The sequence below is a fragment of the Novosphingobium sp. NPDC080210 genome, assembly GCF_050281025.1.
Taxonomy (GTDB): Bacteria; Pseudomonadota; Alphaproteobacteria; order Sphingomonadales; family Sphingomonadaceae; genus Novosphingobium.
Genome location: NZ_JBNNWL010000001.1, coordinates 1066790 through 1123341 on the forward strand (window position 1 = coordinate 1066790; position 56552 = coordinate 1123341).

General features: G+C 64.9%; 50 protein-coding genes and 1 riboswitch (2 of these 51 running past the window's edge). Of the genes, 27 read left to right on the plus strand and 23 right to left on the minus strand.

Translation table 11 applies throughout. The features are described from left to right. Positions 1–107 carry the final stretch of a chromosome segregation SMC family protein gene (locus ACQKOE_RS05145; protein ID WP_427511826.1) on the plus strand. The gene continues 3319 nt to the left of window position 1, outside the view, so only the last 107 of its 3426 coding nucleotides appear in the window; the start codon falls outside the window, past its left edge; it ends in the stop codon at positions 105–107. Between the two features lie 6 nt (positions 108–113). Here the strand turns inward: ACQKOE_RS05145 and soxR are convergent, their stop codons facing one another. From soxR to ubiA, 4 genes are all read right to left on the minus strand, one after another. Beyond that, on the minus strand, positions 114–554 hold the full coding sequence (gene soxR / locus ACQKOE_RS05150) for a redox-sensitive transcriptional activator SoxR (RefSeq protein WP_427511827.1): 441 nt from the start codon (positions 552–554) through the stop codon (positions 114–116). A gap of 116 nt (positions 555–670) precedes the next feature. Further along, entirely contained in the window at positions 671–1300 is a 630-nt protein-coding gene (locus ACQKOE_RS05155; protein WP_427511828.1) for an SOS response-associated peptidase, read from the minus strand. A gap of 1 nt (position 1301) precedes the next feature. Next, complete coding sequence (locus ACQKOE_RS05160) at positions 1302–1721, minus strand: COG3650 family protein (RefSeq protein WP_427511829.1); 420 nt, start codon at positions 1719–1721, stop codon at positions 1302–1304. Next, positions 1714–2661: a 4-hydroxybenzoate octaprenyltransferase gene (gene ubiA, locus ACQKOE_RS05165; protein ID WP_427511830.1), complete on the minus strand. Its 948-nt coding sequence runs from the start codon at positions 2659–2661 to the stop codon at positions 1714–1716. Before ubiA ends, ACQKOE_RS05160 begins: the two co-directional genes overlap by 8 nt. An 84-nt stretch (positions 2662–2745) precedes the next feature. On the opposite strand from ubiA, the gene ACQKOE_RS05170 reads away from it, so the two are divergent. From ACQKOE_RS05170 to ACQKOE_RS05180, 3 genes are all read left to right on the plus strand, one after another. Next, positions 2746–4518 (plus strand): hypothetical protein, encoded by a 1773-nt coding sequence (locus tag ACQKOE_RS05170; RefSeq protein ID WP_427511831.1) that lies wholly within the window; start codon positions 2746–2748, stop codon positions 4516–4518. 158 nt (positions 4519–4676) lie between these two features. After that, the gene (locus ACQKOE_RS05175; protein WP_427511832.1) at positions 4677–6425 is read left to right on the plus strand and encodes a hypothetical protein; all 1749 of its coding nucleotides are present in this window, start codon (positions 4677–4679) and stop codon (positions 6423–6425) included. A gap of 50 nt (positions 6426–6475) precedes the next feature. Continuing rightward, positions 6476–7225: a 16S rRNA (uracil(1498)-N(3))-methyltransferase gene (locus ACQKOE_RS05180; protein ID WP_427511833.1), complete on the plus strand. Its 750-nt coding sequence runs from the start codon at positions 6476–6478 to the stop codon at positions 7223–7225. Here the strand turns inward: ACQKOE_RS05180 and ACQKOE_RS05185 are convergent. The 4 genes from ACQKOE_RS05185 to ACQKOE_RS05200 are packed head-to-tail and all read right to left on the minus strand — an operon-like array spanning position 7222 to position 11718. Next, positions 7222–7959 carry an ABC transporter ATP-binding protein gene (locus tag ACQKOE_RS05185; protein WP_427511834.1) on the minus strand — a complete coding sequence of 246 codons (738 nt, stop codon included), beginning with the start codon at positions 7957–7959 and terminating at the stop codon, positions 7222–7224. The genes ACQKOE_RS05180 and ACQKOE_RS05185 overlap by 4 nt on opposite strands. Next, entirely contained in the window at positions 7956–8897 is a 942-nt protein-coding gene (locus tag ACQKOE_RS05190; RefSeq protein WP_427511958.1) for a FecCD family ABC transporter permease, read from the minus strand. Before ACQKOE_RS05190 ends, ACQKOE_RS05185 begins: the two co-directional genes overlap by 4 nt. A gap of 14 nt (positions 8898–8911) precedes the next feature. Beyond that, positions 8912–9853: an ABC transporter substrate-binding protein gene (locus tag ACQKOE_RS05195; protein WP_427511835.1), complete on the minus strand. Its 942-nt coding sequence runs from the start codon at positions 9851–9853 to the stop codon at positions 8912–8914. Next, entirely contained in the window at positions 9847–11718 is a 1872-nt protein-coding gene (locus tag ACQKOE_RS05200; RefSeq protein WP_427511836.1) for a TonB-dependent receptor plug domain-containing protein, read from the minus strand. The genes ACQKOE_RS05195 and ACQKOE_RS05200 overlap by 7 nt, the downstream gene beginning before the upstream one ends. Before the next feature lie 97 nt (positions 11719–11815). Beyond that, positions 11816–12015, minus strand: a riboswitch (cobalamin riboswitch). Between the two features lie 152 nt (positions 12016–12167). Between ACQKOE_RS05200 and ACQKOE_RS05205 the strand changes: the two genes are divergently transcribed. The 9 genes from ACQKOE_RS05205 (at position 12168) to ACQKOE_RS05245 (ending at position 22012) form a co-directional block, all read left to right on the plus strand. Further along, positions 12168–12473 carry a hypothetical protein gene (locus ACQKOE_RS05205; RefSeq protein ID WP_427511837.1) on the plus strand — a complete coding sequence of 102 codons (306 nt, stop codon included), beginning with the start codon at positions 12168–12170 and terminating at the stop codon, positions 12471–12473. 315 nt (positions 12474–12788) lie between these two features. Continuing rightward, on the plus strand, positions 12789–13751 hold the full coding sequence (gene mdh, locus ACQKOE_RS05210; protein ID WP_427511838.1) for a malate dehydrogenase: 963 nt from the start codon (positions 12789–12791) through the stop codon (positions 13749–13751). Positions 13752–13774: 23 nt separating this feature from the next. After that, a complete protein-coding gene (sucD, locus tag ACQKOE_RS05215) occupies positions 13775–14665 on the plus strand; it encodes a succinate--CoA ligase subunit alpha (RefSeq protein WP_374590197.1) in 891 nt (296 codons plus the stop codon). 114 nt (positions 14666–14779) lie between these two features. Beyond that, positions 14780–17593 (plus strand): 2-oxoglutarate dehydrogenase E1 component, encoded by a 2814-nt coding sequence (locus ACQKOE_RS05220; protein WP_374590195.1) that lies wholly within the window; start codon positions 14780–14782, stop codon positions 17591–17593. An 11-nt stretch (positions 17594–17604) separates the two neighbouring features. Beyond that, positions 17605–18840 (plus strand): 2-oxoglutarate dehydrogenase complex dihydrolipoyllysine-residue succinyltransferase, encoded by a 1236-nt coding sequence (odhB, locus tag ACQKOE_RS05225; protein WP_374590193.1) that lies wholly within the window; start codon positions 17605–17607, stop codon positions 18838–18840. A 118-nt stretch (positions 18841–18958) separates the two neighbouring features. Next, positions 18959–20359: a dihydrolipoyl dehydrogenase gene (gene lpdA, locus ACQKOE_RS05230; RefSeq protein WP_374590191.1), complete on the plus strand. Its 1401-nt coding sequence runs from the start codon at positions 18959–18961 to the stop codon at positions 20357–20359. Between the two features lie 141 nt (positions 20360–20500). Continuing rightward, entirely contained in the window at positions 20501–20701 is a 201-nt protein-coding gene (locus ACQKOE_RS05235) for a hypothetical protein (RefSeq protein WP_427511839.1), read from the plus strand. A gap of 10 nt (positions 20702–20711) precedes the next feature. Continuing rightward, positions 20712–21392 (plus strand): PepSY domain-containing protein, encoded by a 681-nt coding sequence (locus ACQKOE_RS05240; protein WP_427511840.1) that lies wholly within the window; start codon positions 20712–20714, stop codon positions 21390–21392. Beyond that, entirely contained in the window at positions 21389–22012 is a 624-nt protein-coding gene (locus tag ACQKOE_RS05245) for a trimeric intracellular cation channel family protein (protein ID WP_427511841.1), read from the plus strand. The genes ACQKOE_RS05240 and ACQKOE_RS05245 overlap by 4 nt, the downstream gene beginning before the upstream one ends. 25 nt (positions 22013–22037) lie before the next feature. Here ACQKOE_RS05245 and ACQKOE_RS05250 read toward each other — a convergent pair whose 3' ends face one another. Continuing rightward, complete coding sequence (locus tag ACQKOE_RS05250) at positions 22038–23264, minus strand: NAD(P)/FAD-dependent oxidoreductase (RefSeq protein ID WP_427511842.1); 1227 nt, start codon at positions 23262–23264, stop codon at positions 22038–22040. Positions 23265–23379: 115 nt separating this feature from the next. Between ACQKOE_RS05250 and ACQKOE_RS05255 the strand changes: the two genes are divergently transcribed. The 3 genes from ACQKOE_RS05255 to ACQKOE_RS05265 all read left to right on the plus strand — a co-directional run bounded on the left by ACQKOE_RS05255 (position 23380) and on the right by ACQKOE_RS05265 (position 26641). Then, positions 23380–24930, plus strand: coding sequence for an acetolactate synthase large subunit (locus tag ACQKOE_RS05255; protein WP_427511843.1), 1551 nt, complete (start codon positions 23380–23382; stop codon positions 24928–24930). 127 nt (positions 24931–25057) lie between these two features. Then, entirely contained in the window at positions 25058–26218 is a 1161-nt protein-coding gene (locus tag ACQKOE_RS05260) for an L-lactate dehydrogenase (protein ID WP_427511844.1), read from the plus strand. Between the two features lie 69 nt (positions 26219–26287). Beyond that, entirely contained in the window at positions 26288–26641 is a 354-nt protein-coding gene (locus ACQKOE_RS05265) for an endonuclease domain-containing protein (protein WP_427511845.1), read from the plus strand. Between the two features lie 159 nt (positions 26642–26800). Here ACQKOE_RS05265 and ACQKOE_RS05270 read toward each other — a convergent pair whose 3' ends face one another. From ACQKOE_RS05270 to ACQKOE_RS05285, 4 genes are all read right to left on the minus strand, one after another. Continuing rightward, entirely contained in the window at positions 26801–27589 is a 789-nt protein-coding gene (locus tag ACQKOE_RS05270; protein ID WP_427511846.1) for an enoyl-CoA hydratase/isomerase family protein, read from the minus strand. Between the two features lie 11 nt (positions 27590–27600). Beyond that, entirely contained in the window at positions 27601–28986 is a 1386-nt protein-coding gene (locus tag ACQKOE_RS05275) for an FAD-binding oxidoreductase (RefSeq protein WP_427511847.1), read from the minus strand. Positions 28987–29162: 176 nt separating this feature from the next. Beyond that, positions 29163–30413, minus strand: a complete 1251-nt coding sequence (locus tag ACQKOE_RS05280; protein ID WP_374590962.1) for an acetyl-CoA C-acetyltransferase — start codon at positions 30411–30413, stop codon at positions 29163–29165. Positions 30414–30437: 24 nt separating this feature from the next. Beyond that, positions 30438–31415: an NAD(P)H-dependent flavin oxidoreductase gene (locus tag ACQKOE_RS05285; RefSeq protein ID WP_427511848.1), complete on the minus strand. Its 978-nt coding sequence runs from the start codon at positions 31413–31415 to the stop codon at positions 30438–30440. 121 nt (positions 31416–31536) lie between these two features. Here ACQKOE_RS05285 and ACQKOE_RS05290 point away from each other — a divergent pair, with 121 nt between their 5' ends. From ACQKOE_RS05290 to ACQKOE_RS05300, 3 genes are read left to right on the plus strand one after another with little or no spacing between them, the layout of a single operon-like run. After that, positions 31537–31980 (plus strand): MarR family winged helix-turn-helix transcriptional regulator, encoded by a 444-nt coding sequence (locus tag ACQKOE_RS05290; protein ID WP_427511849.1) that lies wholly within the window; start codon positions 31537–31539, stop codon positions 31978–31980. Beyond that, the gene (locus ACQKOE_RS05295; RefSeq protein WP_374590969.1) at positions 31973–33046 is read left to right on the plus strand and encodes an HlyD family secretion protein; all 1074 of its coding nucleotides are present in this window, start codon (positions 31973–31975) and stop codon (positions 33044–33046) included. The genes ACQKOE_RS05290 and ACQKOE_RS05295 overlap by 8 nt, the downstream gene beginning before the upstream one ends. 8 nt (positions 33047–33054) lie before the next feature. Further along, positions 33055–34677 carry an MDR family MFS transporter gene (locus ACQKOE_RS05300; RefSeq protein WP_427511850.1) on the plus strand — a complete coding sequence of 541 codons (1623 nt, stop codon included), beginning with the start codon at positions 33055–33057 and terminating at the stop codon, positions 34675–34677. A 247-nt stretch (positions 34678–34924) separates the two neighbouring features. On the opposite strand, the gene ACQKOE_RS05305 is transcribed toward ACQKOE_RS05300, so the two are convergent. The 3 genes from ACQKOE_RS05305 to ACQKOE_RS05315 form a co-directional block, all read right to left on the minus strand. Then, positions 34925–36796: an AMP-binding protein gene (locus tag ACQKOE_RS05305; protein WP_427511851.1), complete on the minus strand. Its 1872-nt coding sequence runs from the start codon at positions 36794–36796 to the stop codon at positions 34925–34927. 88 nt (positions 36797–36884) lie between these two features. After that, the gene (locus ACQKOE_RS05310; protein ID WP_427511852.1) at positions 36885–38567 is read right to left on the minus strand and encodes an MFS transporter; all 1683 of its coding nucleotides are present in this window, start codon (positions 38565–38567) and stop codon (positions 36885–36887) included. Between the two features lie 23 nt (positions 38568–38590). Beyond that, a complete protein-coding gene (locus ACQKOE_RS05315) occupies positions 38591–40018 on the minus strand; it encodes a DcaP family trimeric outer membrane transporter (protein ID WP_427511853.1) in 1428 nt (475 codons plus the stop codon). 189 nt (positions 40019–40207) lie between these two features. Here ACQKOE_RS05315 and acs point away from each other — a divergent pair, with 189 nt between their 5' ends. Together acs and ACQKOE_RS05325 are read left to right on the plus strand one after the other, a co-directional pair. After that, positions 40208–42145 (plus strand): acetate--CoA ligase, encoded by a 1938-nt coding sequence (acs, locus tag ACQKOE_RS05320; protein WP_427511854.1) that lies wholly within the window; start codon positions 40208–40210, stop codon positions 42143–42145. 10 nt (positions 42146–42155) lie between these two features. Further along, positions 42156–42785 (plus strand): response regulator, encoded by a 630-nt coding sequence (locus tag ACQKOE_RS05325; RefSeq protein ID WP_427511855.1) that lies wholly within the window; start codon positions 42156–42158, stop codon positions 42783–42785. Here ACQKOE_RS05325 and ACQKOE_RS05330 read toward each other — a convergent pair. From ACQKOE_RS05330 to ACQKOE_RS05345, 4 genes are all read right to left on the minus strand, one after another. Then, positions 42759–46109, minus strand: a complete 3351-nt coding sequence (locus tag ACQKOE_RS05330; RefSeq protein WP_427511856.1) for a hybrid sensor histidine kinase/response regulator — start codon at positions 46107–46109, stop codon at positions 42759–42761. The genes ACQKOE_RS05325 and ACQKOE_RS05330 overlap by 27 nt on opposite strands. A gap of 112 nt (positions 46110–46221) precedes the next feature. Then, positions 46222–47187: an SDR family oxidoreductase gene (locus ACQKOE_RS05335; protein WP_427511857.1), complete on the minus strand. Its 966-nt coding sequence runs from the start codon at positions 47185–47187 to the stop codon at positions 46222–46224. Positions 47188–47207: 20 nt separating this feature from the next. Beyond that, positions 47208–49715, minus strand: coding sequence for a DNA ligase D (gene ligD / locus ACQKOE_RS05340; protein ID WP_427511858.1), 2508 nt, complete (start codon positions 49713–49715; stop codon positions 47208–47210). Further along, a complete protein-coding gene (locus ACQKOE_RS05345) occupies positions 49715–50581 on the minus strand; it encodes a Ku protein (RefSeq protein ID WP_427511859.1) in 867 nt (288 codons plus the stop codon). Before ACQKOE_RS05345 ends, ligD begins: the two co-directional genes overlap by 1 nt. Positions 50582–50747: 166 nt before the next feature. Between ACQKOE_RS05345 and ACQKOE_RS05350 the strand changes: the two genes are divergently transcribed. Continuing rightward, positions 50748–50936 (plus strand): hypothetical protein, encoded by a 189-nt coding sequence (locus ACQKOE_RS05350; protein ID WP_427511860.1) that lies wholly within the window; start codon positions 50748–50750, stop codon positions 50934–50936. Between the two features lie 78 nt (positions 50937–51014). Here ACQKOE_RS05350 and ACQKOE_RS05355 read toward each other — a convergent pair whose 3' ends face one another. Both ACQKOE_RS05355 and ACQKOE_RS05360 read right to left on the minus strand, forming a co-directional pair. After that, complete coding sequence (locus ACQKOE_RS05355) at positions 51015–51653, minus strand: Crp/Fnr family transcriptional regulator (RefSeq protein ID WP_427511861.1); 639 nt, start codon at positions 51651–51653, stop codon at positions 51015–51017. 135 nt (positions 51654–51788) lie between these two features. Continuing rightward, entirely contained in the window at positions 51789–52094 is a 306-nt protein-coding gene (locus ACQKOE_RS05360) for a hypothetical protein (protein WP_427511862.1), read from the minus strand. A gap of 43 nt (positions 52095–52137) precedes the next feature. Here ACQKOE_RS05360 and ACQKOE_RS05365 point away from each other — a divergent pair, with 43 nt between their 5' ends. Further along, positions 52138–53493, plus strand: coding sequence for a hemerythrin domain-containing protein (locus ACQKOE_RS05365; RefSeq protein WP_427511863.1), 1356 nt, complete (start codon positions 52138–52140; stop codon positions 53491–53493). A 97-nt stretch (positions 53494–53590) separates the two neighbouring features. Here the strand turns inward: ACQKOE_RS05365 and ACQKOE_RS05370 are convergent, their stop codons facing one another. Then, the gene (locus ACQKOE_RS05370; RefSeq protein WP_427511864.1) at positions 53591–54304 is read right to left on the minus strand and encodes a Crp/Fnr family transcriptional regulator; all 714 of its coding nucleotides are present in this window, start codon (positions 54302–54304) and stop codon (positions 53591–53593) included. A gap of 248 nt (positions 54305–54552) precedes the next feature. Here ACQKOE_RS05370 and ACQKOE_RS05375 point away from each other — a divergent pair, with 248 nt between their 5' ends. The 4 genes from ACQKOE_RS05375 to ACQKOE_RS05390 all read left to right on the plus strand — a co-directional run. Next, the gene (locus tag ACQKOE_RS05375; RefSeq protein WP_427511865.1) at positions 54553–55140 is read left to right on the plus strand and encodes a CinA family protein; all 588 of its coding nucleotides are present in this window, start codon (positions 54553–54555) and stop codon (positions 55138–55140) included. Beyond that, positions 55133–55558 carry a DUF6766 family protein gene (locus tag ACQKOE_RS05380; RefSeq protein WP_427511866.1) on the plus strand — a complete coding sequence of 142 codons (426 nt, stop codon included), beginning with the start codon at positions 55133–55135 and terminating at the stop codon, positions 55556–55558. Before ACQKOE_RS05375 ends, ACQKOE_RS05380 begins: the two co-directional genes overlap by 8 nt. A 281-nt stretch (positions 55559–55839) precedes the next feature. Beyond that, the gene (locus ACQKOE_RS05385) at positions 55840–56019 is read left to right on the plus strand and encodes a Flp family type IVb pilin (protein ID WP_427511867.1); all 180 of its coding nucleotides are present in this window, start codon (positions 55840–55842) and stop codon (positions 56017–56019) included. Between the two features lie 264 nt (positions 56020–56283). Further along, positions 56284–56552: the beginning of a response regulator transcription factor gene (locus tag ACQKOE_RS05390; protein WP_427511868.1), read on the plus strand. The gene runs 331 nt beyond the window's last position; the window shows 269 of its 600 coding nt (coding positions 1–269); it begins with the start codon at positions 56284–56286; its stop codon lies beyond the right edge, outside the window.

A 56552-nucleotide genomic window follows, 5' to 3' on the forward strand; every position in this document is an offset into this window, starting at 1 on the left:
TGAGCCGGATGCACCGCCTGTTCGGCGTGACCATGGTGGAACGCGGCGTGTCGCGCCTCGTCAGCGTCGACCTGGAAGCAGCGGAGCACCTGCTGGCGGCGGAGTAAGCGCCGTCACTCCAGCACAAAGCGCGGCCCGGTCCCGCCAACCCCGGCGCGATCGTCGCGGTTGTTCATGCGGCAGCGTTCAAGGCTGAGGCAACCGCAGCCGATACATTCCTCAAGCTTGGCACGCGCCTTGGTCAGCAGTTGGATCTTGGCATCGATGGCGACGCGCATCGAGCGGCTGATCTTCTGCCAGTCCGCCAGGCTGGGCGTTCGGCCCTGCGGCAGTTTGGAAAGCTCAGCCTCGATCTCGACCAAGCCCAACCCCAATCTTTGCGCGATGAGGATGAAGCTCAACCGGCGAATGTCGCTGCGCAAAAAGCGGCGCTGGTTTCCGCTTGTCCGCAAGGCCCGGATCAGACCCTGGTCTTCGTAAAAGCGGATCGCGGATACGGCCAGTCCGGTGCGCCGCGCCAGCTCCCCAATCGGCAAAAGGTCATTGCGATCCATCTCTGCCCGTCCTCTCGTCGCAGCTGGAAAAAACCTAGGCGTTACGCGATCTAAAGTCGACTTGAGGTTGATCCGATTTGGAGTGCTTTGCCAAGTAAAAAGTGCAAGCAGCTGATTTAAAACAACATCGGCTGCTCCGGCTCGCACCCGCCGCCGGCCCAGCGTTCGGTGGTCTGCTCCACCGTGATCGGGTCTTCCCAGGTCTGGCACAATGCCAGAGCATCCTCCGGCGTACCTTCCAGCCAGTATCGCTGTGCGGCGTGGCTGAGGATCAGGGGCATCCGGTCGTGTACTTCTGCCATCTGCGGATGCCCATCGACCATGACCACGGTATAGACGTCGCCCCATTCCACGCTGCGCCGCCACAGGCCCGCCACGGCGAAGACATCGTGATCGGGCAGACCATTCCAGGTGCGGGTCATCCGGCCCTTCTCGCCCTCGGCCTCGGCCCACTGGCTGATCGGGACAAGGCAGCGCCGCTGGATGAAGCTGTCGCGCCAGAACGGGGTGGTCAGCTTGTCCTCGCGCGCGTTGGTGACGGGCTTGGGCTTCAATGGCTGGCCCTGCCTGCCTTTCATCACCAGCGGGAAGCCCCAGGTCATGGCCCGCGCGCGTCCTTCGGCGATCACCAGCCCCGGATAGCCGGGATAGACCTCTGCCCCGTAATTGGCGGAAAGGTCCGGCTCTACCGCGAACATCCGGGCGACTTCCTGCGTGCCCTTGGTCATGCGATAGAGATTGCACATCCTACCGCTTCCGCGCGCAGCCCTGGAGCCGGCGGCCGTCCTTGGTCAGCACTGCCGTCCATGGATAGACCGTGTCCGACATGCCGTCGCTGCACGTACCTGGCTGGACCATCAGGCTGATTTGCTGGCCGCTCATCGTGCCGGAATAGCGCACTCCGGTTCCTTCACTGGACTCAGTAGCGGCGAATGTCGTTCCGGCGATGTTTTCAGGATCTGAATAGCGCAATTGCCCGGGCAGGACTTCGACCGCCCAGAACGGTTCGGTGCCGAGCACCTGGAACGACTTTTCCGGCATGGTCGGTTCAGGAGAGCCGGTCGCCATAGGCTTGGCCTCTGCCGCGGCGCTTTGGGTTGGAGCAATGTCCGGCTGCTGCCCGCAAGCCGCCAGGCCCAGCGTCAGCGCCAGGCAAGCGCTACGCATTGCCGACCACCCAGCAGGCAAGCGCAACCAGCAACCCGGCCATGCGGTTGGAACGGAACCGGGCAAGCGCATTGTCGCCATCGCTATCCTTCAGGGTCAGCACCTGCCAGCCAAGGTGGAGCGCGGCGGGCAGGAGCGCAAGCAGCGCAATCCAGTCCGGTCGCAGCAACCACACGGCCAGTCCCCACAAGGCGACGGCTCCGGCATAGAAGGCCGCAACCCCGCTCTGGACGTGGCTACCCAGGGTCAGCGCGCTGGAGCCGATGCCGACCAGGGCATCGTCCTCGCGGTCCTGGCAGGCATAGATCGTGTCATAGCCGATGCACCAGAGGATCGCCCCGGCATAGAGCGCCGCCAGCACGTCGAGCCGGTCGCTGCGCAGCGCCACCCAGCCGACCGGAGCGCCCCAGGTGAACACGATCCCTAGCCAGGCCTGCGGGAATCCGGTGATCCGCTTCATGAAAGGATAGGCGGCAACCAGGGCAATGCTGCCCAGCGCGACCAGCTGCGCCTGCCACCGCAATTGCAGCAGGACCACCAGCCCGACCAGGCACAGCAGGATGAGCCAGGCCCAGGCCGCCCGCTTGCTGACGCGGCCACTGGCCACCGGACGCAGCGCCGTGCGGGCCACCTGCCGGTCAATGTCGGCATCGACGATATCGTTGTAAACGCAGCCCGCCCCGCGCATCGCGATGGAGCCGAGCAGCATCCAGGCAAGCAGGCCCCACTGCCCCGCCCCGCCAGCCAGCAGCAGTCCCCAGGCACAGGGCCAGAACAGCAGCCACCAGCCAATCGGCCGGTCGAGCCGCGCGAGCTGCGCATAGTCGCGCAGCGGCTGGGGCAATTGCGCCATCAGGCCGCGATGTTCGGTGTCAGGGACGATCTGGGTGGTGCCGCCGGTCATGGCAAGCGCTTTAGCCGAGCGCGGGCCAATCGTCATCCGGTCACTTTCCCGCCCCACTATGCCTACACCCCTAGTGCAAGGCCAAAGGAGCGTTAATCGCCTGCAACCTAGTTGTTGTCCATGGATCGGCTTGTCCAGCGAAGTCTGGGCGGACTTGTTTTGACCGCCCTGTTGTGCGCTGCCAGCAGCGCAGGGGCCGATGCGCCCAGGGACATCGCGACAAACCTGCGATTGTGGCTCGACGGGATGGACGTCAACGCTACCGATACCACCAGCAATGGCGGCGGAACAAATCCGGCGGGCGGCGCGCAGGTTTCAAGCTGGAAAGACAAAAGCGCCAACGGCTATACCGCAGGCGATGCGGCCAGCTATGGAGCCAATCCACGGACCTACCCGACCTATTCCGCCAATACGGGCGTCTCGTTCAACGGCACCAGCGATGTGCTGGAAATTTCCGGCAACATCTTCGGCACCAATTCGGTCACCGCCAGTGAAGTCCTGCTCGTTGCCTCGACGCGAAGCATTGCCGCCTTGCCGGTCCTGTTCGGTGGCGGGCCAAAGGGCTATTCGCCTTCGAACCGCTACATGCTCAGCCTGCCGTGGAACGATGGCAACATCTATTGGGACCAGGGCAATACGACCGGCGGGCGAGTCACGGTCAACTGGGCAGGCACCAGCCCGGTGCTGGGCCGGATGTATCTCTATGGGCTGCGTTCCGGCACCGGAGGCGGTGCGATCATCCGCGATGGCGCGACGCTGGGATCCAGTACGACGACGGCAACCTATTCACCCGCTGCAAACCATTACTTCGAACTCGGCAGCGGCGAGAACGACTATCGGCGGCACCACGACGGGGTGATCGGCGAAATGCTTATCTACACGCGCGTGCTGAAAGTGGCGGAGCGCAATATCCTGCAATCCTATCTGGCGGCCAAGCACGGCAATCCCGGCGGCGCGGGGACCGCGTCAAAATATGCCAGCAGCGCGGGCTTCAACTATTTCGTGGGCGGGATCGGCCAGGAGAGCGATGGTTCCGTCACAGTCGGCACTTCCGCCGGCCTGACCATCTCCAACGGGACTTTCCTCGGCAATGGCCGTTACCTGCTGGCCGGGGTCAGTTCGCTGGCGCCCGCCACCGGCACGGTTGCGGCCGATGCGCCGGCCGGTTCAGGCGCCCGATCCCAGCGGATCTGGTACTTGCAGCAAAGCGGGACCAGCACGGGCAATGTCACGCTGGCGTTCAATCTGGTGCAGCTGGGGATCACGGCCAGCACGGGCAGCACCCTGGCGCTGGGATATCGCAGCGGCACCACCGGCACTTTCACGTCGCTGGCAACGGCAACCTACAGCGGATCAGGCACAGTCAGCTTTACCGCCACCAGCCCTCAAACCGGTTACTACGTGCTTGGCACACCGGGAACGCCATCGCCCAACATCGTCACGACACTGAGCAGCGCCGTCACCAGCGACAGTGTGAACAGCAGCAATTTCAAGGCGATCCCGGGTTCCCGGATCAGGATAAACGTGGTCGTGATCAACAGCGGCACCGGCAGCGCGGACAACAACGCAACGTCGGTGGTCATTCCGGTTCCGGCGAACAGCCGCCTTTACCTGGGCGACCTGGGTGGCACGGGCAGCGGTCCGGTGCAGTTTACCCAGGGCACGACACCGTCCGGGCTTTCCTACAGTTTTGGCGGACTGGCAAACACGACCGACAGCCTGGACTTTTCCAACGATGCAGGCACGACCTGGACCTATACGCCCGTGACGACGCCAAACCTGACCGACCCGGCCATCACCGCCTTCCGCATCAAGCCGAGCGGGACATTCGGCACCGGCACCGCACCGAACAACCCGTCATTCAGCCTGGGCTATGACGTCATCGTGCAATGACGCGCCCAATGCGCACGCACGGCGCTTCCCGGGATCGCACCTTCGGTAAAGTCCTAACCCCGGGTTCATACGGATCAAGCCTGATGCAGGATGTTAGGTGATCTTTTTATAACAAAATCAGCATGAAAGCCTGCATCAGCCGCATTGTTCCCGGAATTATGACGGCTTGCGGCACGCTGGCCCTCGGCGTCCCGGCCTGGGCCGATGCGCCGCGCGACATTCCCGGCGGCCTGCGCCTGTGGCTGGATGCGCATGACATTTACGGCACGGACACCGGCAATGCCGGAGGCAGCGGCCCTGCTTTCGGTGCATTTGTCACATCATGGAAAGACAAGAGTGGCAATGGCTTTCACGCCGGGGATGCCGTCAGCTTTGGCGCCATATCGCGCGGCTATCCGCAGGCCGGAACCTCTGCCGTATCCTTTAACGGCACCAACAACGTACTGGAAGTTCCGACGGGTATTTTCGGGAGTGGCAGCACGGTTACAGCAAGCAATGTCTTCCTTGTGGCCAGCAGCCGCTCGATAAAAGACAGCTGGATCTTTGCCCATGGTGCCAAGACCGGACCGGACGCCAACCGCATCGGCATCGCGGTTCCCCGCGCCGACGATCTGGTCTATTTCAACCACGGCACCCCAAATGGTCAGCTGACAACCGGCTTTTCAGCCAACAGCATGACGACGAACCGGCCCTTCGTGATGGAGTTTTCCGCAGTGGCTGGCTCATCGCAGGCCTTCACTGCGGACGGCATTTCCCTCGCCACTGCAAACAACGCGGGCACTTACACCCAGGGCGCGGATCACCGCCTGCTGCTGGGCAGCTTTGAAAACATCGCCTCGCCCATGACGCAGTTCTACGATGGCGGAATTTATGAAATGATCGTCTACGCCAGACGCGTCAACACCGCCGAACGCAACATCCTGTTGTCATACCTGGCAGCAAAGCATGGCAATCCAGGCGGAGTCGGCGCTGCAAAGCGCTACACCGTTACCAGCGGCTTTCGCTATTACGTGGGCGGAATCGGCCAGGAAACGGACGGTTCGGTAGCAGTTGGCACTTCGGTAGGACTCACTCTCTCGAACCTTACCTTCCTGGGCAACGGTCGATATCTTCTGGCAGGGGTCGACGCGAAAAATCCGGCGACTGGCTCGACCACTACCGATGCCCCGGCAGGCTATGCCACCCGTTCGCAGCGCATCTGGTACATGACGCGCACCGGCGGCGGCGCGGGGAATGTCAACATGGCGTTTAATCTGTCGCAGCTAGGCCTGACTGCGGCGAACGGCGCGGCCATGGCGCTGCTTTACCGGACGGGCACGACCGGCACGTTCACCGTGCTTTCCACGGCAACCTACAACGGCAGCGGATCAGTCTCCTTCACCGCCGGCAGCCCGCAAAGCGGCTATTACGCGCTGGGCCTTCCGGTCGCCACGACAGGCAACCCCACCCTCACCCTGTCGGTGGCAAGCATGGTCGCTACCAATGGTATCACGGTGAGCAACCCGAAGGCGACCCCCGGTGCGCTTCTCAAAGTGTCAGCCGTGGCCACCAACACCGGCACCGGCAGTCCCGACGCCAATTCCACCACGCTCACCTTGCCAATCCCGGCCAATACGCGGTTTTTTCTGGGCGACATGGGTCCTGCGGGCAGCGGTCCGGTCCAATTTACCCAAGGTTCGACCGCATCCGGCCTGACCTATTCGTGGGTTGGCTTTTCCAGCACGACCGACAGCCTCGAGTTTTCCAGCAATTCCGGCTCGACCTGGACCTATGTGCCGACGCCCAATGCGCAGCAGACCGATGCGGCGATCACCAACGTCCGGGTCAGGCCCAGCGGCACCTTTGCCACTGGCACGGCGCCCAACCTGCCCTCGTTCACCGTTACCTATGGCGTGGTCGTGAACTGATCCTGCCGGAAAGGGGTGCCAATCGGTCCGTCCGCGGCTATGGAGCGGCCATGCCCGCAACTCCCGCCTGGCCCCCGAAAAGCGCCCCGCGCCTGTTTGTTGAAACTGCGCTGTCGCAAGATGCGGTCGTCGCGCTGGACGGACCGCAGGCGCATTACCTGGCGCGGGTGATGCGCGTCGCGCCGGGCGACGTCGTGATCCTGTGCGACGACGTAACCGGCGAATGGGCCGCCCGCGTGACCGAGGCGGGCAAGCGCGATGTCGTTGTCACGTGCGAGGCCTTGCTACGTTCGCGCGAGCAGGTGCCGGACTTCACCCTTTGCGCCGCCCTGCTGAAAAAGGACCGGTTCGACCTGGTGCTGGAAAAGGCCTGCGAACTGGGCGTGCGCCACATCCAGCCCGTGCTGACCCGCCGCTGCGTGGCGGACAAGCTCAACCTGGAACGCGCCCGCGCGGTCCTGGTCGAAGCGGCAGAGCAATGCGCCCGCACGGCGCTCCCCAGCATAGCCGCTCCGGTCAAGCTGGATGTCTTGCTGAAAGAGTGGGACGCGGCACGGCACCTGTTCTTCGCGGACGAAAACGGTGGAGACAGTACGGCCGCGCAGTTCGCGGCCCATCGCGGTCCCGCCGCGATCCTGACCGGCCCGGAAGGCGGCTTTGACGAGGCGGAGCGCGCCGCGATCCGCGCGCTGCCGCAAGCCCACGCCATCACGCTCGGCCCCCGTATCCTGCGCGGGGAAACCGCCGCGATTGCGGGGACCGCGCTATGGATGGGGACGGTCGGGGACTGGCAGGACTAACCGGCGACCAGAGCGCGCTGCCCCGGTTCGCCCAGCCAGCGCACGGGCACTTTCCACACCTGTTCGATCAGTGCTTCGGTCAGCGCTTCGTGCGGCGGACCGTCTGCGGCCACCATGCCACTATCCAGCACGATCACGCGGTCCGCATGGTTCATCGCTTGCGCGAGATCGTGGAGGACAAGGCAAACCCCTACGCCCTGCGCGGCAAGGGCTCTGAACTGGCCAAGCAGGCCAAGCTGGTGGGCGAGATCGAGGTTGGCGAGCGGTTCGTCGGCCAGAATCCAGCGCGGCTCTCCTGCCAGCACCCGGGCCAACAAAACGCGCGCCTGCTCGCCCCCGGAAAGGCTGGAAAGTGGGCGCTGGCGCAGTCCCTCCAGATCGAGCACGGCCAACGCGGCGTCCACCGCAGCGCGGTCCGCCGCAGCTCCTGCATTCCACGGCAGGCGGCCCAGCGAAACCAGCGTGTAGACGGAAAGGTCCCAAGCCACCTCGCCCTGTTGCGGCAGATAGCCAAGCACCCGCGCCCGTTCGCGCGGGGCAAGCGATGACAGCGCGGCCCCCTCCAGGTTGACCGCGCCCGCTTGCGGGGTCAGCAGTCCGGCCAAGCAGGCCAGCAAGCTGGATTTCCCAGCGCCATTCGGGCCGCAGATCGCGGTGACTTGCCCGGCTTGCAGGGCCACGGAAACACCGTTCAACCGGCGATCCAGCATGAGGTCTTGCGCGGCGAGCATCATGCCAGTCCCTTCCGCATTCGCAGCAACAGCGCGAGGAAGAACGGCGCGCCCAGCAGCGACAAGGCAATGCCCAGCCGCAATTCGCTGGCCAGCGGCAGCACCCGGCACAGGCTGTCGGCCAGCAGCAGCAGCAGCGCCCCGGCCAGGGCGGAAGGCAGGATCAGGCTGGAGGGGCGGCGGTCAGTATAGCGGCGTAGCAAGTGCGGGACGATCAGGCCGACAAAGCCGATGATTCCGGCGGCGGCGACCCCGGCGCCGACCGTCAGGCCAACGCCCGCGATCATCAGCCATTGCAAGCGCCCCGGATCGACGCCCAGCGACCGCGCTGCCGCCTCGCCCAGCGATAGGGCATCCAGCGACTTGCCCGCCAGCATCAGAAAGCCGATCCCGGCCAGGGTCAGCGGGACAGCGAACATCACTTCGCGCCACGACCGGTCGGCCAGCGCGCCCATCAGCCAGGTGACGATCTCGCTCATCGCAAAGGGCGTGGGGGCCAGGCTGATCGCCAGGCTCATCAGCGCTCCCGCCAGGCTGGCGATCATCATACCGGCCAGGGTGAACAGCATGACCGACCCGGTTCGCCCCGCGATCAAGCCCAGTAGTGCCATGGCCGCTCCGGCTCCGACCAGGGCAAAGGCGGGCAAGGCCCAGGCGGTCGCCGCCCAGCCGGTCCAGAAGGTCAGGACCGCGCCCAGCGCCGCGCCGGGGGCAATCCCGAACAGGCCCGGGTCGGCCAGCGGATTGCGCAGATAGCCCTGCATCGCCGCACCCGCCGCACCTAGCCCCGCCCCCAGCGTCACGGCCAGGATCGCGCGCGGCAGGCGCAGGTCCGCGAATATTACCAATGCATTGGCGGGAAGATCGGAGAACGGGTCGAGCCAGACTCTTCCGGCCAGAAGCGACAGCGGCACGGCTACCAGCAAGGCGCCGAGCAGCATGGCGTTGAGGCGGCTCACTTCGGACGCTCCGTGCGGGCGGCCGCCTTCGACAGGCTCAGGCTGAGCGGGGTTTGTGGCAGCAATGCCTTTTCTCCACCCGCTCCGGCTGAGCTTGTCGAAGCCGCGAACGAGCGCCGCACCTCCCCTAGCCGCTCCGCCGCACGGATAATGGTGGGGCCGCCGCACCACAGCAGCGCCGGATCAAGCGTTTCGCGCCGCGTCTGCTTCAGGCCTGCCAGGGCGGGATGGGCGAGCATCCGATCCTCGTTCCCTGCCGCATGACTGGCGGCAAAGATCAGGCGCGGGGGATCGGCCAGGACTTGCTCCAGCGGCAGGACGTCCGCCTGGCCCAGGCCGCGCGCGGCAGCCGCATTGGCAAAGCCGGTGCGGCGCAGCAGGTCGGCAATCAAGGTCCCGTCACCCGGAACGATCCCGCCCGATTGCCAGACCAGCGCCGGAATCGCTGCGCCGCCGGTGGAGCGGTTCGCGGCAAGCGCTGCCTCGATCCGCCGGACCAGCCGCTCGCCGCGCTCGGGATGGCCGGCCAGGGCGGCGAGTTGACGGACCTGCGCCTCGCTCTCGGCCACGGTTGCCGCCATGCCGAATGGCTCGAACCGCAAGCCCAGCCGCGCCATGGCCTGGACCGAGGCGAGCGGCGTGAACGTACTGCCCACCACCAGGTCGGGCCGCAGTGCCAGCACTTCCTCGACTGAGCCGGAAACGGCCTTGAACCGCCGCGCCGTGGCCAGGTCCATCGAACTGGCTTCGGCATCATGGCTATAGCTGGAAATGGCCAGGATCTGCTGCGGATCGGCCACTTCGGCCAGGATCGCGTCGGTGCAAGGGTTCAGGCTGACCACGGTGGGCCGCTGGGTCGGCGGCCCCGCTTCGCGCGCCGGAGCGACAGTGCAGGCTGCCACGGCCAGCAGCAGGAGCGGGGCCAGCCGTCTTACCACTTCACGCGAACCCCGGCATAGGCCGCGCGGCCATAGGTGCCATAGCCGGCCACGGTTTCGTACTGCGCATCGGTCAGGTTCTCGACCCGCCCGTATAGCTCCAGCTTGTCGCCGATGGGCAAGGATGCCCGCAGGGTGACAAGGGCATAGCCGTCCAGCGGAACCAGGTTGGCCTGATCGTCAAAGCTGTCCCCGATCAGCAGCGCGGTCGCGCCAAGGTTCAGGCCCAGCGGCGTGGCCCAGTCGACCGAAAAGCTGCCGCTGTGCTGCGGGCGCAATTGCAGCCGCTTGCCAGTGAAGCTGCCAGAGCGGTTGAACGCATCGGTCAGGGTGTAATTGGCCTCTACCCGCAGCCGGTCGGTCGGCTCGATCCGCATTGCGAATTCCAGCCCTTCGGCATCGACTCGCCCGATATTTTCGGAACGGCCTGCGCTGAAGGAGTAGACGATCAGGTCCGTGGAGCGGCGGTTGAACCAGGTCAGCCCCAGCCGCACCCGGTTGTCCAGCAGGGACTGTTCAATCCCCAGGTCGACATTGCGGGCCGTTTCGGGCTTCAGTTCGGTATTGCCATAGGGCGGCTGGCCCTCGGTCAGGGTCGGGGCCCGGAAGCCCTCGGCATAGGTCGCACGCAGGACGGTCGCCCCGCCGTTCAGCGACCAGGCCAGGTTGCCGCCAAACGTGGTATGCCCGCCATAGGTGCTGTAATCGTCATGCCGCACCCCGCCGGACAGGGTCACGCCCTGAACCGGGCGCAGGCTGAGCTGGACATAGCCGCCGGTCACGTCCGTATCCTGCAATTGCGCCGGATCGCCCTCATAGGAGGTGCTCGAAGCCGTGCTTTCGTGCTCCAGCCCGAAACCCAGCGTGGCCAAGGCGGCCAGGTCATAGGAACTGCGGTATTCGAACCGGTCGATCGTACCGCTTACGACGTAATTGTTATAGCTATAGACCACCGGATCGGTGCCCCGGCGGCGAATGTCGGTGCGGGTGTAGGCTAGGCGGTTCTGCCACTTGCCCTGGGCCAGGGCGAAGTTCAGCCCCGCATAGCCCGCGAACTGGCGGTTGTTGGCGACAGCCAGCGATTCCGCCCCGCCGCTGTAGGCGGAATCGAAATCGACCCGGCTGTCATTGTAATAGCCGCGCAGGTCAATCGAGACGTCCGGCACCAGCTCGGCCTTGATCCGGCCATTGAGCGCCCAGGTGCGGCTGCCGTCCTTTTCGGTGCCTCCGGCCAGGGCGGAAATCCCGTCGGTCCGGTAGAAGGTCCCGCCCAGGCTGGCCTGCACGGGTCCGCTGCCGCCCGACAGGTTGGCGCGGCCCAGGACCGTATCGGCAAAGCCATATTCCAGCGCGCCGCGCGCTTCCAGGTCGCTGGTCGGAAGGGCGGTTTCGATATTGACCACGCCGCCCATGGCCTGGCTGCCCCAGACCACCGAGTTCGGCCCGCGCAGCACTTCGATCCGCTGCGCATTGCCCGCCAGCAGGCTGCCAAAGTCGACCGCCGCATTGGGGCTGGAAGGATCGTTGATCCGCACCCCGTCGATCAGGACCAGGGTCTGCGAACTGTTGCCGCCGCGCAGGAACAGGCTGGTCTGCCCGCCGACCGGACCGCGCTGGGCAATGCTGGCCCCGGGCAGGGTCCGCAGAGCGTCGGTCAGGTTGACCGCCTGCTGCCGCTCAAGGTCTGCCGCCGTCACGATGGTGATCGCCTGGCCGGTCGTGTCGCGCGGCTGGGCAAAGCCGGTGGCAACCACCACGATTTCTGCCGTGTCGCCCGCCTCAGGCTGGGCCTCTGCCTCTTGCGCACAGGCGGGGGCAGCCAGCGATGCAGCACTGGCCAGACACAGATATTTCAAGCTTTTCATTACAATAACTCCACCAATGAACGAACGCCGTTCATGGCGGAGCACCCGCGCCAGATGGCCCAGGTCAACGCTGCATCCCGGTACACCCCGCCCGGCTGCGGAACGACCATCATGGGCAGGTCTCCTGGCTCCCGGATCGATGCTTTGCGTCCGCCTTCCCGGTGCCTTGTTGCCAAGGACGCCAGTGGCATGTGGGACGCATCGCTCCCCAGTCACAGTTGCGGGGGCAGCGGGGGATTTGAACCCCCTTCCCTCTTAGGCCCGGTTTCCCGGGCAACCCGTGATGTGAGGCGACCCTTAAGCCGATAGATGTCGCTGCGCAACGACCTGGATCAAATTACCGGGCCGCCGGGTATGGTAAACGCCTGGCAACCATGGACCCATACGAAGGCTTAGGCGGCGGTTGCTAAAAGGCCTGCCCAAGTCCCCCCGCTTAGAGAATTGCCGCGATGTCCTTCCGCTTTGCCGCCGCCCGCTCCGCCACCACGCCCTTGGTCCGGGGGCGCAGTCTCCTTGCCCGCATGACGGTGGCGAACGACACGGCGGAAGGCGAATTCCACGCCGCCACGCTGCGCGCCGCGCTGGAGCATTTCGCCCGCATGGGCCTCAGCGCCGCAACCGACGCGCGCCACCGCGCCCGCGCCGCGCATTACCGGGGCGACCGTCAGGCCGCGCTCCATTGGCAAGAAATCTGCCGCGCGCTCGATCACCGCATGGGCGCGGCCCTGGCGCTGAACCTGGCGCGGCGCGGCTAGGCGGGTAAGCGCAGTCCAGAGTACGGACCTCGTGCTTGAAGCCAGCAGGACGGAACCCCGCGAGGGCCTGCACCTCAACCCAACAGACAGATAAGGCGGGAAACCTACGCTACGGCAACTGCGCCTTAAGAGCTTCTTGCAATTGCGAACTATTATCACAAAATAGTTGGTCGTACGACCTTTTATCGCCTTGCAATCGCCAGATGGGGGGCCTAGGGCGAGTCCCATTAGCCGGACGCCTGCACCCTGCGGGATGGGATAGGTCGTTCGTGTGCCAGCCGCGATCCCGCAATCAGGGAAGGACGAATTCGCACTATGGCTCGCAAGAAGATTGCGCTCATCGGCGCCGGCATGATCGGCGGCACCCTTGCACACCTCGCTGCCAAGAAGGAACTGGGCGACATCGTCCTGTTCGACATTGCCGAAGGCATGCCCCAGGGCAAGGCGCTGGACCTGGCGCAGTGCGGCCCGATCGAAGGCTTTGACGCCAATATCAAGGGCACCAACGATTACGCCGACATCGCCGGCGCCGACGTGGTGATCGTCACCGCCGGCGTGCCGCGCAAGCCGGGCATGAGCCGCGACGACCTGCTGGGCATCAACCTGGGCGTGATGAAGTCGGTCGGCGAAGGCCTGAAGAAGTATGCGCCCGACGCTTTCGTGATCTGCATCACCAACCCGCTCGACGCGATGGTCTGGGCGCTGCGCGAATTCTCCGGCCTGCCCCACAACAAGGTGGTCGGCATGGCCGGCGTGCTGGACTCGGCCCGCTTCGCCACTTTCCTCGCCTGGGAATTCGGCGTTTCGGTGAAGGACGTGAACGCCTTCGTGCTGGGCGGCCACGGCGACACCATGGTTCCGGTCCTCGAATACTCGACCGTCAGCGGCATTCCCGTCACGGACCTGGTCAAGATGGGCAAGTCGAGCAAGGAACGCCTGGACGAAATCGTGGCCCGCACCCGTTCGGGCGGCGGCGAGATCGTCGGCCTGCTCAAGACCGGTTCGGCCTATTACGCCCCGGCTACCAGCGCCATCGCCATGGCCGAAGCCTATCTGGGCGACCAGAAGCGCATCCTGCCCTGCGCGGTCCATGTTGACGGCAAGTACGGCCTCGACGGCCTCTATGTCGGCGTGCCGGTGGTGATCGGCGCGAACGGCGCGGAAGAAGTCATCGAAATCAACCTCGACGCCGAAGCCAAGCAGAACTTCCAGGTCTCGGTTGACGCGGTCAAGGAACTGCTGGTCGCCTGCAAGGGCATCGAGCCGAGCCTGGCCTGAACCCATTCCCCGGGAGATTTGATATGTCGATCCTGATCAACAAGAACACCAAGGTCATCACGCAAGGGATGACCGGTGCCACCGGCACCTTCCACACCCAGCAGGCGCTGGACTATGGCACCCAGATGGTGGCCGGCGTCACCCCGGGCAAGGGCGGCACCGACCACATCGGCCTGCCCCAGTTCGACACCGTTGCCGAAGCCAAGGCCGCCACTGGCGCGACTGCTTCGTGCATCTACGTTCCGCCTCCGGGTGCGGCTGACGCCATCCTGGAAGCCATCGACGCCCAGATCGAACTGATCGTCTGCATCACCGAAGGCATTCCGGTGCTCGACATGGTTCGCGTCAAGCGCGCCCTGCAAGGCAGCAAGAGCCGCCTGATCGGCCCGAACTGCCCCGGCGTCCTAACCCCGAACGAGTGCAAGATCGGCATCATGCCGGGTTCGATCTTCAAGAAGGGCAGCGTCGGCGTCGTGTCGCGTTCGGGCACCCTGACCTATGAAGCCGTGTTCCAGACCACCAACATCGGCCTGGGTCAGACCACGGCTGTCGGCATCGGCGGCGACCCGGTCAACGGCACCAATTTCATCGACGTGCTGGAACTGTTCCTGGCCGACGATGAAACCAAGTCGATCATCATGATCGGTGAAATCGGCGGCAGCGCCGAAGAAGAAGCCGCCCAGTTCCTCAAGGACGAAGCCAAGCGCGGTCGCAAGAAGCCGATGGTTGGCTTCATCGCCGGCCGCACGGCGCCTCCGGGCCGCCGCATGGGCCACGCCGGGGCAATCGTCTCGGGCGGCCAGGGCGGTGCGGAAGACAAGATCGCGGCAATGGAAGAAGCCGGGATCCGCGTCAGTCCCTCGCCCAGCCTGCTGGGTGAAACCTTGGCCGAAGTGCTCAAGGAACGCGTCTGAGTACAATCCCCTGCCCCCGGCTTCGGCTGGGGGCAACCCTGATGCGGGCAATCGCGCTTTCCTCCCCGGGAGCGCTCAGCCCCCGAAGAATGTGTAGCGAAAGGGCTGCCTGAAATGGGCAACGAGAGCCACGATTTCCTCCCCGACGATCCGCAACCCGGCCCCAGCTGGGCACGGCCCGACTGGCGCACGGCCAGCGACGACCTGACCCAGGCGCTTGACCCGACCCAGATGCAGGTCGCGATCAAGAAGGCCGCGGCCAAGGCCGGCGCGCCGATGGATGCCCGCGCGGTGGAGGAAGCGGCAGCGGATTCGATCCGCGCCATGATGCTGGTGCGCACTTACCGCGTGCGCGGCCACCTGGGCGCCAATCTCGACCCGCTGGGCATCTCGCACCAGAACCTGCCGGCCGACCTGGACCCGGCTTATCACGGCTTTTCGGGCGCGGCGCTGGACCGCAAGGTCTATCTGGGCGGCACCCTGGGCCTGGAATGGGCCACGATCCGCGAACTGGTCGACGTGCTGAAACGCAATTACTGCGGCAAGGTCGGCTACGAATACATGCACATCAACGATGTGGAAGAACGCCGCTTCATCCAGGAACGGATCGAAGGCGGCGACAAGTCGATCGACTTTACCCCCAATGGCAAGAAGGCGATCCTTCAGGCCGTGATCCGGGGCGAGCAGTACGAAAAGTTCCTCGGCAAGAAGTACGTCGGCACCAAGCGCTTTGGCCTGGACGGCGGCGAATCGATGATTCCAGCACTGGAAGCCGTGATCAAGTACGGCGGCCAGCGCGGCGTGCGCGAAATCGTTTACGGCATGGCCCACCGCGGCCGCTTGAACGTGCTCGCCAACGTGATGGCCAAGCCCTACCGCGTGATCTTCCACGAATTTTCGGGCGGCACGGCCAATCCGGAAGACGTGGGCGGTTCGGGCGACGTGAAGTACCACCTGGGCACCAGCACCGACCGTGAATTCGACGGGATCAAGGTGCACATGAGCCTGGTGCCGAACCCGTCGCACCTGGAAACGGTCGATCCGATCGTGCTGGGCAAGACCCGCGCCAACCAGGCGTTCCGTGACGATCTGGGCGAAGGCAAGCACAAGCAGGTCCTGCCGGTCCTGATCCACGGCGACGCGGCCTTTGCCGGCCAGGGCATCGTGTGGGAATGCTTCGGCTTTTCCGGGGTGCGCGGCTACAACACCGGCGGCTGCATCCACTTCATCATCAACAACCAGATCGGCTTTACCACCAGCCCGCAGTTCAGCCGCGGATCACCCTATCCGTCCGACGTGGCCAAGGGCGTCCAGGCGCCGATCCTGCACGTCAACGGCGACGATCCGGAAGCGGTGACCTTCGCGTGCAAGCTGGCGATCGACTATCGCCAGACCTTTGGCCGCGACATCGTGGTAGACATGTGGTGCTATCGCCGCTTCGGCCACAACGAAGGCGACGAGCCGGGCTTTACCCAGCCGCTGATGTACCAGAAAATCCGCCAGCATCCGGGCGTGTCGAAGCTCTATGCCGACCGCCTGGCCAAGGAAGGTGTGATCGACACCAGCTATGCCGGTGAAGTGGAAACGCACTTCGTCGCCACGCTGGAACAGGAATTCGAAGCGGCGAAAAGCTACAAGGCCAACCAGGCGGACTGGTTCGCCGGACGCTGGACCGGCCTGCACGCTCCGGCCGATCCGGAAACCGCGCGCCGCAATATCCCCACCGGGATCGAGCAAAAGCTGTTCGACAGCCTGGGCCGCACCCTGACCACGGTTCCGGATTCGATCCAGATCCACAAGACCCTGGCCCGCGTGCTGGATGCCAAGCGCGAGATGTTCGCCAGCGGGGCCGGGTTCGACTGGGCGACCGGCGAGGCCCTCGCCTATGGTTCACTCCTGTCCGAAGGCTTCAACGTGCGCCTGTCGGGTCAGGATTCGGGCCGCGGCACCTTCAGCCAGCGCCACGCCGTGTGGGTCGACCAGACCGACGAGCACAAGTACATTCCGCTCACGACCGTGCCCCACGGCAAGTTCGAAGTGCACGACAGCCCGCTCAGCGAATATGGCGTGCTTGGCTTCGAATACGGCTATGCCAGCGCCGATCCCAAGACGCTGGTGCTGTGGGAAGCGCAGTTCGGCGACTTCGCCAATGGCGCGCAGATCGTGATCGACCAATACATTGCCGCATCCGAAGCCAAGTGGCTGCGCGCCAATGGCCTGGTGATGCTGCTGCCGCACGGGTACGAAGGCCAGGGTCCGGAACACTCCTCCGCCCGGCTGGAGCGCTATCTCCAGCTTTGCGCGCAGGACAACATGCAGGTGTGCAACATCACCAGCCCGGCCAACTACTTCCACGTGTTGCGCCGACAAATGCACCGTCCGTTCCGCAAGCCGCTGATCATCATGACGCCCAAGTCGCTGCTGCGCCATCCCATGGCCAAGAGCGAGGCGAGCGAGTTCATCGGCGAAGCGCACTTCAAGCGCATCCTGTCGGACCGCAACGGCGCGGCGGACAAGGATACGCGCCGGGTCGTGCTGTGTTCGGGCAAGGTCGCCTATGACCTGATGGAGGCCCGCGACGCCGCCGAACTGAAGGACGTGCAGATCATCCGCCTGGAACAGCTCTATCCCTTCCCGGGTGAGCCACTGGCGCTGCGCTTCTCGAAGATGCCGAACCTGGAAGAGGTCGTCTGGTGCCAGGAAGAGCCGAAGAACAACGGTTCGTGGTTCTTCGTCGAGCCCTTGATCGAGGAAGCCCTGATCGCCGCCAAGTGCAAGGTCACCCGTCCGCGCTATGCCGGCCGCGTCGCCAGCGCTTCGCCCGCGACGGGCCTGGCCAGCCGCCATGTCAGCGAACAGGGCGCCCTGATCAGCCACGCCCTTGGCACTTCCGTTCGTGATGAAATCCGTCGCCGTAAAAAGGCTTGAGGAACAAGAATATGTCCACCGAAGTCAAAGTCCCCACGCTGGGCGAATCCGTTGCCGAAGCCACCATTGGCGAATGGCTGAAGAAGCCGGGTGAAGCCGTCGCGCTGGATGAACCGATCGCCAGCCTGGAAACCGACAAGGTCGCGGTCGAGGTTCCCTCGCCGGTTGCTGGCGTGATGGGTCAGTACATCGCCCAGGTCGGCGATAACGTCGCGGTTGGCGCGGTCATCGCCACGATCGAGGACGGCGTTGCCGCAGCCGGCGCACAGCCGGTTGCCGAACGGACCGAAGCGCCGGTCGCTCCCGCATCGAACTCGGCCCCGCCGCAGAACGTCAGCTCTGCCGCCGCCGATGCCGCCGCCGCGCTGTCACCCGCCGTGCGCCGCGCCGTGCTGGAACACGGGATCGACCCGGCCAGCATCAAGGGTTCGGGCAAGGATGGCCGCATCACCAAGGAAGACGTCCTGGCCGCTGCTGCTGCCAAGACTTCGGCCCCGGCTGCCACCACTGCCGCCCCCGCCGCTGCGGCTCCGGCCGAAACGGGCGAGCGCGGCGAGGAACGCGTCAAGATGACGCGCCTGCGCCAGACCATTGCCAAGCGCCTCAAGAGCGCGCAGGAAACGGCTGCCCTGCTCACCACCTTCAACGACTGCGACATGTCGGCGGTGATGGATGCGCGCAACCGCTACAAGGACGTGTTCGAAAAGAAGCACGGCGTGAAGCTCGGCTTCATGAGCTTCTTTGCCAAGGCAGCCTGCCTGGCGCTGAAGGAATTCCCCGGCGTCAACGCGCAGATCCAGGGCGATGAAATCGTCTACTTCCCCTATGTCGACCTGTCGGTGGCCGTGTCGGCTCCGAACGGCCTGGTCGTTCCGGTCGTCCGCAATGTCGACCAGATGGGCTTTGCCGACATCGAAAAGGCCATCGGCGACCTGGGCAAGCGCGCCAAGGACGGCGCCCTGACCATGGCCGACATGCAGGGCGGCACTTTCACCATCTCCAACGGCGGGATCTTCGGCGGCCTGATGTCGACCCCAATCATCAACCCGCCGCAGAGCGCGGTTCTGGGTCTGCACCGCATCGAAGACCGTCCGGTCGTGCGCGATGGCCAGATCGTGATCCGCCCGATGATGTATCTCGCCCTGTCTTATGACCACCGCCTGATCGACGGGCGCGAGGCCGTGACCGCGCTGAAGATCATCAAGGAAGCGATCGAGGATCCCACCCGTCTGCTGATCGATCTGTAAGTTGCTCTTGCACAGCATCCTTCGACAAGCTCAGGATGAGCGGGCTGCGGGATGCGAACCTTGAATACCAAGTCCGCTCAGGCTGAGCTTGTCGAAGCCTGTCGCAACGGAGGCCAATATGGCTGAATACGATTATGACGTGATCTTCATCGGCGCTGGTCCCGGCGGCTATGTCGGCGCGATCCGCGCGGCGCAGCTTGGCCTCAAGACCGCATGCGTCGAAGCGCGCGAAACGCTGGGCGGAACCTGCCTCAACGTCGGCTGCATTCCGTCCAAGGCGCTGCTGCACGGATCGGAAAAGTTCGAGGAAGCCGCCAATGGCACCCTTTCCCGCTATGGCGTAAAGCTGGGCAAGGTAGAGCTGGACCTCGCCGCGCTGCAAGCGGACAAGGCCGACGCGGTCAAGGGCCTGACCCAGGGCATTGAATACCTGTTCAAGAAGAACAAGGTCGATTGGCTCAAGGGCTATGGCGCGTTCAAGGATGCCCATACCGTGACCGTTGCGGGCAAGGACTACACGGCGAAGGAAGTGGTGATTGCCACCGGTTCCAGCGTTACCCCGCTGCCCGGCGTGGAAGTCGATAACGACCAGGGCGTGATCGTGGACAGCACCGGCGCGCTCGCGCTGGACCGCGTGCCCGAACACCTGGTGGTGATCGGCGGCGGCGTGATCGGCCTGGAAATGGGCTCGGTCTGGCGCCGCCTGGGTGCCAAGGTCACCGTGGTCGAGTTCCTCGATCAGCTGCTGCCTGGCATGGATGGCGACATCCGCAAGGAAGCCGGCAAGATCTTCAAGAAGCAGGGCATGGAGCTGAAGCTGGGCACCAAGGTGACCGGCGCGGTGGTCAAGGGCAAGAAGGCCACCCTCACCCTGGAACCGGCCAAGGGCGGGGACAGCGAAACGCTGGAAGCCGATTGCGTGCTGGTGGCCATCGGCCGCCGCCCCAACGTGGCGGGCCTGAACATCGAGGCGATCGGGCTGGAACTGAACGCGCGCGGCCAGATCGAAACCGGGCATGATTTCCGCACCTCGGTCGATGGCGTCCGCGCCATCGGCGACGTGATCCCCGGCCCGATGCTGGCCCACAAGGCCGAGGACGAGGGCATTGCCGTGGCCGAATACATCGCCACCGGCGTCGGCATCGTCAACCATGCGGTGATCCCGGGCGTGGTCTATACCACGCCGGAATTCGCCGGGGTTGGCCTGACCGAAGAGCAGGCGAAGGAACAGGGCGAGATCAAGGTCGGCAAGTTCCCGATGATGGCCAACAGCCGCGCCAAGACCAACCACGAGCCGGACGGTTTCGTGAAGGTCATCGCCGATGCCAAGACCGACAAGGTCCTGGGCGTGTGGTGCATCGCCACCGTCGCCGGAACGATGATCGCCGAGGCTGCCCTGGCGATGGAATTCGGCGCTACGTCGGAAGACATCGCCTATACCTGCCATGCCCACCCGACCCATTCCGAAGCGGTCAAGGAAGCGGCCATGGCGGTTGTCGGCAAGCCGATCCACATCTGATATCAAACGTACAGCTTCGTCATCCCGGCGCAGGCCGGACCCAGCAGCCAAGAAAGCCCGTCGCATTGCGATGACTTTCGTTTATTGAGGTCTGGGTCCCGGCCTGCGCCGGGATGACGCGATTTTTTAAGGATACCCCAAATGGCCGATGTCACCCTGACTTTCAGCACCGACGAGATCGAAATGCTGGTCGATGCGCTGGAAGTGGACCTCGAAGGCTATGCCGAAGCGGCCAAGGAAGCGCGGATGAACAACAACCGCGAAGACATCGTCACCTTCTCCGAAGCAGCAACGCGCATCCAGGTCCTGCTGGACAAGCTGCGCGAGCACATCGAGGATTAAGCCCGCAGGCATGGCCCGCTTCACCGCCATGCACCGATTTGCCAGGTGGCACATCTGGCTGGGCTGGCTGGCGGCACTGCCGTTGCTGCTCTGGACGATCAGCGGGCTGGTAATGACCCTGCGCCCGATCGACGAAGTGCGCGGCGAAAACCTGCGGCGCGGGCCGGGCCTGCTTCAGACGGACATGCTGACCGCCCCGCGCCTGGCGGTCCCGGTCAAACGTCTGACCCTTATCGAAGAGAACGGCGCGCCGGTCTGGATCGCCACCGACAGCCAGGGCAACCAGAGCCGCTATGCCCAGGACGGCACGCCCCTGCCCGGCGTGAGCGAGGCCGAAGCGCGCGAGCTGTCCCAAGCTGCCTTTGCCGGTTCCGCCGCGCTTGTTTCGATGCAGCGGTTCAGCGCGGAAGCCTCTCCGCTTGATCTGCGCCGCCCGCGCCCGTCATGGCGGGCCACCTTCGCCGACGGCACCCATGTCTATATCGATGCCGATACGGGCGAAGTCGTGGCCCTGCGGACGGAATACTGGCGGTTCTACGACCTGATGTGGGGCCTGCACATCATGGACCCGATGGGGCGCGAGAATACCAGCCATGCCCTGCTGTGGATTTTCGCGACGGTGGGAATCGTGTCCAGCCTGCTCGGCACGGTGCTGCTGTTCCGGCGACGCAAGCGGAGGATCGGCGCATGAACCCCGACATCCCACAAATCCCCGCTATTCTCGACATTGCTGGAATTGCCGTCTTTGCCCTGTCCGGAGCGCTGCTTGCCGCGCGGCTGCGCCAGACCTTCGTGACTATGGGCTTCTTTGCCCTTGCCACCGGGGTCGGCGGCGGATCGGTGCGCGACCTGTTGATCGGCGCCCCGGTATTCTGGGTGCGCGATCCCTGGGTCGCCGCAGTCTGCCTGGGCGTCGCCCTGGTCGCCTGGTTCACGCCGCGCCGTTGGTGGGAGGGTCAATTCCTGGAATATGCCGACGCCGCGGGTCTGGCCGGCTATGCCGTACTCGGCACGGCCAAGGCCCTGGCCTATGGCGTGACTCCCGTTCCCGCGGTGACCATGGGCATCATCACCGGCTGCGTTGGCGGCGTGATCCGCGACGTGCTGGCGGGCCGCCCGTCAATCCTGATGCGCCCGGAGCTTTACGTCACCGCCGCCGCGCTGTCCTCCGCCCTCTGCGCGGCAGGCATGATGATCGACGCCCCGCGCGAACTGGTCTGGACCCTGGCCGGAGCCGCAGGCTTCGCCCTCCGTGCCTCGGCCATCCGCTTCGGCATCCACCTTCCCGCTTACAAGCGCGAGGACGCGTAAACCACTCTGAAACGCAGGGCTGAAATCAGGAAATCCGGTCCAGTTCCTTCAGCGGACGGCTGGCGTCGGCCAGGTCGTCGGGCGCAATCACCGCGCCTTCTTCCACCAGTTTGCGGGCCTGGACGTAATCCTTGATCGCGTTGACGGAGTCGCTGGCGATCAGCTTGCCGTTCTTGAGATAGAGGACCGAGAAGCTGCGGCTGGCCGGGTCGCCGCGCAGGACGGCTTGGTCGTGCCCGCCGGACAGGCCGACGGTCTGCAGCTTCAGGTCATACTGGTTCGACCAGAACCACGGCGTTGCGGCATAGGGCTGCGCGTCGCCGGTGATCGCCTTGGCCACGCAGCTCGCCATGTCGTTGGCGTTCTGGACGCTTTCCAGGCGGATCACCGCACCATCGGCAAAGCGGTTGGAATGCGCCGCGCAGTCGCCAATGGCATAGACGTTCGGCAGGCTGGTGCGGCAGAACTGGTCCACGTCCACGCCGTTGCCGCCAGCCGCTCCAGCGCTCAGCAGCGGACCGACAGCGGGGATGATACCGATGCCGACGATCACCAGCTGGCATTCCACCACCGAACCATCGGCCAGGCGCACGCCGGTGACGCGGTCGGTGCCTTCGATTGCCTCCAGCCCGGTTTCGGTGCGCAGGTCAACGCCGTGGGCGCGGTGTTCGGCCTGATAGAAGGCGGACAGCTCTTCCCCGGCGACGCGCGCCAGAACGCGCGGCAGCACTTCCAGCAGAGTCACTTCCTTGCCCAGCTTGCGCAGCACGGCGGCAGCTTCCAGGCCGATGTAGCCCCCGCCGACGATCACCGCGCGCTCCACATTGGGGAGATCGGCCAGGATCGCATCGGCATCGGCGCGGTTGCGCACGCCGTAAACACCCGGAAGGTCTGCGCCCGGACAGGTCAGACGGCGCGGATCGCCGCCCGTCGCCCAGACCAGATCGCCATAACCGATGGTCCGGCCATCCTGCAGAGTCACGGTCTTGTCGGCGGGCTGGACCGAGACGACTTCGGCATTGAGGACCAGGTCGATCCCCTTCCCTTCCCAGAAATCGGCGGGACGGATCAGCAGGCGCTCCCACGCCTTGTCGCCCAGCATGTATTCCTTGGACAGCGGGGGCCGTTCGTAGGGCGGTTCGCTTTCGCGCCCGACCAGCGCAATGGTGCCTTCAAAGCCCAGCTGGCGCAGCTGAATCGCTGCATAGGCTCCGCCCTGACCGGCTCCAACGATAACAACATCATAATTCATTGCGCGACTCAGCCTCCGTGCTTGCGCTTCTCATAGCGCCGACCGGCCTTCGCACAATCCTGTTGCGCCGGGAAAAGGCCGCGCTACGCTAGGTTTCAAGGGAGGACTTACCGAGATGAACGGTGCTGAAGCATTCATTGAAACGCTCTACAACTGCGGGGTCGAAGTGTGCTTCGCCAACCCCGGAACCTCGGAAATGCAACTGGTTGCGGCGGTTGACCGGCAGCATGGAATGCGCGCGATCCTGGGCCTGTTCGAAGGGGTCGTGACCGGCGCGGCGGACGGCTATGGCCGCATGGCGGACAAGCCCGCGATTACCCTGCTTCACCTCGGCCCCGGCCTTGGCAATGGCCTGGCCAACCTGCACAACGCGAAGAAGGCGGGCAGCCCGATCATCAACATGGTTGGCGATCATGCCACCTATCACCTGCACTTTGATGCGCCGCTGACCTCGGACGCGGCGGGCGTGGCCCGGCCCATGTCGGACTGGGTGCGCATCTCGAAATCGAACCGCGACCTGGCGCAGGCCGGGGCGGAAGCCTACAGCGTGGCGATGGGCGGTTATCCCGGCAAGATCGCCACCGTAATCGTGCCGGCCGACCATGCCTGGACCGAAGGTTCCGCTCCGGTCGCCGCGCCCGCGATTTCTGCTGCTCCGCGCGCGCCCCATGCAGCCATTGCTGCTGCCATAGATGCGCTGAAGGCGGAAGGCGGCGCGAAGTGCCTGTTCCTTGGCGGGCGGGCCCTGCGCGAGGATGCCCTGCATCAGGCCGGACGGATCGCGGCTGCAACCGGCTGCCGTCTGGTCGCCGAAACCTTCGCCACCCGCCACCAGCGCGGCGCGGGCCGGGTAGCGGTGGAAAAGCTGCCCTACTTCGGCGAACAGGCCGAAGCCTTCCTGAAGGATTTTGGCACCATCGTGTTCTGCGGGGCAGAGCCGCCGGTTTCCTTCTTCGCCTACCCGGGCAAGCCGAGCTGGCTCTCGCCGCCCGATGCCAGCCTGGTCCGGCTTGCCTCGATGCGCGAGGATGCGCTGGACGCGCTGACCGCGCTGGCCGATGCGCTGGATGCTCCGGCAGAGCCTGCGCTGGTTCAGGCACCGACCCAGTTTCCGGCGGAACCGGGCAAGCTGAACAGCGCCAGCCTGGGCGCGATCCTGGCCGAACTGCTCCCCGAAAACGCCATCGTTTCAGACGAAGGGGCAACCCAGGGCGGCGCTGCGATGCTGATGTGCGCGGGGGCGAAACAGCATGACTGGCTGCAACTGACCGGCGGTGCCATTGGCCAGGGCCTGCCCGTGGCGGTAGGCGCTGCGGTCGCCTGTCCGGACCGCAAGGTGATCGCCCTGCAAGCGGATGGTTCGGGCATGTACACCGTCCAGTCGCTGTGGACCATGGCGCGCGAGAACCTGGATGTAACCACCATCGTCCTCAACAACGGCTCCTACGCGATCCTCAACATCGAACTGATGCGGGTCGGCGTGCAGAACCCCGGTCCCAAGGCGCTCTCGATGCTGGACCTGCGCAATCCGGGGCTGAACTGGGTGCAGATGTCGGAAGGCATGGGCGTGCCTGCGGTGCGGGTCGATACGGCGGAAGGCTTCCGCAAGGCGCTGGGAGAAGCCCTGGCCCACAAGGGCCCACGTCTGATCGAGGCGATGCTGTAGGGCAGTGATAGCCCCCAAAAAAACCCGCTCAGGCTGAGCTTGTCGAAGCCGGTTTGCCGAAACCGCACCGACCCTTCGACAGGCTCAGGGTGAGCGGGCCAATTAGCGCCTAAGCAAGGATTGAACGATGGGCGATTCCCTCAACCTTCTTCCCGCCAGCTTCGCCGATTTCCGGCGCGCAGCGGAAAAGCGGCTGCCGCGCTTCCTGTTCGACTACATCGACGGCGGCGCGGGTGCGGAAGTGACCCTACGGCGCAATACGGCGGACTGGGAGGCGGTGCAGCTGACGCAGAAGGTGCTGCGCGATGCCTCGCGCATGGACTGTTCGGTCGACCTGTTCGGCGAGCAGCTCGCCCTGCCGCTGGTCCTGGCCCCGATCGGCATGGGCGGGATGAGCGCGCGGCGCGGCGAAGTGCAGGCCAAGCGGGCGGCGGACAAGGCGGGCATTCCCTTCTGTCTCTCCACCGTGGGCATCTGCACGCTGGAGGAAGTCGGCGCGGTGAGCGACCGGCCCGCCTGGTTCCAGCTCTACATGCTGAAAGACCGGGGCATCGTGCAGGAAATCCTGGGCCGGGCCTGGAATTCGGGCGTGCGGACGCTGGTCTTTACCATCGACCTTGCGGTCCTTGGCACGCGCTACCGCGACATCCGCAATGGCATGGCGGGCGGACTTGGCCCGTGGGGACGGCTCCGCTCTGGCCCGCTCGACTGGCTGCTCCACCCGCGCTGGGCCTGGGACGTAGGCCTGAAAGGCGGACCGCACGGCTTCGGCAATATTGCCATGTACGTGAAGCAGTCAAAGAACCCGCGCGATTACCTGCACTGGACCGGCACGCAGTTCGACGCTTCGGTGACCTGGAAGGACATCGAGTGGCTGCGGCAGGTGTGGAAGGGCAACCTGGTGCTCAAGGGCGTTCTCGATACGGACGACGCCCGGCAGGCCGTGGCCGTGGGCGCGGACGGGATGATCGTCAGCAACCATGGCGGGCGCCAGCTGGACGGTGTCGCCTCCACCGCCACCATGCTGCCCCGCATCGCCGATGCCGTGGGCAGCGATACGACCCTGCTGGTCGATGGCGGCATCCGCAGCGGCCAGGACCTCGTCCGCGCCCTGGCCCTGGGCGCCAAGGCAGCGCTGGTCGGGCGGCCCTGGGTCATGGCCCTGGCGGCAGGCGGAGAAGCAGCTCTGTCCCGCTATCTCGGCCTGGTCAAACAGGACATGCGCACGGCCCTGGGCCTGTCCGGCGCCATCAACGCGCGCGACGTGGGGCGCGGGGTGTTATTGTAATTCGGTAAACCCTCCCTGTGGCGGCAAGCCATGGGGAGGTGGCAGCGCATAGCGCTGACGGAGGGGCAAATGGCGCGACAGACGACCAGAGCAACCGTCCTGAAAGCCAGAACCCTGCGCAAGGAGCGCTCGTTGCCAGAGGTGCTGTTGTGGCGAGAGCTCAGGCAATCAGACCTGAAGTTCCGCCAGCAACATCCGATTGGTCGTTTCGTAGTGGATTTCTACTGCCCATCAGCGAAGACCTGCTTCGAGATAGACGGGATCGCCCATGACATGGGTGATCGGCCGGAACGCGATGGCCAGCGGACAACATGGCTGGAAGCACAAGGTTACAAGGTGGTGCGTATCGCCGCGCGCAACGTGCTGGCGTCACCGGCTGAAGTCGCCGATGCGCTGATCCGTTTGTGCAAAGGCGATAGCTAAGCAGCCCCTCCACCACTTTGCTGCGCAAAGCGGTCCCCCTCCCCATTGCTGCGCAACGGGGAGGTTCGAAGCAATTCTCCCTGTGGCCGCAGGCCATGGGGAGGTGGCAGCGCGAAGCGCTGACGGAGGGGCTATTGGCGCAGCCGGAAGTATCTGAACCTATCGCCCCGTAAACGCCGCCGGACGCTTTTCCAGGAACGACTTCACGCCCTCGGCGAAATCCTCGCTGGCAAACAACGGCAACAATTGCAGGTAGACGTGCTGAACGTGGGTATCGAAGGTTTCGTCCAGGCCCATGCGCATCAGGCGCTTGGACGCGCGGACGGCCATCGGGGCGTTGGCGGCGATTTCCAGGGCCATGGCGCGGGCTTCGGCGGCCACGCTATCGGCGGGAACGACCTTGTTGACCAGCCGCTCGGCCAGGCAGTCTGCGGCGTTCAAAGTGCGGCCGGTGAAGATGATTTCCGCCGCCTTGGCCCAGCCTAGCATCCGCGGCAGGAACCAGGTGCCGCCGCTTTCGGGCACCACCCCGCGCTTCACGAAGGCCGCCGCCAGCTTGGCATTGTCGGCCATGATGCGGATGTCGCAGCCCAGCGCCAGGTCCATGCCATAGCCCGCAGCTGAGCCATTGAGCGCGCAGATCACCGGCTTGTCCATCGCGAACAGCACGGTGGGCGGCGTGTTGCGCAGGTCGATGGTTTCGGGCGGGCGGCGATCCTTGCCGCCGATGCCTTCGCCGCTGGAGGCTTCGTTGAGGTCGAGCCCGGCGCAGAACGCGCGGCCCGTTCCGGTCAGGATCACCACCCGCACATCGGGGTTTTCGTTCACGGAAACCAGCGTGCGGGTCAATTCATCCAGCATGGCGGACGAGATCGTGTTCATCCGTTCCGGCCGGTTGAGCGTGATGGTCGCAATGTGGTCGGAAATTTCGAAGATCATCGCGCTCATCAGGGGCTCTCCTATGCCAGTACCTTGCCGGGGTTCAGAATGTTCTTCGGGTCCATCGCGGTCTTGAGACTGCGCATCAGCGCGATCTCTTCGGGCGAGCGGGTGATTTGCAGCCAGTCGCGCTTTTCCAGGCCAATGCCGTGTTCGGCGCTGATCGAGCCGCGATGCGGGACCAGGGCGGTATAGACCAGTTCCTCGATCCGGTGCCGCGTTTCCGGCGTGAACGGCTGTGCGCCCAGGATGATGTGCAGGTTGCCATCGCCGATATGGCCGAAGACCACCAGCTTCATCGTCTCGCCAAAAGCCTCGCGCGCGCTGGCTTCCAGCGCTTTGACATAGCCGTCCATCGCCACGATGGGCAGGCTGACATCAAAGGTAACCGCAGGCAGGGTACGGAGCGACAGCGTCTTGATATCGTCGCGGATCGCCCAGATTTGCGCGGCCTGGCCCTCGCTGGCGGCAATCACCGCGTCGAAGGCAATGCCCTGCTCCAGCGCCTCGCCCAGCACGGCTTCAAACAGGTCGGCGTCGCGCGCCTGGTCGGTGCCGCTGGCTTCGACAATCACGTAATAGCCATGCCCGCCGGGCAGCGGCGGGTTGTGGGTGCCCTCGTCCACCGCGATCAACTGGTAAAAGCTGTTCCACATGACTTCGAACGAAGTCAGCATCGCACCCAGCCGCTTGCCCGCGTGGACGAACAGCGCCTGGACCGCGTCAAAGCTTTCGCAGGCGAGCAGCGCGGTGTTCTTGGAAAGCGGCGCGGAATGCAGTTTCAGCACGGCGCGGGTAACGATGCCCAGCGTGCCTTCGGTGCCGATGAACAGCTGCTTCAGATCATAGGCCGCGTTGTTCTTCAGCAGGCTGTTCATGGCGGAGATGACCGTGCCATCGGCCAGCACGGCCTCGATCCCCAGCACGTTGTCGCGCATCATGCCATAGCGCACGACCGAGTTGCCGCCCGCATTGGTGGAAATGCCCCCGCCAATAGTGGCCGTGCCCCGCGCGCCCCAGTCAACCGCGAACTTCAGGCCCTCCGCGGCCGCCGCTTCGTGCGCGGTCTGGACTGGACAGCCCGCGCCCACGGTCATGGTCCGCCCCACCGGGTCGATGGCCTCGATCCCGCGCATCCGTTCCAGCGAAATCTGGATGTCGTCCGGCTGGCAATCCGCGCCGTGGACCAGCCCGGTATAGCCGCCCGCCGGTACCACCGTCTGCCCGGCGGCGTGGCACAACTTCATGACCGCAGAAAGCTCCGCCGTGCTGGCCGGGCGCACGATGGCTTTCGCCTGCACGTGACTGAGCCCCATGAAATCGGCAGCGCGACCGGAAACGTCCTCTCCGGTCAACAGGCCCTGGGGGCCGACGATCTGGGCGATTTGCTGGAGGATTTCGGTCATTGCCGCCTATCTCCTACTCCGTTCGTGGTGAGGAGGGGACTGAGCTTGTCGAAGGCCCCGTCTCGAACCACCGCGCTGCACGGCAGTCCTTCGAGACGCGTCTTCGACTTCGCTCAGCCGCTCCTCAGGACGAACGGCCAAGAGCGAGGCAGGCCAAAGCTGGCCTGCCGCTCCCTTTAGATCCGCTCGATGATGATCGCCGGAGCCATGCCGCCAGCGGCGCACATGGTGATCAGGCCATAGCGGCCACCGGTCCGCTCCAGTTCGTCCAGAGCCGTGCCGATCAGGATCGAGCCGGTCGCGCCAATCGGGTGGCCGAGCGCCATGGCGCCGCCGTTCGGGTTCACCTTGGTGCGATCAAGATCGAGGTCGCGGATGAACTTTTCCGCGACGACGGCGAACGCCTCGTTGATTTCCCAGTGGTCGATGTCGTCCTTCTTCAGGCCAGCCTTTTCCAGCACCTTCTTCGCCGCCGGAACCGGGGCGTTGAGCATCAGCGTCGGGCAATCGCCCTGGTTGGCATAGGCGACGATGCGGCCGCGCGGCTTGAGGCCGTGCTTGTCGGCATATTCCTTGCTGGTGATCAGGATCGCAGCAGCGCCATCGACGACGCCCGACGAGTTGCCGGCATGGTGCACGCCCTTCCAGTCGAGTTCGGGATAGACGCGCTGGATCTGCTTCTTGAAGGTCACCCCGCCGCCCAGGTCAAAATCGGCCATGGCGTCAAAGCTGGCCTTCAGCGAGGACAGGCCTTCCATGGTGGTTTCCGGGCGGGGGAATTCCTCGTGATCCAGCGCCACGGAACCGTCTTCGTTGTAGACAGTGACCAGCGACTTGTCGAAGCGGCCTTCCTTGATCGCGCGGGCAGCGCGTTCCTGGCTGACCAGGGCCAGCGCGTCGAGCGCCTGGCGGTCGATCCCTTCGCGCGCGGCAATGGCGTCGCCGCAGACGCCCTGGTGGCTTTGCGGGTGGATTTCATCGAGCGCGCGGTTGCCCGAACCCATGCCCAGCGGCTTGATCCCGGCATTGGCCAGTTCCGCGCCATAGGACGAGGTGAAGCTCATCATTTCGGTACCGCCCGCGATCACGCAGTCTTCCATGCCCGACATGACCGTGGCCGCCGCCAGGTTCACCGAAGTGATGCCGCCGCCGCAGAAGCGGTCCAGCGTGGTGCCCGATGCCGAGATGTCATAGCCGGCGGCCAGCGCGGCCATGCGGCCCAGGTCGCCGCCCTGCTTGCCATTCTGGCTGGAGGTCGACCAGATGATGTCATCCACCGTGCTGGTGTCGAGGTTGTTGCGGTCACGGATTGCCTTGAGGCAGGTCGAGGCGAGGTGCTGCGGGTGCAGGTGCGACAGCGCGCCCTTGCCCGGCTTGCCAATCCCGCGCGGGGTGCGGACTGCGTCGATGATATAGGCTTCGGCCATGTCAGTTACTCCTTAGGGGTACGATCAGGCCAGCATGCCGGAAAGGCGCTGGCGGATAATGGTTTCGGCATCGGCAACGATCCGGCTGACCAGTTCCTGGCAGGTCGGAATGTCGTGGATCAGGCCCTGGACCATGCCTGCGGTCCAGATGCCGTGTTCGGTATCGCCGCTTTGCAGGCCTTCGCGGCCCCGCACGCCCTTGACCAGTTCGGCCACGGCTTCGAACGGCTTGCCTTCGGCTTCAGCGGCCACAACCTGCTGCGCGATGCCGTTCTTGGCCACACGGGCCGTATTGCGGAAGGTGCGGAAGATCAGCGCGGTGTCGCGCTCGTCATGATCGACCATCGATTGCTTGAAGTTCTGGTGGATCGGCGCTTCGACCGTGGCGCAGAAGCGGGTGCCCATGTTGATACCCTCGGCGCCCAGCGCCAGGGCTGCGGCCAGACCGCGCCCATCACCAAACCCGCCCGAGGCGAGCAGCGGAATCTTCACCTTGTCCGCCGCTGCGGGGATCAGGATCAGGCCCGGAATATCGTCTTCCCCCGGATGCCCGGCGCATTCGAACCCGTCGATGGAGATCACGTCCACCCCGGCCTTTTCCGCCGATAGGGCATGGCGAACAGCGGTGCACTTGTGCAGGATCTTGATGCCGGCAGGCTTCATCATTTCCCACAGTTCGCGCACGGCGGGCGTGCCTGCGGTTTCGACGATCTTTACCCCGCTGTCGATGATGACCTGGGTGTAAGCCTTGTAATCCGGCGGATTGATGGCGGGAAACACGGTCATGTTCACGCCGAAGGGCTTGTTGGTCATGCTCTTGCAGCGTTCGATTTCAGCGGCGAGAGCCTCGGCGCTCGGCTGGGTCAGCCCGGTGATGATGCCCAGGCCCCCGGCATTGGAAACGGCGCTGGCCATTTCCGCCGTGCCCACCCACTGCATCCCGCCCTGAACGATAGGATGTTCGATGCCGAGCAGTTCAGTAATGCGGGTCTTGATTGCCACTGGGGCCTCCTCTCTGGATTGCTTTGAGTCGCGGTTTAACCGATCAGTTAAATTTGGCAATGAGGAACCTGCGGCTCGCTGCGATATTGCTTAAATTAAGCATGTCTATTATATGGGTGACATGCTGAGTCTCCCCTACCTGCTGTCCGACAGCGCGCGCCTGCTGCGCCGCGCGTTCGACGCGCGGGTGCGGACGCTGGGAATGACCAGCCGGCAGGCCCGCCTGCTGCTGATCCTCCACGTGACCGAGGGGGAGAACCAGGGCTATTACGCCGAACTTCTTGAGGTTGAGCCGATCTCGCTCACCCGCATGGTGGACCGGATGGAGGAAGCAGGGCTGATCGAGCGTCGCCGCGATCCGGCCGACCGCCGCGCCTGGCGCCTGTTCCTGACCGACCGCAGCCGCTGCGTGATTGACCAGGTCCGCGATTCCCTGACCGGTCTGGAAGACGAAATGCTGGCCGGGCTTGAACCCCAGCAGCGCGAGGCGCTGGGCCAGATGCTTGAATCCATCCGCGAGAACTTTTCCAACCTTCGCCCCCTGCCCGAGGTAAACCATGGCTGAAGCCGATCCCCAGCTGGCCGAAAGCGCCGCCAGCGCAGCCGAAACAACGCCTGCCAAGAGCCCACGCAACTGGAAGCGGCTGGGCCTGATGCTGTCGCTGCCGATTGCCCTGCTGATTGGCGGGCTGGTCTATTGGCAAAGCCTGCAAGGACAGGTCAGCACCGACAATGCCTATGTCCACCTAGACAAGGTATCGGTCAGCGCCCAGGTTGGTGGGCAGATCGTTGACGTCATGGTGAAAGAGAACCAGCACGTCAAAGCGGGCGACCTGCTGTTCCGGATCGACCCGGAGCCGTTCCAGATCCAGATCGCCCAGGCCGATGCGGCCATTGCCAATGCCCAGGCGAGCGAGATTGCCGCTGCCAATTCCAGCGCATTGTCCGGGGCTGACATTTCCGCCGCGCGCGAAAACATCGCCTTTGCCCGCTCCAATCTGGCGCGCCAGGAAGCGCTATGGAAGAAGGGCTTTACCACCAAGGCCGCTTATGAAGCTGCCCAGCACCAGGTCAGCGTCGCGCAGGAGCAATTGAGCCTGGCCGAGGCCAAGCGCGACGAAGCGGCGGCCAAGCTGGCTTCGGGCAGCCAGCTTCCCGGGGTCTATCCGCAGGTCGCCTCTGCCACGGCCCAGCGCCGCGTGGCCGAACTGAACCTGCGCCGCACCGAAGTCCGCGCGCCGGTTTCAGGCATTGTCGGACAGGCGGACCGCCTCCAGGCCGGGCAGGACATCATTTCCGGCGTGCCGGTACTCACTCTGGTTGCCGACGGCACCGCCTATGTCGAAGCCAATTTCAAGGAAACGGACCTTGGCGACATGCGCATCGGCCAGGCAGCGCGGGTTCATTTCGATGCCTATCCCGGCCTGAAGCTGAAAGGCCATGTCAGCTCGATCGGTGCCGGAACCGGCAGCGAATTCTCCGTCCTTCCGGCGCAGAACGCCACGGGCAACTGGGTCAAGGTGACGCAGCGCGTGCCGGTGCGGATCATCCTGGATGAACCCAGCCCGCGTCCGCTGATTTCCGGCCTGTCGACCCACGTCACGGTCTATACCGACGGTCGCAAGCTCTAGGCAGGAACATGGCCAGCGCCGCCGCCAGCCCTGCCCGCAAGTCGCCACCTGCCACGGGTCGCCCCGGACTCGCGCCAGAACAGGACGTCGCCCTGCTGCCGGTCTCCAACCCCTTACTGTTGGCGGTCGGGATCATGACGGCGTCGCTGATCCAGGTGCTCGATTCCACGATTGCCAACGTGGCCATTCCGCACATGCAATCCAGCCTTGGCGCGACTTCGGACGAGGTCAGCTGGGTGCTGACCAGCTATATCGTCGCGGTCGCCGTGGCCATGCCGATTACCGGCTGGCTGGCCGACAAGATCGGTTCGCGCCGCCTGTTCATCTTTTCCGTGGTCGGCTTCGTCATCGCCTCGATGCTGTGCGGCATGGCGCAGAACATCACGGAAATGGTGATCTTCCGCGCGCTTCAGGGCGCGGCGGGAGCGTTCATTTCACCGCTCAGCCAGGCGGCGATGATCGACACCAACCGGCCCAGCCGCCAGCCGCAGATGATGGCGATGTGGGGCATGGGAATCATGATTGGCCCGATCATGGGGCCGATCCTAGGCGGCTGGCTGACCGAGAACTGGAACTGGCGCTGGGTGTTCTACGTCAACGTGCCGCTGGGGGCGATTGCCTTTGCCATCATGGCCGCCTTGCTGCCGTCCCGCCCGATCGTGAAACGCAAGTTCGACCTGTCCGGCTTTGCCATGGTCGGGATCATGCTGACCTCGATCCAGCTGCTGCTCGACCGGGGCAACCATATCGACTGGTTCGAATCCGCCGAGGCCTGGGTCTATCTGTTCCTCGCGCTTTCCACCGCCTGGATGGCCGTGATCCACTTCACCACGACCCAGGACGCCCTGTTCAGCCGCTCGCTGTTTGCCGATCCGAACTTCCTTTACGCGACCTTCTTCAGCGTCAGCATCGGGGTGGTGATGTTCGCCACCATGGCGCTGCTGCCGCCGATGCTGCAGCGCCTGTTCGGCTATGGCGTGATCGACACGGGCGAGGCGCTGATGCCGCGCGGCGTGGGCACACTGCTGACCATGCAGTTCTCCGGCTGGATCATGCGGCGCGGATTCGATCCGCGCATTCTGATTGGCACCGGCTTTGTCATTGCGGCCGCATCCCTATGGGAAATGTCGCACTGGACCTTGCAGACCGACTATCTGCACATTGCCACGTCAGGCTTTGTCCAGGGTCTGGGCATGGGGCTGATCTTCATCCCGATGAATGCCAGCGCCTTTGCCACCCTGCCCCCGGCTCTGCGCACCGACGGATCGAGCGTGCTGAACCTCGCCCGCTCGATCGGTTCGTCCATCGGCATTTCGATCGTCACCACGTTCCTGGCCCGCAATCTCCAGATCGCGCATTCCGACCTGGCCGCCCATGTGACCAGTTCATTCGTCCAGGTGATCGACTTTTCCACCGTCGACCGCTTCCAGACTCTGGGCGAGGCCGCCTTGCGGATGGTCGATGCCGAAGTGAACCGGCAGGCGGCCATGATCGCCTATATCAACGACTTCTACCTGATGATGTGGATGACCCTGGCGGTCGTTCCTTTCGTTTTCCTGATGCGCCGCCCCAACCTGATGCCGCCGGGGCCGAAGCAGCAGGCGGACGAACCGGTCGACCTGCCGCACTGAGGCGGGACTGGTTAACCGCCCTGGATTGCTTCGTCGCTGCGCTCCTCGCAATAACGAGGGTGATTTTCCAAGAATTTCACGCAAAGGCGCGAAGACCGCAAAGGGGTTGCGCCGCGACCAAGATCTTCGCGCCTTCGCGCCTTTGCGTGAGGATTTCTCAAACCCCGCTCAGGCTGAGCCTGTCGAAGCCGGGTCGCGCAAGGTCACCCTTCGACAGGCTCAGGGTGAGTGGTAGGATCGCTATCCCTTACCCCCGCACCGCCCGCACCAGCAGGTCCGGAACCGCCGGGTCCTCGATGGTCGGGGGCGTGGTGAAGTCCTCGCCATTGACGATCTTGCGCAGCAGGTTGCGCAGGATCTTGCCAGAGCGGGTCTTGGGCAATTGCGGGACCATGTAGGCGGTCTTGAGCGCGGCAACCGCGCCCAGTTCGTGCCGGACCGCCGCGATTACCGCGCCATGCAGCGCCGCTTCATCGGCCACGCCTGCGCGGGCGACCACGAAGGCGACCGGGATCATTCCCTTGATCGCATCGTCCGCGCCGATCACCGCGCATTCCGCGACCCCGTCCGTACTGGCGACGATCTGCTCCATCTGCCCGGTGGAGAGGCGGTGTCCGGCGACATTGATGATGTCATCCGTGCGGCCCATGATGTTGAGGAAGCCCTCCTCGTCAAAATGGCCCGCATCGCCGGTTTCGTACCAGCCGGGGAAAGTGGCGAAGTTCTTTTCGAAACCCGCCGGATTGTTCCACAGCGTGCGGAAGGCACCAGGCGCAAGCGGCGCCTTGATCGCCACGGCCCCGCTCTGGCCATGCGGCAAGGGCACCCCCGCCTCGTCCAGCACGGCGAATTCGTAACCCGGGACCGGGAAGCCTGCACTGCCCCGCTTGCGGCGCAGGTCGCCCAGGGCAAAGCAGGTGGCGATGGCCGGCCAGCCCAGCTCGGTCTGCCACCAGTGGTCGATCACCGGCAGGCCGCTCTTTTCCTCCAGCCAGGCGATAGTATCGGGATCGGCGCGCTCTCCAGCGAGAAAGATCACGCGGCAATCGCCGGTGCCGATTTCCTTCAGGAAATTCGCCTCCGGGTCTTCCTTGCGCACGGCGCGGATCGCGGTCGGCGCGGTGAAGAAGGTCTTGACCCCGTGCCGGTTCATCACCCGCCAGAAGGTGCCCGGATCGGGCGTGCCGATGGGCTTGCCCTCGAACAGCACGGTCGTCGCCCCGGCCAGCAGCGGGCCATAGACGATGTAGCTGTGGCCCACGACCCAGCCCACGTCGCTGGCCGCCCAGAACGGATCGCCCACGCCAATGCCATAGATATTGGCCATCGACCACGACAGCGCGACGGCATGGCCGCCGTTTTCGCGCACCACGCCCTTCGGCGTGCCGGTCGTGCCCGAGGTGTAGAGGATGTAGAGCGGATCGTCCGCCGCCAGTTCGGCGCAGGGCGGTACGGGATTGGCCGCAGTCGCCGCACGCAGCTCCATCCAGTCATGGTCCCGCCCCGGGGTCAGGTCCGCAGCAAGGCGGTCGCGCTGCAACACCACGACCTGGTCAATCTTGTGCGCCGCCAGGTCCAGCGCCTCGTCCACCATCGGCTTGTAGGCGATGGTCCGCGCGCCTTCGATCCCGCAGCTTGCGGTCAGCAAGACCTTGGGCGTTGCATCGTCGATCCGCTTGGCCAGTTCCAGCGGAGCAAAGCCCCCGAACACGACCGAATGGATCGCCCCCAGCCGCGCGCAGGCCAGCATGGCAAAGACCGTTTCGGGAATCATCGGCATGTAGATGATCACCCGGTCGCCCTTGCCCACACCCAGCGAGGCCAGCATGGCCGCAACCCGGCCCACTTCGTCCTGAAGCTGGGCATAGGAATAGGTGCGCACCGTATCGGTGACCGGGCTGTCATAGGACAGCGCCACGGCATCGCCGCGCCCTGCCGCCACGTGCCGGTCGATGCAATTGTAGGCGGTGTTCATGGTCCCGCCTGGGAACCAGCCGCGATCATCGGCATAGGCGGCCTGCGGCGGGGTAATCCAGTCGATCCCTTCAGCAGCGGCGAGCCAGAAGGCCTCGCGGTTTTCGATGCTGTCGCGCCAGGCGCGCTGATAGGCTTCGCTCATTGCCTGCTCCTTCGAAGGGATCGTTAATCAAACGGGTAACGCCGCGCCCTGATCGAGATCAAGGCGCGGCGCTCTCCTGGGTAGTCGTTTAGGCGTCGATGTTGCGCCGGAAGGTTTCCGGCAGGAACAGCAGGCCCACGATCACGGTCAGACCGGCAATCACGATCGGATACCACAGACCGTAATAGATATCCCCCGTTGCCGCGACCATCGCAAAGGCGGTGGTGGGCAGGAACCCGCCGAACCAGCCATTGCCGATGTGATAGGGCAGCGACATCGAGGTATAGCGGATCCGCGTCGGGAACAGTTCCACCAGCAGCGCCGCAATCGGGCCGTAAACCATGGTCACCAGCAGGACGAGGTAGGTCAGCAGGGCCACGGTCAGCGGCTTGTTGATCTCGTCCGGGTTGGCCTTGGTCGGATAGCCAGCAGTGGCGAGCGCCGCCTTGACCTCATCTGTGAAGGCCTTGATCGCGGCCTTGCGCTCTTCACCCGTCACCTTGGCCGGATCGGGCGCGGTGAAGGTCTGGTCGCCGATCTGGATCTGCGCAACCGTACCTGCCGGAGCCTCGACCGAGGTATAGCTGACGGCCGACTTGGCCAGCAGCGCCTTGGCAATGTCGCAGCTCTTGCTGTCGAACTTGTTCTTGCCCACCGGGTCGAACTGCAGCGAGCATTCGTTGCCATTCGTCACGACCGAAACCGGCGCATTCACCTGGGCAGCGGCAAGCTGCGGGTTGACCGCGCTGGTCAGGGCCTTGAAGGTCGGGAAGTAGGTCAGCACCGCCAGAGCGCAGCCCGCCAGGATGATGCCCTTGCGGCCGATGCGGTCCGACAGCCAGCCGAAGAACACGAAGAACGGCGTGCCGATGCCCAGCGCGATAGCGATCAGGATGTTGGTGGTGGCACCATCAACCATCAGCGTCTTTTCGAGGAAGAACATCGCGTAGAACTGGCCGGTGTACCACACCACTGCCTGACCGGCGACGGCGCCCAGCAGCGCGATCAGCACCCACTTGGCATTCTTCCACTGGCCAAAGGCTTCGGTCAGCGGCGCCTTGGACGTGGTGCCTTCTTCCTTCATCTTCTGGAAAACGGGGCTTTCGTTCAGCTGCAGGCGAATCCACATCGACACGCCCAGCAGGATGATCGAAACCAGGAACGGCACGCGCCAGCCCCAGTCCTTGAAGGCTTCTTCGCCAATGATCGTGCGAGTCCCGATCACGACCAGTAGCGCGGCAAACAGGCCCAGCGTCGCCGTGGTCTGGATGAAGCTGGTATAGAGGCCGCGCTTGTTCTCCGGCGCATGCTCGGCAACATAGGTCGCCGCGCCGCCGTACTCACCGCCCAGGGCCAGGCCCTGAAGCAGGCGCATGGCCAGCAGCATGACCGGAGCCGCGACTCCGATCGAGGCATAGCTGGGCAGCAGGCCGACCACGAAAGTGGACAGGCCCATCAGGCCCATGGTCACCAGGAAGGTATTCTTGCGCCCGACCATGTCGCCGATCCGCCCGAACACCAGCGCGCCGAACGGACGCACCGCAAAGCCCGCGGCGAAAGCGGCCAGGGCGAAGATGAACCCGGTCGTTTCATTCACGCCCGAGAAGAACTGGGCGGAAATGATCGTAGCCAGCAGGCCGTAGAGATAGAAATCGTACCATTCGAACACGGTGCCGAGCGAGCTGGCGGTAATGACCAGCTTCTCGTCCTGTGTTGGTGCGTGATGCTTTGGCAGTGCAGCCACGTCGGCTGCGGATTCATGGAACTCCATCGTCCCTCTCCCTCTGTTATTCCTTAAAAGCTGTACTTGGCGACCACGTCGATGCGGTTGGTCGTTCCGTCTGCGCCGTTCACCAGTTCGCGCTCCCCGTGGCGATACTCGACCCCCAGGTCGATGTTCTTCACCGGCGAGTAGAACAGGTTAGCCGCCGCGCTCCAAGCCTTCTTGTTGAAGGTGGCGATATCGGTCTTGGCCAAGGCGTCAGCATAGTCGACATTCTGGAAGCTGCCCATTAGGTTGGCCCGCACCCCGCTGGCCAGCGGCACACGCAGCGCGCCGATCACAGCGAAGACGTTGACTGAGGAAAGCTTGTTGGTGGCCGTCAGCAGGATGGCGTCGGGCGCGAAGTTCAGGCCGACATAGCGTCCGATGTTGCGGCCATAGGTGACCATGACGCGAGCATCGCCGCTCTTGGCATCGTTCAGGAACAGCTTGCCGCCCAGCGAAACGCCATAGCCACCCGCCTCGGCGCTGTTGCCCAGGCTTTCCGCGCGGACCTGCCGGGCAAGGCCGCCCAGCGAAAGCTCTCCGCGCTTGCCCGCCCAAGCGAGGCGTGCCGCGAAATCGGGCAACTGGTCATCCCCGTTTTCAACCAGGGTGGGCGAGGCAAGCGAGGCCGTGCCGCTTTCAGGATTTTCCGCCGAGAGGTGCAGCGTGGCTCCGCCGCCCAGCGGCGCGCTGTAGCGGATCAGCGGCTGGCGAACGAAGACCGTGCCTTCCGCGCCGCCGACGTAATCGGTGCTTTCCGGCAGGGCGCCGGTGTACTGGAAGGTCGTCCAGTCCTGGCCAAAGGTCCAGCGGTCGATCTGCATATAGGCGCGGCGCAGCGCCGGGTTGTAGCCATTGGTCGTGCGCTGCGAGCCCTGGGTTCCGGGCGAGGTCTGGAAGTCGAATTCCAGATAGCCCTTCACTGCCTTGCCCGCGACGGTGCTGTCGAGGTTCAGCCAGAAGCGCGATTGCTTGGCCGTGAAGTCGGTATCGCTGACCGCTGGCTGCCCGCCGGTCGGAATGGTCTGCGGCAGATAGAAATCGCGGCCCAGGGAATTGGTCGCCACTTCGCCGTCGCTGTAGCGGGTGCTGGAGGCCAGCAGCTTGATATAGCCGCCCAGCTTGATCTGCGTATTGCCCGACTTGAACCCGTCTGCCGGGGCCGGAGCCGGTGCAGGCGCCGGTTTCGCTTCGATCGCCGCAACGCGCTTGCTGGCATCGGCAGCCTGCCCTTCGGCCAGGGCGGCGCGGGCTTCGGCCTGCTGCGCGCGCTGCTTGAGCTGATCGTTCTCTGCCCGGGTGGCTTCCAGATCGCCGCGCAGGCCCTTCATTTCGGCTTCCAGCCGCTCCAGCCGCGCCTCGACCGACAATGGTTTCGCCCAGGCGATCCCAGGTGCGACCAGCGCCGATGCAGCCATCAGCCCGCCAATCAGCGCCCTTCCTGTTTTCGTCATCTTGCCCTCTCCTCCATCCCCGGTTCGAATCCGGGATCGTTGGACAATGCCGCTTGCGGGGCGGTGGCAGCAGAGCGATCTAGGTCTTAGGGCTACGACCTTTGTCTATACTCGCATCCCGGTTCGCCATTGGCTAGGAATTGCCCAAAGGCCATGATGGCCGGGAATCATTTGGAGGAGGACCCAGCAGTGGGCGAAGCGATCTATCCAGTGCCAGCGGAATGGGCCGAAACGGCGCTGGTCAACGATGCACGCTATCAGGACATGTACCGCCGTTCGGTGAACGATCCTGAAGCGTTCTGGCGCGAGGACGCGCAGCGGATCGACTGGATCAAGCCCTTCACCAAGGTCAAGGAAACCAGCTTCAACGAGGCCGATTTCGGCATCAAGTGGTTCGCCGATGGCACGCTGAACCTGTCGGCCAATGCGCTGGACCGCCACCTGGCGACGCGCGGAGATCAGGTCGCGATCATCTGGGAGCCGGACGAGCCGACCGATCAGGGGCGCAAGATCACTTACGCCCAGCTGCACGGCGAGGTGTGCCAGTTCGCCAACCTGCTCAAGGCCAAGGGCGTGAAGAAGGGCGACCGCGTCACGATCTACCTGCCGATGGTGCCCGAAGCGGCCGTCGCCATGCTGGCCTGCGCCCGGATCGGGGCGATCCACTCCATCGTGTTCGCCGGGTTCAGCCCCGAAGCGCTGGCCGGCCGCATCCAGGACTGCGACAGCCAGATCGTCCTGACCGCCGACGAAGGCCTGCGCGGCGGCAAGAAGGTGCCGCTGAAGGCCAATGTCGATGAAGCAATCACCCATTGTCCGGGCGTAGAGACGGTCATCGTCCTGCGCCGCACCGGAGCCGAAGTGGCCATGGTGCCGGGTCGCGACGTGGACTGGGCGGAAGCATCTGCCCAGTCCACGGTTTGCCCGCCGGAGGAGATGAACGCGGAAGATCCGCTGTTCATCCTCTACACTTCCGGTTCCACCGGAAAGCCCAAGGGCGTGCTGCACACGACCGGCGGCTACTCGGTCTGGGCCTCGATCACGCATGAATATGTGTTCGATTACCGCCCCGGGCAGATCTACTGGTGCGCCGCCGATATCGGCTGGGTCACGGGTCATTCCTATGTCGTCTATGGTCCGCTGATGAACGGCGCGACGACCGTGATGTTCGAAGGCGTACCCAACTATCCCGATGCCAGCCGCTTCTGGCAGGTGGTGGACAAGTACGACGTCGAAATATTCTACGGCGCCCCCACTGCCCTGCGCGCCCTGATGCGCGAAGGCGATGAATGGGTGAAGAAGACCAGCCGCAAGTCGCTGCGCCTGCTTGGCTCGGTGGGCGAGCCGATCAACCCGGAAGCCTGGGAATGGTATCACAAAGTCGTCGGCGATAGCCGCTGCCCGATCGTCGATACCTGGTGGCAGACCGAAACCGGCGGGGTGATGATCACCCCCCTGCCCGGCGCGACCGCGCTCAAGCCGGGTTCGGCCACGCGGCCCTTCCTTGGCGTAAAGCCGATGCTGGTCGACAACGAAGGGGTGGAAATCCACGGTGCGGGCGATGGCTGCCTGGTCATTACCGATAGCTGGCCGGGGCAGATGCGCACCGTCTGGGGCGATCACGAACGGTTCTTCCAGACCTATTTCTCGACCTTCAAGGGCATGTACTTCACCGGCGACGGCTGCCGCCGGGACGAGGACGGCTATTACTGGATCACCGGGCGGATCGACGACGTGATCAACGTCTCGGGCCACCGCATGGGCACGGCGGAAATCGAAAGCGCGCTGGTTGCCCATGCCAAGGTGGCTGAAGCCGCCGTGGTCGGGATGCCGCACGACATCAAGGGCCAGGGCATCTATGCCTTCGTCACGACCAATGCCAATGTCGAACCGGACGAGGCCCTGCGCAAGGAGCTGGTCCAGTGGGTCCGTCACGAGATCGGCCCGATTGCCACGCCGGACGTGATCCAGTTCGCCCCGGGCCTGCCCAAGACCCGGTCCGGCAAGATCATGCGCCGCATCCTGCGCAAGATTGGCGAGAATGACGTGAGCAACCTGGGCGACACTTCGACTCTGGCCGATCCGTCGGTGGTCGATCACCTGCTCGCCAACCGGCCTGCCGCCTGATCCGGGGCTGATGACGGGCACGGTCCTTATCGCGGACGATCATCCGCTGTTCCGCCAAGCCTTGTCCCTGGCAGTGCAGCGGGTTGCGCCCGATATGGTCCTGCGCGAGGCCGGGACGCTCGCCGCCGCGCTGCGATCCTGCGGCGAAGCGGAAGACCTGCGGCTGATCCTGCTCGACCTGAAAATGCCCGGTGCGGTGGGCTATTCCGGCATTGCCCTGCTCCATGCCGAAAAGCCGGAGGTGCCGATCCTGGTCGTCTCCAGCGCCGAAGGGGAAAGCGCGGCGCAGGAAGCGCGCGCCTTTGGCGCCATCGGTTTCCTGCGCAAGGATTCCGATCTTTCCGTAATCGAGGCCGCCATTGCCCGCGCGCTGGATTCAGCTCCCCCCGCTCCCGCCCCGCCCCCCGCACAGCCGGTGGACGAAGTGCGGCAGACCGTCGCGGGACTGACGCCAACCCAGCTGAAAGTCCTGCTGGCCGTGCTGGAAGGTCAGCTCAACAAGCAGATCGCCCATTCGCTGGGCATGAGCGAGGCCACGGTTAAAGCGCACATGACCGCGATCATGCGCAAGCTGGACGTGCGCAACCGCACCCAGGCGGCTTTGGTGGCGCGGTCACTCGGCCTCGACCTCCAGCACTGACACCTCGGCCAGGAAGCCGGCGATGCGTTCCGGATCGACTGGCTTGGCCAGGATCGACACCCCCATGCGCGCGGCGCGTTCGTGCATGGCATCGCCGGATTCCGCGGTGATCAGCAGCACCGGGAAGCCGGGCCGGAAAGCGCGAACCTGCTCGATCAAGGTCAGGCCGTCCTCATCCCCATCCAGCTGGTAATCGGCCAGCAGGGCATCGGCTTGGCCCACCAGTTCCATCGCCGCCGCGATATTGCCCGCGCCGAGCGGCCGGTGGCCCAGTCCGCTCAGCAGAGCGCTCGTCGCCTCGACAATCAGAGGATCGTTGTCGACCACCAGCACGGTCAGGGGCCGCGCCGATTCCAGGCTGGCGCGGCTGGCGGCGGGCATCGGCAGGATCGTCTGCGCCACGGCCACCGGCAGACCAAAGCTGAAGCGGCTGCCCCGCCCCGGCGTAGAGGCAACGCTGATCCGTCCGCCCAGCAAGCGGGCAATGCGGCGCACCAGCGCAAGGCCGAGGCCCAGCCCTTCGACTTCGACTTCGCCCAGCCGGGTAAACTCGGCAAAGGCAGCCTCGATCCGGTCCGGCGAGATGCCCACGCCGCTATCGACCACGTCGATCCGCCAATTGTCCCCGCGCTGCCGCACCCCCACCACGATCCCACCGCTGCGGGTATAGCGGATCGCATTGGTCAGGAAATTCTGCATGACCGAGCGCAGCAGGACCGGATCGGTCACGACCGTTCCCGGCGCGGGCCCCAGCCGCAGGGTCAGGCCCTTCTCCTCGGCCAAGGGGCGGAAACTGTCGGTCAGGTCGGTCAGGAAGGCTTTCAGGCTAACCGGTTCCGGCCGGGGCTGCACCCCGCCCGCGTCGATCCGGGAAATGTCGAGCAGCGCGCGCAGCAGTTCCTCTGCCGCGCGGATCGCGCTTTCCACCCGGCGGACCAATTGCCGGGGGCCATCGTCCACGTCGCGTTCCAGCGCGGCGGAAAACAGCCGCGCCGCGTGCAAAGGTTGCAGCAGGTCATGGCTGGCCGCCGCCAGAAAACGGGTCTTGTCCCGGTCGGACTGGGCGAGCAGGCGGTTGGCTTCGGATAGTTCGCTGGTCCGTTCAGCCACGCGGCTTTCCAACTGGTCGAGCGTGCGCTCCAGCTCCTCGCGCACCCGCGCTTCGCTGGTGATGTCGGTAAAGCTCATGACATAGCCGCCGCCGGGCATCGGCCCGCCCACGGTCTTGATCACGCGCCCGTCGTTGCGCCGCCGTTCAAAGCTGTGTTCCAGCCCGCGCCGCATATGGCCGAGCCGCTTTTGCACGTGATACTCGACGTCGCCCGGTCCGAAATCGCCGCGCAGCGCATTGTGCCGGATCAGGTCCGCCACCGGCACGCCGACGCGGACCAGCCCCGGCGGATAGTCGAACACGTCCAGATAGCGCGAATTCCACGCGACCAGGTTCATGTCGGCATCGACCACGCTGATCCCGGCATCGACGTTTTCAAACGTTGCCGCCAGCAACTGCCGCGAAAAGCGCAGGCTCTGGCCGCCTTCGTCCAGCAGGCGGGTGACGTCGGCCAGGTTCATCGTGCCGCCAGCCAGGGCCGAAGCAACCAGTGCGCGGGCGGAAGAGGTTCCCACCACGCTGGCAATCAGATCGCGCGCCTTCTTGGCCGAGCGGCGGTCAATCGGCACGCCCTTGCGCGCCTGCGGGAACGCTGCCGTGACCTTGTCGCGGCCCACGAAGCTGGCAGTCAGTTCGGCCAGTTCCGCCAGGTCCGCCACCTGCCGCTGCCCGCGCAGGAAACGCGGCAGGGCCGGTGCTCCCATGCCCCGCGCGGCCAATGCGGCATAGACGACCAGGTTGGCGCCGAGGCTCCACAGCACGCCGTGGACGATCGGGCTGGCATTGCCGATGCCCAGCAGCCGGACCGGATCAACGAGGGTGCCCGTCAGCATCGCGGTCAGCCCATCGGGCAGGATCGGCGGCAGCGCCAGGGTGTAGAGCCACAGCACCAGCCCGGCTGAGAGGCTGGCCCGCGCCGCGCGGGCATCGCGCCGCCCGCCATAGGTGGCCATGATCAGGTGCGGGGTGAACTGCGCCATCGCGGCAAAGGCAATCAGGCCGATGGAGGCGAGCGAGCGCGTCGGCGAAATCAGCAGCGCCCAGGCCAGCGCCAACAGCATGATACCCAGGATCGCGGTGCGGCGCACTTGCAGCATCCGCCGCCCGATCTCCCCCTCGCCCGCAGCGGTGCGGCTGCGCATGACGCTGGGGAAGGCCAGGTCGTTCGACACCATGGTCGCCAGCGCGGTCGTATCAACAATGGCCATCGAAGCGGCAGCGCTAACCCCGCCGATCAAGGCAATAGCCACGACACCGGAACTTCCCGCCAGCATAGGCAGGTCCAGCACGTAGAAATCGGGCGAGACTGCGGGGGACAGCATGGTCACCCCGGCCAGGGCTATCGGCAGGATCAACAGGGCCATCACGCCCAGGTAAGCCGCAAGGCCAAACCGCGCGCGGACCAGGTCGGTGGGGCTCTGCGCTTCGGCGAGGCCCATGTAGAACTGGCGCGGCAGGGTGATGACCGCCGTTGCGGAAATCAGGGCGATGACAGCGACGTCCAGCGAAAGATCACCGGGTTCAAAGCGCTGGCCCAGGGCAGCGATGCCGCGTTCCAGCGCGGGGCTGTCCCCGGCGGTATAAAGCGCCATTCCGGCGAGCGCAGCGACAACGGCCAGGGCGCCGATCTTGATGACCGATTCCAGGCCGACAGCATAGACCAGCCCCTCGCTCCGCCCCGCCACTTCGTACCGCCGTGCCCCGAAGGCGGCGGCGAATATGGCCAGGAGCAACGCGGCGACGATCATCACCGAAGCCTGCACCTCCTGGCCGGACACGATAGCCATGGCATTGCCGATGGAGCGCAGTTGCAAGGCGACATAGGGGATCGAACCGAGCAGCGCGATGATCGTCACCAGCCGCGCGATCACCACGTCGTTGCCGAACCGGGCGGCAATGAAGTCCGACACGGTGCTGGCCTGCTCGCGCGCCACGGCTTCCGACAGGCGCACCAGAAAGCGCGGTGCGGCGATCAGCAGGACGATTGGCGCAAGGTAGATCGGCAGATAGGACCAGCCATCGCGCACCGCGCTGCCGACCGCGCCATAAAAGGTCCAGCTTGAACAATATACGCCCAGCGCCAGCGTATAGGTGACATGGCGGAGGCGCGAACGTCCGTTCAGCCGCTCTCCGCGCCGCTCGACCAGGGTCGCCAGCGCGAACAGTGCGGCGATCAGCGCCAGGGCCAGGATAACTGCCGCGCGAAGGCTCAAGCCGAATTCACCCCTCATCGAACCGCGCGGAAATTGCGGTCCGCGGCGCAGACTATCGTTTCAAGGCCGCCCGCAAAAGCCGAAAATGTCTAAGTATGACAGCAATTTGAAATCAACCGTTCACAACGGTTCCACCATTGGGATGCAGCACCTGCCCGGACATATAGCTGGAATCGGCGCAGGCCAGGAACAGGAAACTGGGCGCGACTTCATTGGGTTCGCCCGGCCGCTTCATCGGCGTCGATTCCCCGAACTTGCGCACCTTGTCCGCCTCTGCCCCGCCGCGCGGGTTGAGCGGGGTCCAGATCGGACCCGGCGCGACGGCGTTCACCCGGATGCCACGTTCGACCAGGCTTTCGCTCAGCGAGCGGGTGAAGGCCGTAATCGCGCCCTTCGTAGCGCTATAATCCAGCAACTGGGCAGAGCCCTTGTACATGGTCACGCTGGTGCAATTGACGATGGCGGCCCCCTTGCCCAGGTGCGGCAGGGCCGCCTGGACCAGATAGAACATGGCGAAGATGTTGGTGCGGAAAGTACGCTCCAGTTGCTCCTGGGAAACGTCGGTGATGTCCTCCGCCGGGTGCTGTTCCCCCGCATTGTTGACCAGCACGTCCAGCCCGCCCAGTTCATCGACGCAGCGCTGCACCGCCTCGGCACAGAACTGCGCATCGCCCAGATCGCCGGCGATCAGGATCGCCTTGCGCCCCTCGTCCGTTACGATCCGGCGGGTTTCCTCCGCATCGTCATGGCTGCTGAGATAGACCACCGCGACGTCCGCCCCCTCGCGGGCATAGAGCGCCGCAACGGCCCGCCCGATGCCGCTGTCGGCACCCGTGATCAGCGCGACCTTGCCTTCCAGTCGGCCAGAGCCGGGATAGACCGGCTGCCATTCGGGCTGGCGGGTCAGGTCGGCCTCTGCATCGCCTGCCCCGCCCTGACGCTGCGAACCGCTTTCTGCCGCTTCGCGCGCTGCTTCCTTCGCGGCGTCGCTGTGCTGCGCGTCGGCCTGCTTGGCCTGCTTTTCGGACTGGCTTTCACCGACCTTGCCCTGATTGTCGTGACTCTTGTCCTGGCTCATGCTCGCTCCTTTCAGGTGGATCAGATCGGCGGCAGATCCTGCTCCGCGAACCCCCACCCCTTCAGCGCCGCACTACCGCCGCGTTCGATCAAATCTTCGGCATCGAAAATGTTCCAGACATTGGCCTTCTCGATCTCTGCCAGCTCCTCCCAAGTCACCGGCACGGCGACCGGAGCCCCTTCGCGCGCGCGGGCCGAATAGGGCATGATCGCCGTGCTGCCGCGCTGATTGCGCAAGTAATCGATGAAGATGCGGCCCTTGCGCCGGACCTTGCTCATGTTCGCAACGAAACGGTCCGGCTCGGCCTGGCTCATCGCCTCGGCCAGGCGGCGGGAAAAGTCCTTGTGCGTATCCCAGTCATGGCCGGGCCGCAGCGGCACCACGATGTGCACCCCTTTGCCGCCGGACAGCATGGCAAAGCTGACCAGCCCAATGTCCGACAAGTGCCCGCGCAGGTCCAGCGCGGCCTTGCGCACGGCGGCAAAGTCCAGCTCCTCGTCGGGGTCGAGGTCGAACACCATGCGGTCCGGCTGTTCCAGGGTCTCGGCGTGACTGCCCCAGCCGTGGAATTCGATCGTGCCCATCTGCACGCAGGCCAGAATGCCGTCCGCCGTATCGACGTGGAGGTAATCCTCGTGCCCGCCGTCCTTTTCGCGGATCGGAACGTGGTGGACGTGCTCCCCGAACGAGCCGGAATCGTGCTTCTGGAAAAAGCACTTCTTGGCCCGCCCCTGCGGACAGCGCACCAGGCTGAGCGGGCGGCGCGCCAGATGGGGCAGGATCAGCGGGGCAAGCTGGACATAGTAATCGGCCAGGTCGCCCTTGGTCGCCTTGCTTTCGGGAAACAGCACGCGGTCGCGGTTGCTGATCTTGATCGCGCTTTCCGGCTTCGGCGCCGGGACCTTGCGCTCAGGCTTTACCTCGCGCGCGGGTTTGTCGCTGCGCAGGCCGATGAAGCTGGCGTGGCGGACCGAACCGCTGGCCGTGAATTCGGCAAAGGCCACTTCCGCGACCAGTTCCGGTTTCAGCCAGCGCACCCGCCGCGCGGCTGCCCGGTCGATCTCCAGCGCGGGCTTGTCCTGCTCCAGCTTCGCAAAACGCTTGGCCAGGTCGTCCATCAGCTCGGCATCGAAGCCCGTGCCGACATTGCCCTTGTGGACCAGCTTGCCATCCTCCCACTGCGACAGGATCAACGACGCAAAGGGCCGCGCCCGCGCGCTGGAGGGGGTCCACCCGGCAATGACGAATTCCTGCCGCAAGGTGCATTTCACCTTTACCCAGTTCCGGCTGCGCTTGCCGTGATAGGCCGCGTCGATCCGCTTGGCGATGATTCCTTCCTGCCCCGCATCGCACAACGCGCGGTAGAGCTTTTCGCCCGCCCCGATCACATGGTCCGCCACGGCAATCGGCGGCTGGGCATGGCTCAGCAGTCCGGCCAGCTTCTCTTTGCGTTCCAGGTTGCCCAGCTTGTCGAGCGGCCGCCCCTCCAGTTCGAGCAGATCGAAGGCGAAGTATTGCAGCGGCGTGCTCTCGGTCTGCGCGCCGTGACCGCGTTTCAGCACGGCCTGGAGCGACGAGAAATCCGGGTTGCCCTGCGCGTCGAAAGCCACGACTTCGCCGTCGATCAAGCACGATGGCAGGTCCAGTGTGGCCACCGCGCGGGCCAGCGGCTGGAACTTGTCGGTCCAGTCCAGACCCGCGCGGGTATAGACTCGCACCTCGTCACCTTCTGCTGCAATTACAGCACGATATCCGTCAAACTTGATCTCATGCATCCAGTCGTTTCCGGCCGGAACGTCATCGACCAGCGTGGCCAGCTGGACGGGGCGGAACTTGGGCAGGCCTACTTTCTTGCGCACCTTGGCGACCTTGCGATTGTGCGCGGCAGCGCGCTTCATCTTGCTCGCAAAAGCCTTGTCGCTGGTTCCCACCAGCGACTGGGCCGCCTCCTTGTCGCCAGCGATCTCCATCATGGTCCGACCGGTCAGCACGCTGGTCAGCCAGCGCCCGACCAGATCGTCCGACCCGCCGGCATGGGCATCGTCAATCTTGCGCAGCAACCAGTTCTCGCGCTTTTCGCCGGGCCGGGGGCGTAGACGGATGAGCAGCCATTCGCCCTTCATCCGCTCGCCCTGCAAGGTGAAGTGCAGGTGCCCCTTCTCAAGATCCTTGGCGCTTTTTCCCGGCACCGGTTCCCAGGTACCGCGATCCCACAGCATCACGGTGCCGCCGCCATATTCGCCTTTAGGGATCACCCCCTCAAAGTCGGCATAGGCCATGGGGTGATCCTCGGTCCGCACCGCCAGCCGCTTGTCCTCAGGGTTGACGCTGGGGCCCTTGGTCACGGCCCAGCTTTTCAGGACGCCGTCGAGTTCCAGCCGGAAATCGTAGTGGAGCCGCGTTGCGTCATGCTTCTGCACGATGAAGCGGTTGCCGCCCTTCGCCGAAACCTTGCCGGCGGGTTCCGGCGTAGCCTTGAAATCGCGCTTGGCATTGTACTGCCGCAGGGGATCGTCGCGGGCGGCCATCAGGCGCGTTTCCGACTGGTGGTCTTGGGCGCGCTCTTCGCCTTGCTCTTGCTTTCCTTGGCACCGCTGCGCGGCTTCTCATCGACCGAGGCCTTCAGCGCGGCCATCAGGTCAATCACGTTCGACCCGCGCGATGCTGCGGCGGGTTCTTCTACGTCTTCCAGCACACGGCGGCCCTTGGACTTGGCCTTCTTGTCGATCACCCGCTTCAGCGCGTCGATGTAGTGATTGCGGAAATCCGCCGCGTTGAATTCGCCGCTGCGTTTGCGGATCAGCGTCTCGGCCAGTTCAAGCAGTTCGCTGTCCGGCTTGTCCGTGCCGATTCCGCGAAAGAAGCTGGTCGCCGCATTGACCTCGTCCGCATAACGCAGGATCTCCAGGATCAGCCCCTTCCCGCAAGCGCGCAGCGCGACGAGTTGCTCCTGCCCGCGCACCGAAAGCTGGCCGACCCCGGTCATGCGACTGCGCTTCAGCGCCTCGCGCAGGACGACATAGGCTTCCTCGGCCAGTTCGTCCGCCGGGACCACGTAATAGGGTTTGCTGTAATAGAGGATGTCGATGGCGTCGTTTTCGACGAACAGGACCAGTTCCAGCGTGCGCTTGCTTTCCAGCCGCACCGCCTCGATCTCGTCCTCGTCGAGCAGCACGTAATTGCCTTTCGACAGCTCATAGCCTTTGACGATGTCGTCATGATCAATCGCGCCAATCCCCGGCACGACCTTTTCATAACGCACCGGGCGGCCGCTTGGCTCGTGGATCTGGCGGAAGGATATGGCCGCGCCGGAGCGGGTGGCGGGGTAGATTTCCACCGGAATGGACACGAGCGCGAGCCTGATCTGGCCTTGCCAATAAGCGCGGGCGGGCATGGCGTTCTCCTTCGCCAGCAAAACGCCCGATGGCCCTGCGCGTTCCGGAAAGCGCAAGGTCGGGGCATCGCATCATGGCATCGGCCCGCCGCTCCAGGTGGAACGGCGCGCGGCAATCGGGGGTTGATCCAGCATCCGCAACCAAATCGAGGAAAGGATCAGGATCATGGCCAAGAAGAATGGCAGCATGCATTCCAGCCAGCAGCGCAGCCAGAACGAGCAGCGCCGCAACCCCGGACAGCAGGGCGGCGCAACCGGTGATGCTGGTGCACGCCAGCAGCGCCAGGATGACAGCCACAGCTCGGGCCGCAGCAGCTCCAGCAAGTCAGGCAAGGGTTCCGGCCAGCAGAAGTAATCCTGCCCGCCGCAATCGCAGCCCCTGCCCTTGGGTGGGGGCTGCGTTGCTTGTCACGGGGCGCGCTACGGGCGCCCTTTAATGTAGCTGGTCGCTGTCGGCGATGGCCCGCAGTTCGGCCTGGTCATGTACGGTCACGAACCGGCGCTTTACCTCGATGATGCCGCGGGTCTTGAGGTCCTTCATCACCCGGTTGACGTGGATCGGGGTGAGGCCGACCACGTCGCCGATTTCGGTCTGGGTCAGCGGCATGGGAAAGCGCTCGCCCTGCCCCCGTCCCCCGGCTTTGAGCCGTTCCATGAACTCCACCATCAGGGTCGAAATCCGCTCAAGCGCAGTCTTGCGGCCCAGCGCGATGATCCAGGCGGACTGTCGCTCGATGATCTTGGGCAGGGCGCCGATCAGTTCGCGGCTTTCGGGTGAATAGCGATCCGCCTCGGTCAGCCTGACCACCGGTTTGCGCCAGGCCCGCACCGGGGTGAGCGCAACGATGCTTTCGGTACTGCGCGGTCGGATGATCCACTGCGGTTCGCAATAGTCGCCGGGAAGATAGAGCGCCGTGATCTGGCGTCGCCCTGCCCCCAGCAAGGTATAGCGCCCGACCCAGCCCTCCTCGATGCAGAAGATCGAATCCTGCACTTCGCCCGACCGCGTCAGGTGTTCGTGGCGGCGAAAGCGCGCGATGGGACCGGGCGGCTCGTTGGTTTTCCGTGGCATGGCTGCGAGGATACTCACCGCCTCGCGCAAGGTTGCTTACGTGCGTTAAGCCGCGCCCAGGCAATGAGACGAGACGTGGGCGCGACGGGCTGAAATCCCGGAATTTTGCGGCTTTCGGCGCGGCAGTGCGTTTCGTTAATCCAGATTTGCCGGTGGGAACATCTCACCCCCTGCCGTGGTTTGCCCCTTGCGCACTGCATGTCTGCAGTTGCCCCCAAGGAGGATTCGAATGGCCAGCAAACGTGGAGAAGCGGAACAGTCACCCGCTGGTGGCGAAACCGCAACGAACGGGTCCGGGACCCAATCGGAGAAGTCATCAACCAGCCAGTCGTCGGGCGCATCGTCGAGCGGCTCCAGCGCGTCCGGGTCGTCCGGCAGCTCCGGATCGGGTGCCTCGGGCGGGTCGGGCGCTTTGGGCAAATCCGCCAGCGCTTCGTCCAATGGCAATGGCAACGGTAGCACGAACGGTGCGCAAAGTCTGTCCATGGCGGACCAGCAGAGCAGCAAGAAGTCCGCTGGCAGCAAGAACGCCATCGAACTGCTCAAGGCCGATCACCGCGAAGTCGAAAAGATGTTTGCGGAGTTCGAGAAGGCTTCGAACAGCAAGAAGGAACAGCTGGTCGAGCAGATCTGCATGGCGCTGACCATTCACGCCATGCTGGAGGAAGAGATCTTCTATCCGGCCTGCCGTGAAAAGATCAGTGAAGAAGACATGCTGGACGAAGCGCAGGTCGAGCATGACAGCGTCAAGATCCTGATCGCGGAAGTATGGGGCGCCCGTTCCGGCGATCCGTTCCGTGACGCCAAGGTCAAGGTCATGGGCGAGCAGGTCAAGCACCACGTCGGCGAAGAGGAAAAGCCCCGCAGCGGCATTTTCGCCAAGGCCCAGTCGGCCGGGATCGACCTGAACGAGCTGGGCGAAGAGATGGCCCAGCGCAAGGCCGAGCTTGAAGAAGAGGACGACCTGGCTCCGGGTGAGCCGGTTTCGATCCAGGGGGTTTCACAAGGCACCTTCGAGGGCACCTCACAGGGCAACAGGGAAACAACCAAGGAGAGAATGATGGCAAGCATGCAGGAAAGCCGCAGCAGCGGCGGCCGTTCGCGCGGAGATGATGGTCGCGGTTCGCGTTCGGGAGGACGGGAGCGGGACGAAGACGGCCGCTTCACCTCGTCGCGCGGTGGCCGCGATGACGATGATGACCGTTCGCGCCGCAGCCGTTCGCGCGACGATGACGACCGTGGTGGCCGCTCCAGCCGGGGCCGTGACGACGATGACGGCCGCGGCCGTGGCCGCGGCGGCTGGTTCGGCGATAGCGAAGGCCACTCGCGCGCGGCCCAGCGCGGCTGGGACGACCGCGACGATGATCGCGGCGGACGTTCCGGTGGTGGCAGCCGTTCGGGCGGCGGGCGTTCGGGTCGTGGACGCGACGACGATGACCGTGGACGCGGCGGCTGGTTCGGCGATAGCGAGGGCCATTCGCGCGCAGCCCAGCGCGGCTGGGACGACCGCGATGACCGTGGTTCCTCGCGCTCCTCGCGCGGGCGGGACGACGACGATCGCGGTGGCCGGTCGAGCTGGGGTGGACGTGACGACGACCGTGGACGCGGCGGCTGGTTCGGCGATAGCGAAGGCCATTCCGAAGCGGCCCGGCGCGGTTGGGAAGACCGCGATGACCGTGGCTCCTCGCGCTCCTCGCGCGGCCGTGACGACGATGATCGCGGCGGCCGGTCGAGCCGTGGGCGCGGACGCGACGATGATGATCGCGGGCGCGGTGGCTGGTTCGGCGACAGCCGAGGCCACTCCGAAGCAGCACGGCGCGGCTGGGATAGCCGCCACTAAGGCAGCCTCGCTGCAAAAACATGGTGCCGGGCCCCGCAAGGGTCCGGCGCTGTTGTATTGGAATTCCGAGAGAAAGCCCGATTCAGCCGAAGCTGGTTCAGTCCCTGCCCTGGATATAGAGGTAGGCCGGATCGAAACCGGCAACCTTGCGCAGTGCGGCCAGATCGTCGATCCGGACACGACGGCGGCTGAAATGCAGCAGGTTCCGCTCCCGCAGTTCGCGCAGGACCCGGTTGGTATGCACCGGGCTGATCGCAAGGCATTGCGACAGCTCGACCTGGGTCATCGGCAGCGCATAACCGCTGCGTTCGGCACGGCCAATCATTTCAAGCCTGGCCTGAAGTTCGCAGAACAGGTGCGCTGTCCGCTCCAGCGCGCTGCGCTGGCCTAGCGACAGTTCCCACTCGCGGTTGGTGCTGCCGTCGATATTGGTCAGCAGCCACAACAGCCGCGCGGTATCGGGGCTGTTGTCCCAGGCGCGCTGGATGGCCGGGTGCGGTGCCACGGCGAGCCGACAATCCGTCAGCGCCAGCACGTCCTGATCAGTCCGCTTGAGCGTGAACGAGGCGAGATCGACGAAATCGCCCGGCAGGTACAGCGCGGTGATCTGGCGCGCGCCGTCTTCGAAGTCGCGATAGCGGCACAGCATGCCCTCCAGCACCAGCATGGACTGATCGACCCGCTCGCCGCGCCGCAAGGCTACGCGATACTCGCGGACCTGCTCCACGCCTTCGAAAATTTCCGCGATTGCCGCTTCCACTTCCAGCGAGACAGGCGCAGCGTGGCGCAGCCTCCTGAAAAGAAGCCGCATTTCTTCGCTCGTGGGACCCGATCCCCCCGTCCTGGCACCTTCCGGTGCAATCTGCCGCATTGATGTTGGCCTTTCTGTCTGTGGCCGTGGAATGCGGCAGAGTCCGAAAAGTTCCATTGGCGCGGAAAAAAGTTTCCTCCGGCGATGGTCGCTCGAATGGCACGCCTGGTCGCTGCGCCGCCGTCTGGCCGCAACAGCGAAGGCTGCGGGCTGTTGTCCATGTCACCATCCAAGAAGGGGATTCGAGCATGACCGCGTCAACAGGGCCAACCGATCCGCAGAGCGAAACGATCGGATCGGACATGCCCGATGGAGCCGAGGCACTGCTGATACGGGCGGAAAACGTCCTAAAGACCGCCAAGAAGAGCAAGAAACGGATCGCCAGCGCGGAAAGCTGCACGGGCGGCCTGCTCTCGTCGCTGCTGACCGACATCGAAGGACACAGCGGCCTGTTTGAACGCGGCTTTGCCACCTACAGCGAAGAGGCGAAGGCCGAGCTGCTGGGGATCGATCCTATCGTCATCGCCCGCCATGGCGCGGTCAGCCGCGAAGTCGCGGTTGCCATGGCCCAGGGCGCGCTCGACAATTCGCGCGCCGACATTGCCGTTTCCATTACCGGATTTGCCGGCCCCGCCGGTCGCCGTGACGAGGAAGGCCTGGTCCATATCGCCGCCGCCTCGCGCGAAGGAGCGCTGATCCACCGCGAATGCCACTTTGGCCCGCGCGGGCGTGAGGACGTTCGCCTGCTCGCCGCGCGCGGCGCGCTGGAATTGCTCGGCGAAATTCTTGCGGGAGAGGGCAAGCCCTTCAGGATTGCGGGAGACGACAATGGCTGACGATCAGGAACGCAGCGCGTGGCGCCACGGCGTGCTGGGAAAATACGCCTATGCCTGGATTACCCTGGGCTTCTTTGCAGTATCGTTGGGCCTGCACTGGTACTTCGGGTGGCGCAGCTATGTCGGCGATGCGCAGGAGCACGGACAGGCGCCAGAATGGGCCGAATACCTGAACCAGATGCTGCGCGACACGTTCGAAAACTGGCAGTCCGAATTCCTGCAACTGCTGTGGCAAGTCGTCGGCCTGGCCTACTTCCTTTACGTCGGATCCCCCAGTTCCAAGGAAAACGACGACCGCATGGAGGAAAAGATCGACCTCCTGCTGCGCCTGCATGGCGGCGACCAGGTTCAGGCGGAAATGGAAGACATCGACCGCCGCTTCCTGCGCCACGGCGGCAGCGCCAAGCCGCACGGCTGATTGCCCGGTGATTGCAGAAGGTTGTGACGTCCGGCCGGGTCGCTTTGAGCCGGACGCCACGGCAGTTCAAATAGCAAGCATCGCGAACCTTCTCTATAAGTATGTTCACCTAGCAAATTGTTACATTACCTCGCTAATGCCGTAAAAATCTTTCCACTCCATGTTGCGACCTGCAATTGAAAGACGTGATTCGGATTCAAGAAATAAGTTTTCAATCACGAATACGACTTCATCTTGCAGAATTGCAGTCTTTTGCTCGAAAGATTGAATGGAGAACGGCGATGAAAAAGTTTTACAGCATTCTCAAGAACGAGATGGGAGCGACGGCGATTGAGTACGGCTTGATTGCAGCTCTGGTTTCGGTCGCGGCAATGACGGCCCTGCAAGGGCTGGGGAGCGAACTGAGCACGACTTTCAATACTGCCTCATCGTCGTTGCAGGCTGCCAACGCTGGCAACTGAGGCGATCCCACTTTCATGATGTTCAGTTGCAGCGGCGGGGTGCCTCCGGTCCTCCGCCGCTTGTGATTGGGCCAGCCGCAGCGAATCGTCGCCATTACAGGCCCGGTCATGCCTTGGCGGAGCGGCAGCAGCAGAAGGCCGACAAAGGCATTCTAACCGTTTTGGAAGCGATCTAGGGGTTATCCCGCAAATCGGCAGCAAGGTTCTCGCGTTTCGGAACTAACTCAAGTTTAATGCGTAGCGCCGACTGCCTAGGTATCGGGCATGACCCACGCACCCGTTTCTCTTGTCGATGGTGACTACGCCCGTCGCGCCCGTATCGCCCATGCCCTCGCTTCCGCCGGCCGCCATGTCGAGCCGTTCGAAAGCCTCGAGGAATTCGCCGCCAAGTCGCACGACCGCGCAGTCCTGATGGTTCACGACGAAGGGACCCTGGTCCGCGACGTGATCAACTGGTGCCAGCGCGAAGGGCAACTGGTTGGCGCCCTGGTCTATTCGCAGGACCCGCCCCCGAAGAACGTGGTCCAGGCGAT

Bases quoted from the DNA above. Each gene is read 5' to 3' on its own strand.
- ACQKOE_RS05155 (WP_427511828.1), bottom strand. From the start codon at position 1,300: ATGTGCAATCTCTATCGCATGACCAAGGGCACGCAGGAAGTCGCCCGG.
- ACQKOE_RS05335 (WP_427511857.1), bottom strand. From the start codon at position 47,187: ATGAGCCAGGACAAGAGTCACGACAATCAGGGCAAGGTCGGTGAAAGC.
- ACQKOE_RS05325 (WP_427511855.1), top strand. From the start codon at position 42,156: ATGACGGGCACGGTCCTTATCGCGGACGATCATCCGCTGTTCCGCCAA.
- ACQKOE_RS05185 (WP_427511834.1), bottom strand. From the start codon at position 7,959: ATGATGCTCGCCGCGCAAGACCTCATGCTGGATCGCCGGTTGAACGGT.
- ACQKOE_RS05170 (WP_427511831.1), top strand. From the start codon at position 2,746: ATGGATCGGCTTGTCCAGCGAAGTCTGGGCGGACTTGTTTTGACCGCC.
- ACQKOE_RS05280 (WP_374590962.1), bottom strand. From the start codon at position 30,413: ATGGCCGAAGCCTATATCATCGACGCAGTCCGCACCCCGCGCGGGATT.
- ACQKOE_RS05250 (WP_427511842.1), bottom strand. From the start codon at position 23,264: ATGAATTATGATGTTGTTATCGTTGGAGCCGGTCAGGGCGGAGCCTAT.
- ACQKOE_RS05345 (WP_427511859.1), bottom strand. From the start codon at position 50,581: ATGCCCGCCCGCGCTTATTGGCAAGGCCAGATCAGGCTCGCGCTCGTG.
- ACQKOE_RS05255 (WP_427511843.1), top strand. From the start codon at position 23,380: ATGAACGGTGCTGAAGCATTCATTGAAACGCTCTACAACTGCGGGGTC.
- ligD (WP_427511858.1), bottom strand. From the start codon at position 49,715: ATGGCCGCCCGCGACGATCCCCTGCGGCAGTACAATGCCAAGCGCGAT.
- sucD (WP_374590197.1), top strand. From the start codon at position 13,775: ATGTCGATCCTGATCAACAAGAACACCAAGGTCATCACGCAAGGGATG.
- ACQKOE_RS05265 (WP_427511845.1), top strand. From the start codon at position 26,288: ATGGCGCGACAGACGACCAGAGCAACCGTCCTGAAAGCCAGAACCCTG.
- ACQKOE_RS05295 (WP_374590969.1), top strand. From the start codon at position 31,973: ATGGCTGAAGCCGATCCCCAGCTGGCCGAAAGCGCCGCCAGCGCAGCC.
- odhB (WP_374590193.1), top strand. From the start codon at position 17,605: ATGTCCACCGAAGTCAAAGTCCCCACGCTGGGCGAATCCGTTGCCGAA.
- ubiA (WP_427511830.1), bottom strand. From the start codon at position 2,661: ATGACGATTGGCCCGCGCTCGGCTAAAGCGCTTGCCATGACCGGCGGC.
- ACQKOE_RS05235 (WP_427511839.1), top strand. From the start codon at position 20,501: ATGGCCGATGTCACCCTGACTTTCAGCACCGACGAGATCGAAATGCTG.
- ACQKOE_RS05300 (WP_427511850.1), top strand. From the start codon at position 33,055: ATGGCCAGCGCCGCCGCCAGCCCTGCCCGCAAGTCGCCACCTGCCACG.
- ACQKOE_RS05370 (WP_427511864.1), bottom strand. From the start codon at position 54,304: ATGCGGCTTCTTTTCAGGAGGCTGCGCCACGCTGCGCCTGTCTCGCTG.
- ACQKOE_RS05190 (WP_427511958.1), bottom strand. From the start codon at position 8,897: ATGCTGCTCGGCGCCTTGCTGGTAGCCGTGCCGCTGTCGCTTCTGGCC.
- ACQKOE_RS05310 (WP_427511852.1), bottom strand. From the start codon at position 38,567: ATGGAGTTCCATGAATCCGCAGCCGACGTGGCTGCACTGCCAAAGCAT.
- ACQKOE_RS05200 (WP_427511836.1), bottom strand. From the start codon at position 11,718: ATGAAAAGCTTGAAATATCTGTGTCTGGCCAGTGCTGCATCGCTGGCT.
- soxR (WP_427511827.1), bottom strand. From the start codon at position 554: ATGGATCGCAATGACCTTTTGCCGATTGGGGAGCTGGCGCGGCGCACC.
- ACQKOE_RS05305 (WP_427511851.1), bottom strand. From the start codon at position 36,796: ATGAGCGAAGCCTATCAGCGCGCCTGGCGCGACAGCATCGAAAACCGC.
- ACQKOE_RS05275 (WP_427511847.1), bottom strand. From the start codon at position 28,986: ATGACCGAAATCCTCCAGCAAATCGCCCAGATCGTCGGCCCCCAGGGC.
- ACQKOE_RS05315 (WP_427511853.1), bottom strand. From the start codon at position 40,018: ATGACGAAAACAGGAAGGGCGCTGATTGGCGGGCTGATGGCTGCATCG.
- ACQKOE_RS05290 (WP_427511849.1), top strand. From the start codon at position 31,537: ATGCTGAGTCTCCCCTACCTGCTGTCCGACAGCGCGCGCCTGCTGCGC.
- ACQKOE_RS05355 (WP_427511861.1), bottom strand. From the start codon at position 51,653: ATGCCACGGAAAACCAACGAGCCGCCCGGTCCCATCGCGCGCTTTCGC.
- ACQKOE_RS05380 (WP_427511866.1), top strand. From the start codon at position 55,133: ATGGCTGACGATCAGGAACGCAGCGCGTGGCGCCACGGCGTGCTGGGA.
- ACQKOE_RS05160 (WP_427511829.1), bottom strand. From the start codon at position 1,721: ATGCGTAGCGCTTGCCTGGCGCTGACGCTGGGCCTGGCGGCTTGCGGG.
- ACQKOE_RS05220 (WP_374590195.1), top strand. From the start codon at position 14,780: ATGGGCAACGAGAGCCACGATTTCCTCCCCGACGATCCGCAACCCGGC.
- mdh (WP_427511838.1), top strand. From the start codon at position 12,789: ATGGCTCGCAAGAAGATTGCGCTCATCGGCGCCGGCATGATCGGCGGC.
- ACQKOE_RS05365 (WP_427511863.1), top strand. From the start codon at position 52,138: ATGGCGGACCAGCAGAGCAGCAAGAAGTCCGCTGGCAGCAAGAACGCC.
- ACQKOE_RS05385 (WP_427511867.1), top strand. From the start codon at position 55,840: ATGAAAAAGTTTTACAGCATTCTCAAGAACGAGATGGGAGCGACGGCG.
- ACQKOE_RS05375 (WP_427511865.1), top strand. From the start codon at position 54,553: ATGACCGCGTCAACAGGGCCAACCGATCCGCAGAGCGAAACGATCGGA.
- lpdA (WP_374590191.1), top strand. From the start codon at position 18,959: ATGGCTGAATACGATTATGACGTGATCTTCATCGGCGCTGGTCCCGGC.
- ACQKOE_RS05350 (WP_427511860.1), top strand. From the start codon at position 50,748: ATGGCCAAGAAGAATGGCAGCATGCATTCCAGCCAGCAGCGCAGCCAG.
- ACQKOE_RS05270 (WP_427511846.1), bottom strand. From the start codon at position 27,589: ATGAGCGCGATGATCTTCGAAATTTCCGACCACATTGCGACCATCACG.
- ACQKOE_RS05180 (WP_427511833.1), top strand. From the start codon at position 6,476: ATGCCCGCAACTCCCGCCTGGCCCCCGAAAAGCGCCCCGCGCCTGTTT.
- ACQKOE_RS05260 (WP_427511844.1), top strand. From the start codon at position 25,058: ATGGGCGATTCCCTCAACCTTCTTCCCGCCAGCTTCGCCGATTTCCGG.
- ACQKOE_RS05175 (WP_427511832.1), top strand. From the start codon at position 4,677: ATGACGGCTTGCGGCACGCTGGCCCTCGGCGTCCCGGCCTGGGCCGAT.
- ACQKOE_RS05240 (WP_427511840.1), top strand. From the start codon at position 20,712: ATGGCCCGCTTCACCGCCATGCACCGATTTGCCAGGTGGCACATCTGG.
- ACQKOE_RS05245 (WP_427511841.1), top strand. From the start codon at position 21,389: ATGAACCCCGACATCCCACAAATCCCCGCTATTCTCGACATTGCTGGA.
- ACQKOE_RS05205 (WP_427511837.1), top strand. From the start codon at position 12,168: ATGTCCTTCCGCTTTGCCGCCGCCCGCTCCGCCACCACGCCCTTGGTC.